We start from the raw sequence: 57671 nt of genomic DNA on the forward strand, positions 1-57671 counted from the left end.
AGTCGGTGATGCACGACCCCCGTGGCATCGCCCGCGCCGCCGCCCAGGGCGCGCAATACCGCATCGCCGGCAAGAGTGGTACGGCGCAGGTGGTGGCGATCAAGCAGGGCGAGCGTTACAACCGCGATAAGACGCTGGAAAGGCATCGTGACAACGCCCTGTTCGTCGGCTTTGCGCCGGCAGCGAATCCGAAAATTGCCGTGGCGGTAATGATCGAGAACGGCGAGGCGGGCGGTCGAGTGGCGGGCCCTGTGGTGCGGCAGATTCTCGATGCCTGGCTGCTGGACCAGGACGGTCATCTGAAACCGCAGTACGCAACGCCCAATACGCCGCCGGTCAATCCCAAGCAACAGATTGCGGCGCCGAGCAAGGCGGTGGTGCAGCCGCCGGTTTGAGGCCGGGTGTACCTTTGCGCTGAATGCTATACGACGATTCGCGAGGCGCTTTGCGGGAGCGCGCACTGCGAATGCGTCATCACCGTTCGCAGGTAGATGGCCGATACAGTCGCAATGACCCTGAACACACAGGCGGGAAGCAGACAGGAGCGGCTGGCGATTCGAGGGGATCATTTGTTGAATGCTCCTACACGCGCACCTTTTTCCAACTGGTAGGCTGGCGATTTCAGCCTTTGCGAAACATAACGCGCAAAGGCAGGTTTTCTGAGCCTGATATGGCGCTAACCTATTTTATTTAAATCTACCGCGGGCCTGAACAATCCAGTCGTGTACGGCTGAATCATGGATACAGTTCGTTCAATTAAGACGCCAGTTCGCCACTCGCATGCTAATAAACATGATGTTTAGCCAATGTTTATTGATGGTCTGCTGGATGTTTAAATTCTGTCTATTCACGAAAAAACCAGCGGGCGTCGCAAAATTGACCTGCTGTAGGACCTGGCTCGTGAATGTGTAAGAAAGCTCTCCATTTTAACTTTGCTGGTAGTTTTTATTATTTTTGCTGATTAATCTGCGTGCTCTCGCATCCAGGCATCGTTTTGCTTGAATTAATGGTTCACCGTAAATAGGTCCGGTATCGGTCGTGACCTGTCACGTCTATGCGGTGCGAGTCGATATTTGGTCGTTAGGCGGCGAGTTCATCGCTTGCGGAGGAAATATGGCTTCTAATAGTTTTCAGGATGAAGTGCCCAAGGCTCGGGTCAATATAAAGCTCGATTTGCATACGGGGGGTGCTCAGAAAAAAGTAGAACTTCCGCTCAAATTGATGGTGATGGGAGATTACAGTAACGGTCGGGAAAGCAGGGCGTTAGCGGATCGTTCGAAGATTAATATTAATAAAAACAATTTTGACAGTGTGCTTAATGAATTCTCTCCTGTCATGAAGCTGGCGGTTGACAGCACGTTGACCGACGACAATTCGCAATCTTCAGTCGAGTTGAAATTTCAATGCATGAAGGATTTTGAACCCGAGCAAGTGGCCAGGCAGATTCCTGAGCTGCGTGCCTTGCTGTCCATGCGTAACCTGCTGCGGGACCTCAAATCCAACCTTTTGGACAACGCCACCTTCCGCCAAGAGCTTGAGCGTATTCTCAAAGACGAATCGCTCAGTGACGGACTGCGGGCTGAACTGGCGACGTTATCGCCGCAAGAAAAACGTTAACGCTTATCCATTACAGGTTTACTCCTATGTCTTCGAATCCCTCTACCGAATCGTCCGGCGGCGAATCAGTACTGTCCGAATCAGCATTGCCGGATGAACGTCAGAGTGTCTACAGCGCTCTGTTTGCCAAAATCAACCTAAGCCCGGTATCGGAATTGGGGAGTGTCGAGGCATACCCGACAAATGAAGCGTTGGCCGAAGCGTCGACCGACGAGCGCGTGACCGCTGCTGTCAATGTTTTTCTTGAACTTCTCAAAAAGTCATCACGCAAAGTCGAGCGGCTCGATAAAACGCTGTTGGATGAACATATTGCGTCACTCGACGCCCAGATCAGCCGCCAACTTGACGCGGTTATGCATCATCCCGACTTTCAACGCGTTGAATCAACCTGGCGCGGCCTCAAGTCCTTGATCGATCAAACGGACTTCCGTCAGAACGTCAGGATTGAATTACTGGATATCAGCAAGGAACACCTCGTACAAGATTTCGAAGATGCACCGGAAATTTCGCAAAGCGGTTTGTACATCCATACGTACACCCAGGAATACGACACCCCTGGCGGCGAACCCATTGCGGCGGCTATTTCAAACTACGAGTTTGATCGATCCCCGCAGGATGTTGCACTGCTGCGCAACCTCTCAAAAGTGGCGGCGGCGGCTCATATGCCATTCATAGGTTCGGTGGGGCCAGCGTTTTTCGGTAAGGAATCGATGGCGGAAGTGGCGGCTATCAAAGACATCGGTAACTACTTTGATCGGGCGGAATACATCAAGTGGAAGGCTTTCCGGGATAGCGACGATGCGCGTTATATCGGGCTGACCATGCCCCGCGTGCTGGGTCGATTACCCTATGGCCCGGACACGATTCCTGTGCGCAGTTTCAACTATGTCGAGAGTGTCAAAGGCCCGGATCACAGCAAATACCTGTGGACCAATGCGTCCTTTGCCTTTGCGGCAAACATGGTTAAGAGCTTTATCGCCAATGGGTGGTGCGTACAGATTCGCGGGCCTCAGTCAGGCGGTGCCGTCACTGATCTGCCGATTCATCTTTATGACTTGGGTACGGGCAGTCAGGTAAAAATTCCGTCCGAAGTGATGATTCCTGAAACGCGGGAATTTGAATTTGCCAATCTTGGGTTCATTCCGCTCTCGTACTACAAGAACCGCGACTACGCCTGCTTCTTCTCTGCCAACTCTGCTCAGAAAGCGGCCTTGTACGACACGCCGGACGCCACGGCCAACAGCCGCATAAACGCTCGCTTGCCTTACATTTTTCTACTGTCGCGCATCGCGCATTACCTGAAGTTGATTCAGCGCGAAAACATCGGCACCACCAAGGATCGCCGTCTGTTAGAGCTTGAACTGAACAAGTGGCTGGGCGGCTTGGTCACCGAGATGACCGACCCGGGTGACGACCTTCAGGCTTCGCACCCGCTGCGCGAAGGGAAGGTGATCGTCGAAGACATCGACGACAACCCCGGTTTCTTCCGCACCCGTCTGTACGCCGTGCCGCACTTTCAGGTGGAGGGCATGGACGTCAATTTGTCCTTGGTCTCTCAAATGCCCAAAGCGAAGGCTTGACTCTTACCCCAGGTAAACACGACATGAAAATCTACCGTCCTCTCTGGGCTGCCGGAGTTGTGTTGTCACAGCAGCATTTTCAGCAACAATCTCGCTGGGAAGCCTGGACCAACGAATGCTTGGCGCACTTGTCGCTGGTGCATCCCTGGGGCATCGGCGCTGCAGGTTTCGATCTTCAAGCCCTTCAGTTGGGCATCCTCAAGGTTTCGCAGCTGCGGGTGCGTCTGTCAGATGGCACGTTGATCGACACCGATCATGTCGACCATCTGCCCGGCGCGCTCGATCTCAAAACGTTGCGGACCGAATCGGATTGCAGTCCGCTGGTATTGCTGGCGTTACCCCTGGAGCACGCCAATGGAAACAATTGCCTTTTTGAGGGGCAAAGGACGGACCGACCCGTGCGCTACCGCCAGGCGTGGCGTCAGGTGCACGATCTTTATGGCGACGAAGACCAGTCGATTGGCGCGCTGGAGCATGTGCTGAGTCTGCGGCTGGACAGCGATGACAACGCCGACTACGTCACCTGCCCGATCGCACGTCTGGTGCGGGACGGGCAGACCGTCTGGAGCATTGACTCATCCTATGTTCCGCCATTGATGAGCTTTGGCGCACATGCCGGACTGATGACGCAACTGGAAAACCTCCTGAACCAGCTATCGGCAAAACGTGAGCGCCTGATGGGCATGCGCCGCGAGAGCAACCAACGGATGGCTGACTTCGCAGTGGCCGATGTGTCGTTGTTCTGGCTGCTCAATGCGTTGAACACCTACCAGCCTGTGCTTGCTGACCTGAAGGCTCATCCTGACAGACATCCAGAGCAGGTCTATCAGGAGCTGATCAAATTGGCGGGCGCCCTGCTGACGTTCTCTTTGAAACACGATGTCGATCTCATTCCGGCTTACAAGCACGATCAATTGGCAGACGTCTTCCCGCCGATGATGGCGATGATCGCCACGTTGCTGGAAGCCAGCCTGCCCTCCAGGGTGGTGGCGTTGGAGCTTAAAGAAACCGGACCAAACCGCTGGCAGGTGACGTTGAACGACCTGCGCCTGCGTGAGCCAGAGGCAGCCGACTTTTATCTTTCTGTCAGATGCCGCCAGTCAGCGGCACAGCTGCAGACTCAATTTCCGAGACTCTGCAAAGTCGGCACGCCAGACGATGTCGATCACCTGATCAATGCCGCCGTTGACGGCGTGCCGTTGAAGCCGCTCCCTCATGTCCCTGCTGCCATTCCATTGCGCCTTGAGAATCAGTATTTCGCTCTCGACCTGAGCTCGTCACCAGGGCAAGCGGTATTGGAGCAGGGGGTCTGCGCGTTCTACGTGCCAAGCACCCTTGCAGACGTCAAGCTTGAACTCTTCGCGGTACTGCGCACATGAAACGGTTAACAAGAAAAGCGCCTCTCACCGAAGCGGTAGATGTGGATTCGCTGCTGCTGGACAGCTATCTGCTGGTGGTCGAACTGCGCCAAGGTGGATCGGCCCGCAGCAGCGATGCGCTCTGGGACCTTTGTGCCGGACAGATCGAGAGCGTGCGTCGCCAGCTTCAAGACGCAGGCATGAGTTTGCTCGACATCGATCTCATCAGCCATGCGCAATGCGCGTTGCTGGACGAAACCGTGCTCAGTTGGGCCGATTCAGACGCGCGCGCCAAATGGACCAATGAGCCGCTTCAGGCGAGATTTTTCAGCCGGCATCAGGCCGGCGTATTCCTGTATGAAGAGATGAGTGAGGTGCTGCGCCAACCAGCACCTGACCCTGCCGTGCTGACCGTTTATCACCGGATCTTGATGCTGGGTTTCCTGGGGCGTTATCGGACCCTGGATGATCCGCAGCGCCAACGTATTGTGACTGCGCTGAATGCGCACGTCTTTCCGCTCAACATCAACGAGCACATACCCACCGTCGTGGGCAAGCGTCCCCGCATGAATCGCCTCAACGGGTTGCGCTCACCGACATTACATGCGCTGGTCGCTTTGCTGGTGCTGGGCGGGACATGGTGGGGGCTGGATCACCTGCTCGCCAACCTGATTGCCTCGCTGGCTGTAGATCAGGTGTGACTGACCGATGACTGTCAAACTGATTCGCGGGCTTGCACTTTGGGCAGCTTTACTTGCTGCCGTCGTGCTGTTCCTGCTCCCTCTACCGCTCACGTTACGTCTGATCGCTATAGCCGCGGCGGCCATCGCATGCCTGGCAGTGTGGACTCAGGCAGGGCGACGCGCGGCACTGTTTCGTGAGCACGCCGCGTTCGCCAGGCATGCTTCGTTTCCTTCGCCAGGCTACCGTCAACCGGTGATGCTGGTGTGTGGCGATGGTCTGAACGCTTTATTCGGGCCCGAGCCAGCTTTGCAATCGACGTTCAGGTTAAGCGCGCAAGGTTGCTACATCCGTGTGCCCAGCGTCGAGCAGTTGCCGCAAACCGTCGCCAGCTTGTTGGTAGTACGTCCTGACTGGAAGCCGCAGCTCGGCGTGATGTTCGTCGTCAATCCGGCCGACAACGCTGATGCCGCGATCCTTGCCGAACGGATTCGTGCGCTGGGTCATCAACTCGGTGTATCGCGCCATCACGCGGCGAGGCTGCCCTTATTGGTGGTGACGTATCTACAGGGCGCGCCTGATGAAGGCGAGTGGTTCAGCTGGGAAGCCGACCAGAAAACCCCTGTCCTTCGTCACGAGGGTCGGTGTGTAAGCCTCTCGGACTGGCAGCAGCCAGTGAACGCTGACGGCGCCTGTGCGTACCGTCTGCAAACCGCAGTTCGACTCAGGAGCATTGCGGCCTGGTTGAGTGAGGTTGTGGTCCCCCATCTGGCCGCCGACCGAGGGCGACACCGTGCTGAAACGCCCGTGGCGTTCGGTGTCCGCTTCGTTTCTACAGGCTCCGCGCCGGTCGTGGATAACCTGTGGCAACAATGGCTGGTCAAAAAAACAGAACTGTCAGCTTCTCCTTTACCGTCACTTGCTGCAGTCGATGCTTTGCCTCTGCCAGACGCTTTGCTTGCATCGCTGCCACGACACACTGGCGACACGTCCACCCGAACCGCCTTGGTAATAGGCATCTGGTTCCTGGTGCTGGCTGGCATGGCTGCGTTGGTCAACTCCGGCTGGCAGAACCTGTTGCTGCTCCGGCAAGTCAGTGACGACCTTCGCCGACACGCGGCAACAGTCACAGCCGCTCACGGTGATCAACCTGAAAGCCTGTTGCGCGAGCAGACGTTCCGGCTGCTGCGTCGTGATGCTCAACGGCTCGACGACTATTACCGGCAGGGTGAACCGCTCGGTCTGGGGTTTGGCCTCTATCGAGGAGAGCGGGTCAGGCGATTGCTGTGGGATGCGATCGTTCAGTACCGGCAGCCATTGGCTGAAAAGCCCCAGCGGCTTGCCGAACCGGTACGGCTGAACAGTCTGTCGCTGTTCAACCCCGGCAGCGCCGAGCTCAAGCCTGGCTCGACCAAAGTGCTGATCAACGCACTGGTGGGTATCAAGGCTCAGTCTGGCTGGCTGATTGTCGTCACAGGCCATACCGATGCCACCGGCAACCCCGAGCACAACCTTCAGTTGTCCAGAGCCCGTGCCGCTGCGGTTCGGGACTGGATGCAACGCATGGGTGATATCCCTGACAGCTGCTTTGCGGTGCAGGGTTTTGCGGCGAGTCAACCGATCGCCAGTAACGATACCGAACAAGGTCGCGCGGCCAACCGTCGTGTCGACATTCGCCTGCTGCCGGAAGAGGGCGCCTGCGCGCTGCTTGCCACGGCATCGGATACGCAATCTCTGTCGCATCCCGCGGCAGTTCACGAGTGAGAAAAGGAGCTTCAAATGGCTATTCCCGTTTACCTGTGGCTGAAAGACGACGGCGGCGCAGACATCAAAGGTTCGGTCAACGTGCAGTCCCGCGAAGGCAGCATTGAGGTCGTCGCTCAGGACCACAGCGTTTACATCCCCACCGATAACAATACCGGCAAGCTGACCGGGGCTCGCGTGCATACCCCGTTTGAATTCACCAAGGAAATCGATGCCAGCACCCCCTACCTCTACAAGGCGGTCGGCACCGGTCAGACCCTCAAGAGCGCTGAGTTCAAGTGGTACCGCATCGATGACGCAGGCCAGGAGGTTGAGTACTTCAACACCGTTCTGGAGAACGTGAAGGTAGTACGCGTTGCGCCAAAAATGCACGACGTCAAGGACCCTTCCAGAGAAAAGCACAACCATCTGGAAATGATCGAACTGCGCTACGAGAAGATCACCTGGACGTACAAGGACGGCAACATCATTCATTCCGACTCATGGAACGAACGCCAGACTGCCTGACGCTGCAAGGCCGGCAGGCAACAAATTGCCTGCCGGTTCGGCGCCTTTGGCTGGGCGCCCGCTGGGGGACGATCAGCCAAAGGCATCGCGCGCTCAGCTCACTGACTTGTTACATCGACGCATCGCACAGAATCCAGAACAAGGACGCACCCCATGGCACAGAGTTCATCCCGCTTGCTTCGCCGCCTCAATCCCTACTGCGCGAAGGCGCTCAGTGAAGCGGCGTCGTTCTGCCAGAGCAGAGGCCATGGGCTGATCACGATTGAGCACTGGTTGCTCAAACTGCTGGGCGTGGGCCAAGGCGATCTGGGGGTTATTGCCAGACGCTACGAGTGGGACATGGAAGCACTCTGGTGCGGGTTGCTGGAGCATATCGACAGCCTTCCGCGCACGGTCAAATCGCAGGCTCGACCTCAGCTTTGCGGCAAGTTGCAGCAGTTGATCAAGGACGCTTGGCTGCGCGCATCGATTGACGAAAACAACGCACAGTTGCGCTCTCACCATGTGCTGGGCGCGCTGATGGACACTGCGCAGTTGCTGGCGTGCGAAGCGGGTTGGCCACTGTTGAGTTTGAGCGATGCACAGCTCCAGGCGTTGGTGCCCTTACTCGATGAGCACTCTGACGAGCGCAGCCCGCTGCAGGAATATGCGGGCGTCTACACAGACGAGGCTGGCGTGGATTTGCCCATCACACCCGCCGCCGAGAACGCGCACCCGGTGCTGGACCGGTTCACGCAGGACATCACGACAAAGGCCCGTAACGGCGAGATCGATCCGGTCTTTGGCCGTGATGACGAGATTCGTCAGGTCATCGATATCCTCAGTCGTCGTCGCAAAAACAACCCGATTCTGGTGGGGGAGCCGGGTGTCGGTAAAACCGCGCTGGTCGAAGGGCTGGCGTTACGCATCGTGCAAGGCAACGTCCCTGACCGTCTCAAACAGGTCAGCGTGCGTACGCTGGATCTTGGTCTTCTGCAGGCCGGTGCCGGCGTCAAGGGTGAGTTCGAGCAACGGCTGAAAAACGTGGTCGATGCCGTGCAGGAAGCGGAACACCCGGTGCTGTTGTTCATTGACGAGGCGCACACCTTGATCGGTGCTGGCAATCAGGCAGGTGGTGCCGACGCTGCGAACCTGCTCAAACCGGCGTTGGCCCGCGGTGAGCTACGCACCATCGCGGCCACGACCTGGAGCGAGTACAAGCAGTATTTTGAGCGCGATGCGGCCCTTGAGCGCCGTTTCCAGATGGTCAAGGTGCAAGAGCCCGACGACATCCAGGCGATGCTCATGCTGCGAGGGCTCAAAGCGAGCTACGCCTGTCACCATGGCGTCCATATCCAGGAGGCCGCAATTCAGGCGGCGGTCACGCTGTCCCGCCGATACGTGCCGGGCAGGCAACTGCCGGACAAAGCCGTCGATTTGCTGGACACCGCCAGCGCGCGGGTACGTATGAGCCTGGACTGTGAGCCTCAGGAGCTGGTCCGTGTCAAAAGCCTGCAGGTTGCACTTGAGGTCGAACGCAAGGCGCTTGAGCAGGATGCACAGCTGACGGGATCCAGCCCCGTCGAGCGTCTGACCATCATTGGCGAACAGCTTTCGGCCCTGGAGGAGCAGCGAACGCAACTGCTGCAGCAATACATAGAAGAGCGGCGTCTGGCTGTGCAGTTGCTCAACGCGCGTGAGGCGCAGCCACCTCACCCGGCAACCTGCGAGCAGTTGCAGCGTCAGTTTGCCGAGGTCCAGGGGCATCGACCGTTGCTGTCCCTGGATGTCGATGGCCGCTGTGTCGCTGAAGTGATCGCCGACTGGACCGGTGTTCCTTTGAACAGCCTGCTCAAAGATGAACAGACCAGCCTGTTGCAACTCGAACAGCGGCTGGCCGAACGTGTGGTGGGGCAGGACGCTGCCCTCGGCGCGCTGGCGCAACGTTTGCGTGCCGCCAAGACTGGGCTCACCGAGGAACAGGCGCCGTTGGGTGTGTTTCTGCTGGTCGGCACCAGCGGCGTGGGCAAAACCGAAACGGCGCTCGCCTTGGCGGACACACTGTTCGGCGGCGACAAGTCGCTCATCACGCTCAACCTCTCCGAATATCAGGAACCGCACACGGTCAGCCAACTCAAAGGCTCGCCGCCCGGCTATATCGGATACGGCCAAGGCGGCGTACTCACCGAAGCGGTGCGTAAACGGCCTTACAGCGTCGTGTTGCTCGACGAAGTGGAAAAGGCCCATCGCGACGTGTTGAACCTGTTCTATCAGGTCTTTGATCGCGGCTTCATGCGCGACGGCGAAGGGCGGGAAATCGACTTCCGCAACACCGTCATTGTGATGACCTCCAACCTGGGCAGCGACGCCCTGCAAACCGCTCTGCACGCACAACCCGATGCGCCTGAAAGCGCGCTGCAAGAACTGCTGCACCCCATTCTTCGCGAGCATTTCCAGCCGGCATTGCTGGCACGTTTTCAGACACTGATCTACCGACCGCTACAACCCCGGGCGTTGAGAAGCATCGTCGCGATCAAGCTCGCCAAAGTCGCCCAGCGCTTGCAGCGTCACTACGCGCTGGATTGCCAGATCGACGAGCGCCTGCACGACATGCTGGTCGAAGCCTGTTTGCTGCCCGACAGCGGCGCCCGCAACATTGACAGCCTGCTCGACCGGCAGATTTTGCCAGTGGTGTGCCAGCAACTGCTCCAGCGCCGGGCCTGGAGCTTGAGCACTCGCCGGGTGAACCTCGGTTACAGCGACGATGAAGGCATCACCTTGCAGTTTTCCGACCACCCAGCAGTGACGGAGGGCTGAGCGTGTTCAACCTTCGGCCGACCATCTTCGACCACAGCCGCCACAAACTCACCGTCAGCGACCTCAAGGCCAACCTCGATGTCTTGACGTTCGAAGGCGAAGAAATTCTGAGCCATCCGTTCACCTATTCCATCGAGTTCACATCCACCGAACACGACATCGCTGCCGATCAGATCCTCGGCCGCACGGCGGATTTCACCCTGAACGCCGCCGCCCATGGGCTGCCACCTGTCCTGCGCGGCCTGTCGACGCTCCAGGCCCAACCACTGCGCACGCTGCACGGGGTCATTACTGCATTCCCGCGCTTGTCCGGTTCCAACGACGAAGCCCGTTACGCGGTTACGCTGCGGCCACGGCTGGCGCTGCTCGAACGCGGTCAGCAATTCAGGATCTATCAACACCAGTCCGTGCCGCAGATCGTCGAAAGCATCCTGCGCAGCCGCCACGATTTCGAAGGGCAGGATCTCCTCTTCAACCTGGTGCGCGAATACCCCAAACGCGATCAGGTCATGCAGTACGGTGAAAGCGATCTGGCCTTCATTGCCCGGTTGCTGGCCGATGTCGGCATTTGGTACCGCTTCACCAGCGATGACCGCCTGAAGATCGATGTCGTGGAGTTTCACGACGACCAGCGCCACTACGTCAGGCCGCGTGTCGAGCTGGCCTACCGCTCGCAGTCAGGGTTGGGCAGCAGCGGCCAGGACGGCGTCTGGGGCTTGCAGGTCAGCCACCAGGTGGTGGAGAAAAACATTCACTTTCGCGCCTACGATCACCGCGATGCCAAGGCCTGGCTCGACGGCACGGTTGACCAGACCCGAGGCGCACCCGGGACCTACGGTGAGGCCTATCACTACGCCGAACCCTACAGCGTACTCGGCGACAAGCTCGATCAGGACGAAGACCTGCAAAGCGAAAGCGGCTTTTTCTACGCCCGCCTGCGTCACGAGCGTTACCTCAACGACCAGACCCGCCTGAGCGGTGTCACCAGCAGCGCCACGTTGAGCCTGGCGCAAGTGCTGTCCATATCCGGTGGGGCGCCGCAGGCCTTTGAACCCGGCGCCGTCATCACCCGGCTGAGCTGCCGCGCCGCCCGCGACAGCAGCTACGAAGCCTCCTTCGAAGCCATTCCGTATGCCGAGCAGGTGTGCTTTCGTCCGCCCCTACTGCCCAAGCCGACGATGGCGGGGACAGTGCCTGCGCGTGTCACCAGCAACCAGGCCAACGACCCTTACAGCCACATCGACATGCAAGGCCGCTACAAGGTCAACTTCCTGTTCGACCGCGACAGCTGGGACACTGGCACCGAAAGCGCCTGGCTGCGCCTTGCCCGACCCTATGCCGGTGAGACCCACGGCCTGCACCTGCCTTTGATCTGCGGCACCGAAGTCGCCATCGCCTTCGAACAAGGCGACCCGGACCGGCCCTACATCGCCCACGCCCTGCACGACGATCAACACCCCGACCTCGTCACCCTCGAGCGCAGCGACTACAAGCGCAACGTGCTGCGCACCCCGGCCAATAACAAACTGCGCATGGAAGACGCGCGCGGCCAGGAACACATCAAGCTCAGCACCGAACACAGCGGCAAGAGTCAGCTGAACCTGGGGCATCTGGTCGATGCGAAGAAGCAAAAGCGCGGTGAGGGGTTTGAACTGCGCACCGATGCACGCGGCTCGATCCGGGCGGGCAAGGGCCTGTTCATCAGCGCCGACACCCAGCCCAAGGGGCAGGGCGAGGTGCTCGACATGAACGACGCCCTGGCCCAACTCACCTACGCCCTTGAAATGGTCAAGGCCCTGGCGCAATGCGCGAACGTTTCCCAGGCGTTACCGGCCGACGCGCCGACGCAATCGGCGCTCAAGGAAGCCTTGAACGGCCTCAAGGAAGCCGGCCTGATCGCCTCGGCCCCGGCCGGCATCGCCCTGACCACACCGGCCAGCGTGCAACTCTCGGCAGGCCAGAACCTCACCGCCACGGCTGGCGACAGCGCCGATGTCAGCGTCTTCAAACGCTTCAGCGTGGCCGCAGGCGAAGCCATCAGCCTGTTCGCCCACCGATTCGGCATCAAGGCCATCGCGGCACGGGGCCCGGTCGACATTCAGGCGCAGGACAACGAACTGCTCCTCAGTTCCCGCAAGCAACTGAACATCGCCAGCACCGAGGACGAAGTGTTCATCGACGCCAAAACGGGCATCACCCTGGTCAGCGGCGAGGCCTACATCAAGCTCAAGGACGGTTGCATCGAAATCGGTGCCCCGATGGACGTGCGCATCAAGAACGACCACATCGAATGGGGCGGCGCGTCATCCTTGAAGGATGCGCTCAAACCGTGGGTGCTCGAAGACCCGAAACACAAATACCCCATGAGCAGCGGCTTCCGGATCGTCGACAAGGACAGCGGGGCGCCCATGCCCTACATGCCTTACCAGATCAACGTCGCAGACGGCCGGGTCGTGCGCGGCCTGACCGACACCGACGGCATGACCCAGCGGGTATACGGCGACCGGCAAGTGGAAATCACCCTGCACGAAGATGACGAGGGCGAGCCTGAGGCGCTGGAAGAGGAAGAAGAGGAAGAAGAACTGACCGAAGGCATCACCTTGCGCATCGGCCTGTTCTTCGACGGCACTGGCAACAACCAGGCCAATGCCGCCACCACTGAACTGTGCCGGGCACTGGACCTGCAGAACTACAGCCCCGAAGAGCTGGAGAGCATTGAGGCGACCTGCAAACGGTACGGGTTTGCGGATTTTGATGGCAGCGCCTTCAATTCCGCGCCCGACAACAGCTACGGCAATGCGCCGAGTAATGTGGTGCATTTGTACGATTTGTATCCGGATAACACGGCGACCCCCGTGAAAGACGGGGCCGAGATCGGCTACGTGAAAGCATATGTGGAAGGAATTGGGACTCGCAGCGGCGGTAAGGATGACATCGTTGTTGGCCAAGGTTTGGGGCGAGGCGTAACTGGCGTGGTCGGGCGGGTCAGGCAAGCGCCGGATCTGTTGGTCAGGCAATTGGAGCGTTTTCATCAGATGAATCCTGATGTCGCTATCCGCAGAGTCGAAACTGATATTTTCGGCTTCAGTCGAGGTGCAGCAGCAGCTCGCCACTGTGCCAATGAATTCCTGAAACCTGGGTGTGGCGTATTTGGCGAAGTCCTCCGCAGAGGTCGCTATGGACTGCAGAAACGTTTTGATCCCGCTGCGCACGTATGCCTCAACCTGATCGGCCTGTTCGACACAGTGGCCGGTATTTCGACCCCTTTGCGAGGTGACTTTAAGCCAGGAGATGACGACAACTACGGCGTCAATCTCTTCCTGCCATCATGCTGCGCTCGCCAGGTGATTCAGCTGCATGCCCTCGATGAGTACCGCGTTAATTTTTCCCTTAACAGTGTGAGCAGCAGTCACCTGCAAATCGGTCTTCCGGGTGTGCATTCGGACATTGGTGGCGGCTATCGACCGCTTGCCCGAGAACAGCTCTGGATGACAGCCCCTCGCCGAGCCACCGTGCGTGGTACCGAGAAGGTCGAGACACATCCATTGTGGCGACGTGCCGAAGAAGATGCTCAGGAGTTGCGCGAAACCGGAGTGGCACGCGAAGGCACTATCAGTATCAAGGCATGGCCTGCGGCAAGGATTTCCACCCGCGAGGCCGAGGTGAGGGCACAGGATTACTGGATCACGGTGGTAATGGACCGGCAGGTGCGCGGCGAGCTGTCGTTAATTGCCTTGCGTTTAATGCGCGAATTGGGCGTGCGTCATGGCGTTCCGTTTAAGAGTCTGGATGCCCGTCCTCAATGGGAACTGCCGGAGGAATTGCAGCCTATTGGCGAGCAAATCTTGCAACAGGCACTTGCAGGTAAAGAGGTCACGCTGGGAGCTGCTGAAGAGGCACTACTGAGGGCCCGCTACATCCATCAATCCGCTCACTGGACCCCAAGCGGGCCCTTGATGATCAACAGGCCTGCGGCAATGAATCGCCGATTTGTTTTTCCAGATCATCCGCAGAAGGGGTATCCGCAATGAAGCATTTGTTCCTGCTCATCAACTTGGTCGTCAGCCTGAGCGCTTGTGCAAATGGCCTCAAACCAGTACCGCCGCCAAAACTACCGTATCCCGCTTGGTACATAGGATTGGTCGCCCCCAAGCATATGGAAGTTTGGGTTGAGAGTGTTGATGTGCTCGATCAGCGAGGGCTCGGCTTCTTTCATGTGTATGGTGGAGTAGCCAGCTACACCGGGAAAGTGGAGGGCTGGCACTCGGGCGGTTCAGGGGGCAAACCGATCAACAATGTTGACCTACCAGACCGAATTTATCTTCGCTGGCAGTCGTTGGTTGAACCGCAAGCCTACAAAATCGGTATCACGATTCCGCAATGGGTCCGGAAGGAAATGGTCACGCCGGAACGAGTATTTTGCCGGGGCGCGAAGAAGTGGAAGGAGGATTACCGAGACATGATCAGTCTAGGTATGGCGCCGGGCGGGATTGTAAAAGTCTGGGTGGGCGGTGCTTGTCTCTCAGACAAAGAAGTCGGCCGCTTTCAGGCGGAGATTCAAACGCGAGGGCCTTATCAAGGAAAGAGCAAGGGCGAGTACGTGCCGCTTGAGCCCGAAAACAAGGCGTACGTTGAAAAGCACGGAATTCCCTATGGAAGCTGGTAACTCGTTCGTGCGGAACACCGTCGACAGCAGTCACCTGCAAATCGGTCTTCCGGGTGTGCATTCGGACATTGGTGGCGGTTATCGACCCAAGGTAAGAGAGCAACTCTGGATGACAGCCCCTCGCCGAGCCACCGTCCGAGGCACCGAAAAAATCGAGACGCATCCGTTGTGGCGACGCGCCGAAGAGGACGCTCAAGAGTTGCGCGAAACTGGCGTGGCACGCGAAGGCACTATCAGTATCAAGGCATGGCCTGCGGCAAGGATCGCCGCCCGCGAGGCCGAGGTGGGGGCACAGGATTACTGGATCACGGTGGTAATGGACCGACAGGTGCGCGGCGAGCTGTCGTTAATTGCCTTGCGTGTAATGCGCGAATTGGGCGTGCGTCATGGCGTGCCGTTCGACGTCATCAGCGACACAGACAAGCGGTTCCAGCTTCCTGAGGAGTTGCAGCCTATCAGCGATCAAATCTTGGAACAGGCGCTTGCAGGTAAAGAGATCAGGCTAGCCCCTGCGGACGAAGCTTTGCTCAAGGTTCGCTACATCCATCAATCCGCACATTGGACCCCGAGCGGCGTTCTGATGATCAGCAAACCTGCGGCCATGAACCGCCGTTTTGTGTACCCGGATCATCCGCAAAAGAGGTACCCGCTATGAAGCGCTTGGCTCTGCTGTTTGGTCTGATTTTTAGCTTGGGCGCCTGTGCCAATGGCCCCAAATCAGTGCCACCGCCGACGCTGCCGTATCCCGCCTGGTACATAGGATTGGCCGCTCCGAAGCATATGGAGGTCTGGGTCGAGAGCGTCGACGTGCTCGATCAGCGAGGGCTTGGTTTCTTCCATGTATTTGGCGGTGTAGCCAGTTACACAGGAAAGGTGAAGGGCTGGCACAAAGGGGGGGGAGCTTCGAAACTCATCAACAATGTCGATCTCCCAGATCGTATTTATCTTCGCTGGCAGTCGTTGGTTGAACCCCAGGCCTACAGGATCGGTATCCAGATCCCACAGTGGGTGCGAGATGAAATGGTCAGGCCGGAACGGGCGTTTTGCCTGTGGACCGAGGAGTGGAAAGAGGACTATCGAAAGATGATCACTTTGGGTATGGCCCCTGGCGGCATCGTTAAAGTCTGGGTCGGAGGACCGTGCCTGGGCTTCAAAGAAGTCGGCCGCTTTCAGGCCGAGGTTCATCCGCGAGGCCCATATCAAAACAATAAAGGCCTGTATTACCGAGCACCCACTCCTGCGGCTCAAGCATGGATTGAGAAGAACGGGATTCCCTATGGAAGCTGGTAACTCGCTCGTGCGGAACACCGTCGACAGCAGTCACCTGCAAATCGGTCTTCCGGGCGTGCATTCAGACATCGGTGGCGGTTATCGAGCCAAGGTCAGAGAGCAGCTGTGGATGACAGCCCCTCGCCGAGCCACCGTCCGAGGCACCGAAAAAATCGAGACGCATCCATTGTGGCGACGCGCCGAAGAGGACGCCCAGGAGTTGCGCGAAACCGGCGTGGCCCGCGAAGGCACCATCACTATCAAGGCATGGCCTGCGGCAAGGATTTCCACCCGTGAGGCGGAGGTGGGGGCACAGGATTACTGGATCACGGTGGTGATGGACCGACAGGTGCGCGGCGAGTTGTCGTTAATTGCCTTGCGTGTAATGCGCGAATTGGGCGTGCGTCATGGCGTGCCGTTCGACGTCATCAGCGACACAGACAAGCGGTTCCAGCTTCCTGAGGAATTGCAGCCTATCAGCGATCAAATCTTGCAACAGGCGCTTGCAGGTAAAGAGATCAGGCTGGCCCCTGCGGACGAGGCTTTGCTCAAGGTTCGCTACATCCATCAATCCGCGCATTGGACCCCGAGCGGCGTCCTGATGATCAGCAAGCCTGCGGCCATGAATCGTAGATTTGTGTACCCGGATCATCCGCAACGGGGGTATCCGCAATGAGTTGCTTGATCCTGCTGATGGGCCTCGTTGTCAGCCTCACGGCTTGTGCTAATGGCCCCAAATCAGTGCCACCGCCGAAGCTACCTTATCCGGCTTGGTACATAGGTCTGGTCGCGCCAAAGCATATGGAAGTCTGGGTCGAAAGCGTCGACGTGCTCGATCAGCGCGGGCTTGGTTTCTTTCGCGTGCATGGCGGCGTAGCCAGCTACACCGGGGAAGTGGAGGGCTGGCATTCGGGCGGTTCGGGGGGCAAACCGATCAACAATGTCGATTTGCCGGAACGAATTTACCTTCGCTGGCAGTCGTTAGTAGAGCCACAAGCCTACAAGATTGGTATCACGATCCCGCAGTGGGTACGTGACGAAATGACCGTACCGGAGCGGGTGTTTTGTGAGGCTGATCAAGAGGTCGTGACGCTTTATCGCAAAAGGATCAACTTCGGTTTGGCACCTGGGGGCATCGTGAAGGTATGGGCCGGGTCAGCTTGTCTGGGGTACAAGGACGTGGGTCGCTTTCAGGCAGAGATTCACCCGCTTGGCCCTTATCAAAACAATAAAGGCCTGTATTACCGAGCACCTACTCCTGCTGCTCAAGCATGGATTGAAAAGAACGGGATTCCCTATGGAAGCTGGTAACTCGTTCGTGCGGAACACCGCGTTATCCCGCACTCACTGCAATACGCAGGATGCAACGGTTTTCACGATCAAGGAGATTCATAAATGACTGATACGGCTCCGTGGGCCTCCAAAAGTGAGGTTGACCCCAAAGACCCTACCGTCACTTCCCTTCGCGGATCTTCGCAGTGTTACTTGCGGCCTGATACTGAAGAACTGATCTTCATTGCTGGCAGTGAAGCGGGCGCGTTTGAAACGCACTGGCGTGAATTAGTGGCAGAGATGGACACCTTTCATCAAGCGAAAGCTGACTATTCTCGTGCCCTGGAAGCCTATGGTCGTGCTGATGTGGCACCGCTCATGCTCCCCTCCAAGATGGAGCAGCACGTCTCAGCGGTTGATGCAGCAGAGGCCAGGCTGGACGCGCAGCGCGAGCGATTGAAAAAGAAAATGGGTGCCTTGGCCGGTAAAGGGGCGAGCTACGATGAAGTGGTCGAGCTGATTCCGGTTTTTCGAGGAGCGAAGACTAAAGGCGAAGGTAAAGCGCCGCGTTATGCCTATGTCAAAAAGGGCTATTTCACCCAAACCAAGGAAGGCCGGAAGTTGCATGGTGTTTCGTTGAAAGGCAACGAACAAGACGGTGGCGCCGGCAGCATTTACAGTAAAGACAAACACGGCCGGGCGCGCATCGATACAACGAAGCTGCGCGAACAGCTCACTCGTCTTCAATCGCCAAAAATGAAGCTCGACCTGAACACTGCGTTGAAGCTTATCGGATCGGATTTTGATCCGACCACGCTCAACACCGACACAGTGTTATTCGACTGGGCCGAGAACTTGAACAACAGCCTTCTGTACAGAGACCGGGTCAATGATCAGGTCGATGTATCAGCGGGTGCGCAGTTCATGCGTTTCGTTTCAAACGTAGGCGCTAGTGCGCAATTCGATCCCAGGAAGAAACAGGCCGCCATCAAAGGCGAAGCCAAAGTCAGCCTGGCACTGGCGTCGGGTGTCGCGAACATGACGATTTATGCGCCTGACCGAAGGGGCTGGGCACTGAAAGTCCAGAGAGACAACGGCAAGGCGTTTGACCTTGGGATGCTTCGCGTGTGTGTGGAAGGTGAACTGAGTGGTTTTCTGGGGGGATCCGCTCAACTGGAGGCGCAACTTCAGGTCGTAGTGGAAGGAAAAAAACAGAGTGTGGCCGGGCAGCCGGGTGGCAGGCTACCCCGTTTTAGCGAACGCAAAGCCTCAGGTCATCAGTTTTATCAGGCAATGGATGCCAACGATGAAGGGTTGCAGTTATCGGGCGAGGCATTCCTGGGCGCCCGAATCGACGGCAGCCTCAAAGGCTCGATCCAATGGCTTAAACCCACCCCGCCACCCGAGCAAACGGGAGGAGCATTACCCGCCCTTTCGAAAAGCAGTGGTCAGTTCACCAGTTTTTGCACTTTCGGCGGCGGCATCGCCGGGCTGGCGGGTGCGGGTGCTGGCGGTAAGTTGCGTTGCACGTTTATCAACGGAAAGTTCTGTTTCAAGGTGGCTGCAAGTCTGTGCTGGGGCGCCGGAGCAAAAGGTGCGTTTCTGGCTGAGGTTGACGCGGGGGCTTTTGCCGAGTTTGGGGCGTGGTTGTTGTATCAGCTGTATAGCCTGGATTATGGGTTTTTTGATGTGGTTGATCCTGAGGCGTTTGAGACATACAGCCAATTGTGCGTGCTACAAATGTCCAACGTTGGCAAAACCATTTATCAGAGTTACGGCAGTGTTCTGAACACCTCTGAAGAAATAAGCCTGGCGTTTGAAAGGTATTTGGGCAGCATGGTGGAAGGTGTTTCCAGGCAGGTCGCTGCATCCAAAGCACGAAACGATTTGGCGAGGAATATCATCGAATTCAAGCAGAGCTTGCTTCAATACACGCCTGAAGCGAAAGGGGTGTTGCTCTATCTGCTCACCCGTCATGGAAAACTTGATCACCTTGATTTCGACAACAGGACGTTGGCAGGCGATATATATGCCGAACGAAAAGAAGCGATGATCTGTGTGATTACCAGTATTCAGACCCTTAGAGAGTGGTCAAAAGTTATGTGTCGTATTTCGCAGGATGGTTCCAACTTGGCAGTTGGGAGCGATGACGTTGAAGTGGCGGCACAACAGGAAGGCCATCTCATCAGGTTTCTGCAGGAGGGATTCAATCGTGACGAAGACTTACGGAAGGCAAAGTGGACGCTGCAGGTCGTCAAATCCCGATTAAAGAGTTCGGTGGTTCACGGTTACGCACTCGCGTTCAATGATACTGCTTACTACCAGCTCGGTAGTCAGGTTGACGAACAGCGTCTGCTTTGCGAGTTTGGGCCGTGCGAAGCGCAGTCTAAAGATATTGCGTAGGTGAGTAGTATGAATATTAAATCAATGAAAATTTATTTTTTTGCTGTGTTCGCCATCTTGGTTCAGGGATGTAACGAGAAAAGGGCTGAGTTTCCTGCCTCCACGAAACCGACGGATCCTGCTTTGCAGGCATTTATCGATGGTGTCAAAAGGGATCTGGTGTACGTGGAGGGTGGTGAATTCTTGATGGGGGATTTTGGTAGTCAGTACGGATCTGAACGTTTGCCATATGACAGCGATGCAGACTCTTCACCTCTCCATAAAGTTAGGCTCAGCAGCTTTTCGGCTGACAAGTTTAAGGTGACAAACGAACGGTATCAGTTCTTTCTCGCCTATAACAATAAGACGTTAAGAGAGGATGGGGGCGCCAATAAGAAAAAGTGGAATGGCTTGAATGCAATCCCCAACGTGCCCGCCCACATCGATTGGTATGAGGCAGAGGACTACTGTCTATGGCTTGCAAAGGTTGCTCAGTTGCCGTTTGCATTGCCCACTGAGGCTCAGTGGGAATACATAGCACGCAGCCGGGGGCAATTTCTGATGGTTGCAACCGATGAGGGCGATTATAAAACGGAATCTCATGAGTCTGTCGCAGGGAGTTACTCACCTGCGGGGATCAATATCTCAAGTGGCGGTAATCGTCTTGCGTTTGCCAAGGAGAAAGGACTGAAAACGGGCAGGTATACTCCGTTGCCTGTTGATATGTTTCCACCCAATCCTCTAGGCCTTTATTCCATGTCGGACAGCGGCTATGAGTGGGTGCAGGACTGGTACGACCCGGAATATTATAATCATTCGCCCTACCAGGATCCTCGCGGACCTGACCATCCAATATTCAAAAACCCGTTGGGTCACGCAACGAAAGTTGCGCGCGGGCAAGACTATGCGAATCCTCAGTGGGGCGGGGGAGTGAACGTATTTCGAAACTCAGCTGACCCGCTTGGACGTATACATGAGGACGGAACAGTTTTTGTTGGCAACAAAACCATGCGGTGCGTGGTGAACAGTCCTGAACCTGTCAGCTTGGGGGCGACTTCAGGATGAAGAGAGTGAGTGCTGTCGTTACAGTCTCTTTTTTTAAGCTGTAAAGCCCCGGGCCGGTTAGTTTTTCGAAATATCAATGAGCGCAGTTGTCGTTCAAGGCCAGCGCTTGCCTGTTTTTTAATAGTGGAGTGTTGTAGATGAAATTGTTTTCCGTTGGGAAGTGGGTGTCTTTAGTTATGGGTGCCTTGTTTTTAGTCATGGCGATAGCGAGTTATAGCAATACCTCGTCTTTTCTGTCGGACGCTGTGCGTACCCAGGGAACGGTTGTTGGGTTTGAAAAGTCTCGAGGCGATCAAGGGACGATCTACAAGGCGGTCGTTGTGTTTTTTACGCAGACCAATGAGCCGGTCAAGTTTGTTTCCCGAAGCGGGCGAGGTAAACCTTCAGTTTTAGAAGGCGACACTATTGAAGTGTTGTATTCCCCTTTAGAGCCATCTAGCGCAAGGATAGACGGATTTTTCGAGCTTTGGGGTGCCGCTATTATCTTTGCAGGCTTGGGTGCGCCGGTTTTGATTGTTGGCATGGGTCTTTATTGTGTTGATCGTTCTAAACGCCGAAAGCGAGCGTACTTGGAAAAGAATGGCAGGTCGGTCGTGGCGACGATCCAATCGGTTGATCGCAACTGTTATTTATCAGTCAATGGTAAAAATCCATTTGTCATCGTGTGCCAATGGCTGGATCCGGACACAGGGCGGGTTCATTTATTCAAAAGTGAGAATCTCTGGTTTGACCCGTCTCCCTACCTGCAACGGGAAACAGTGGCTGTGATCATCGAACCCGGCAATCCGTTGAATTATTACATGGACATCTCATTTCTTCCGCGCACTGCGGGTTGAACAGTTTAGAGCCAATAAGGAGCGGTCATGAAAGGCGTTATTCGTTTGGGCGACAAACTTTCTTCCGGTGGCGAAGTGCTGACTGCCACCAGTTGCATCACGTTTCTGGGACTTAAGGGAGCCTGCGTGGGTGACAAAGTCATGTGCCCATTGCCTGGGCACGGACTGAACGCCATCGAGCAAGGCGACGAAGGCAGTACGCATACTGGCCGTCCCATCGCACTGGACGGGCATCGCTGTGAGTGCGGCTGCACGCTGATGACGTCGCTGCCCCAGGCCGGGAGAGCATGACATGGCGGTTGACCTGAACACACTGCCAGCAAGGCTCGCCTTGCCCCAGGCACCCAAGCCGATGCGCTGGTGCGCGATCCTGTTTTTGGGGTCGCTGCTGGCGGGCGTTCTGGTCGTTTTACTGTGGCCGGGTGAAAAATGGCAAGCGTCGCCTTGGTTCTGGTGTTGCGCGCTGGTGCTGCCACTGGCACTGGGCGGCGTGCTCTATGGCGTGCGGCATTCGGCCTACGAAAAACATCGCGAGTACATCCTCGGTTGGAACCTCAGTCACGATCAGCAGAAGCAATCACTGATAGAGGCGGGCCAGCGCCCGATTGCGCTATTGGCCACCGCGTACTGCACCGGAGCAGGCTGCAAGAATGTCGCCGCCGCGCTGATAGCGGGGAGCAAACCCCTGAAACCCGTTTGCGCCAAAGCACCTTTTATGCGTATCAACCCTCTTGACACGTTATCAGCGGCCTCGAGCCCGCAGCTGTACCAAGAGCGGTTGTTGGCTCGCCTGGGCGAGGTATTGCGAGTGCTGAAGTCCGACTTGGCGCACTGCCAGATCGAGGAGCCTCTGAACGTTCGTATTCGGCACAACCAAGTGTTAGGCGATGAAAAGGTACTGGCGCTTTGGCGTTCGTGTCGCGCCGATCAGGGTCTTGAAGATCGCGTTGCGTTCGCGAATGACGATGACGGGCTTCTTTGGCTAGACATGTGGCTGGATAGACAACAACCCCCCGGGCCTGTGTTGTCGCTTGAGTTCAACCTGTTTCTGGAGGCTGTTGCAGAACAGGCCGAGTCGGTCACTGCGGTACTGGTGGCACCCGTGGACTGGTGCAACAGGCAAGGGCTGGTTCCTCAGGCGTTCATACAACGTCCCGTGCTCATCACTGAGCTGCCAGCGGCGCTGGACACAGCGCTGTATTGGGGGCGAACGCGTGAGGCCGGTAACGATTACCGCGTTTGGCACAGCCAGTTGCCCCGCGATTTTTTGGGCGTCCTCAAAACGTGCTTACGGGCGGCAGGTCGTCTGCCGACCACGGACGATTGGTTCGGGCTGGACGAGTCGTTTGGCTTGGCCGGCTGCGCAGTGGGGAACATGGCGTTGATTCTTGCCAGTGAGCAGGCAAGCGTAGAACACCGGGCTCAGCTAGTGGTGCTGCAAGACGCCTCGCCCCAGGCCTGCGTCGTGCAACCAGCCTGATGAGTTCTAGATAGGGGTTACTTGTGAAAAAGAAACGAATCGGTGTCTGGATTTCAATGGTCTGCCTGTTTGTCGTGGCCTTGGTCCTTATCTGGGTGGAAAACCCGATCACCTCACCCAATGACCAAGCTCAGAAATGGAAGCTGTCTGCAGGTTTGCTGCTGACCGGCCTGCTTCTGGTGTTTCTGGATGGCCTTGGCGCCTGGCTGAACAAGTCGCTGGCGAAACTGGAGTTTTTCGATGGCTGGACGAAGAAACCTGCTCCTGTGCCTGCCCCGGATCAGGACACATCCCAACCAGAGGTGGTCACAGCTTGCATCACTCACCTACGCCAACAATACGGCCCCTTCTGGCGTCACCGCGTGCGGTTGTTCCTCATCGTGGGCGAGCCCAAGCCAATCGAGGCCATGGCTCCGAGCCTGGCGCAACAACTTTGGCTTGAGGGGCAGGGCACGGTCTTGTTATGGGGCGCCAGCCCGTTGACTTCGGTGCAAGAGGCGTTCTCTCGCTGGCGCGCTTTGATGCGCGGGCGAGCGCTGGATGGCGTGGTCTGGGCCTTGGACGAAGGTCAGAGCGCTGATGCAGCGACGATGGCGGTGGGTGTTCGGCACCTGCAGGCGCTAGCGCACTCGCTGCATTGGCAACTGCCTGTGCATCTGTGGCAGGTCTGCACGAGTGAGTGGTCGCAAAAGGGGCTGAAGCGTCATCCGGTGGGATGCTGGTTGCCTGCTCGCCTGACGGGCACTGCACTGGAAGCTCGACTGAGGGAGTTGCAGGAGCCTTTGCGTCTTCGCGGCCTGGCCCAGATTGAGGTCCAACAGGCGCACGACTTTCTGCCTCGTCTCTCTCAGACACTGCGGGCCGGGGGTGTCGAGCGTTGGCGCGCGGTGCTCGCCCCATTAGTCGAGTCGTCCAACCGTGGCTTGGCGTTGTGCGGGCTGTGGTTCAGCCATCCAGCCGCGCAGGTACAGACATCGACCAATGTCTGGCCAGCTGATGCCGCGTGGGACGAACTGACCGGCGAAAAATATGGCGCTCATCGACGCCTGGGCTGGCCTGTCATGCGTATTGCTCTGGTGTCGGTCGTTGGTGTTGCAGCGCTGTGGCTAGTAGGTTTGCTGGTTTCGTTCGAGAGCAACCGTGCCCAGATCGTTCACATTCGGCAGTCGCTTTCGACCACGCAGCACGCTGGAGACCTCGATCAGCCATTACTGGCGCTCAATGAAGTGGTGCGGGAACTGGGGCGTCTGGACGCGCGTCAGCGCCAAGGCGAGCCTTGGTATCAGCGTTTGGGCCTCAGTCAGAACCGGGCGTTGCTCAATGCTTTGTGGCCGCGCTATGTGGAGGCCAATAACCGTGTATTGCGCGACCCGGCAATCGACAATCTGCAACGCCAGTTGCGGGCGTGGGTGAATCTTCCAGCGGGCAGCCCGCAGCGCACGGCCCAGGCGTCCGTCGCTTATGAACGGTTGAAGGCTTACTTGATGCTGGTACGGCCCGAGAAGGCCGATCCTGCATTTCTCGCCAAGGTGCTGGTCACGGCGCAACCGACACGCAACGGCGTGTCGCCAGACGTATGGCAAAGTCTGTCACCGGGCCTGTGGCAATTCTATGCACAGCAGTTGGTTGAACACCCGGCGTGGCGCATCAACACGGATCTGAAATTGGTGGCCCAGACCCGTCAGATGCTGCTGAGTCAACTGGGCCAGCGCAATGCAGAAGCCAGCCTGTATCAGCAGGTGCTGGAATCCGCAGGCCATCATCATCCCGCGCTGAGACTGCAAGACATGGTCGGCGATACCGAGGCGCGTGAGCTGTTCACCAGCGAAGCCAGCGTACCGGGTGTGTTTACACGGCAGGCGTGGGAGGCGCAGATACGTGAGGCCATTGACGATGTCGCCGAAGCACGCCGCGAGGAAATCGACTGGGTGCTCAGCGACAATCACACCGATGTCGCGGCCGACTTGACCCCCGATGTGCTCAAGGCGCGCCTGACCGAGCGTTACTTTCAGGAGTACAGCAGCGCGTGGCTGGCGTTTCTCAACAGCGTGCGCTGGCGACACGCCAAAAACCTGGGCGAAGCCATCGATCAACTGACGTTGATGAGCGATGTGCGTCAGTCGCCATTGATCGCGCTGATCGACACATTGGCCTGGCAGGGGCAGGCCGGTCATCAGACCCAGGCATTGACGGCATCGTTAGTGAAATCTGCGCAGAAACTCATGGGCCGTGAGGATGTGCCTGTGGTCGACCAATCGCTGCGCGCACTTGCCGGCCCGCTTGATGCCACGTTCGGGCCGTTGCTCGGCCTGCTCGGCAAAGATGCGCAGGGAGCAGCCGGTGATGACCGGTTGAGCCTGCAAGCCTTCCTTACCCGGGTGACTCGCGTGCGCCTCAAATTGCAGCAGGTCAGCCATGCACCTGACCCGCAGGGCATGACGCAAGCCATGGCGCAGATGGTGTTTCAGGGCAAGAGCATCGACTTGACCGATACCCGGTCCTACGGCGGCCTGATCGCAGCCAGCCTGGGGACGGAATGGTCGGGCATTGGCCGTACGCTGTTCGTCCAGCCGTTGGAAGAGGCCTGGCAACGGATGCTTCAGCCCTCGGCGGCAGGCCTTAACCACGAGTGGCAGGAAGCGATCGTCAATCATTGGAACGAGGCTTTTGTCGGGCGCTATCCGTTTACGCCAACGGGCAGCGACGCCTCGTTACCGATGCTGGGGAAAATGATTCGTGCCGACTCAGGACAGATCGAACGGTTTTTGCAGCGCGAGTTGAACGGTGTGCTGCGCAAGGATGGGGGCCGTTGGGTGGCAGACCCGAGGCACAGCCAGGGCTTGCGCTTGAATCCTGAGTTTCTTGCGGCGATCAACCGGCTCAGTCATCTGGCCGACGTGCTGTACACCGACGGCGGCATGGGGATGAGCTTCGAACTGCAAGGCAAGGCGGTTCGCGATGTGGTGCAGACCACGTTCATGCTCAATGGTGCGCGTCACCAGTATTTCAATCAGAAAGAAAGCTGGCAGCGCTTTGGCTGGCCCGGTACAGGCGACCACCCCGGCGCGAGTCTGAGCTGGACAAGCGTTCACACCGGTGAGCGTCTGTTCGGTGATTTTCAAGGGACGTGGGGGCTGATTCGTCTGCTTGAAAAAGCGCGGATCACCCCGCTCGACGATGGTGACAGCCGTTTTCGCGTGGTGATCAAGGCCCCGGATGGTTTGAACCTGACCTGGCACCTGAAAACAGAACTGGGCGCAGGGCCGATGAGTCTGCTTGCACTGCGTGACTTCACGTTGCCGCCGCGCATATTCCTTACCGACGGGACAACACCTTCCGTTGCTCAAAACGAGGCGTTCGAATGAGTTTGCAGACCTTGGTGGCCACCTGTCTGGGTGAACGCGATGCGCTGTCCATTGCTCGTGATCAGGCCAAAGGCTGGGCTTCCTGGCTGTCGCCGATCAGCCCGGAATGTGCCGCCGGTAAGGACCCCGGCTACGAGGATGATTTTCAGCAACTTCGTGAGCAAGTGAACAAAATCTCGGGAGCTGACACCGATCTTGTGCTCCAGTGCGCAGAGAAGCTGATCAAGCACGTCAGTAAGGATGTGCGCGTGCTTACCTACTACCTATGGGCGCGCCTGCACAAGGATGGGGAAGCCGGTCTGGCTGACGGCCTGGAGCTTCTGACTGCGGTATTGGAGCGTTACTGCGCCGATGTCCTTCCGACACGGCCCGGCAGTCGAAAGGGGGCATTGGAGTGGCTGGCAGGCAGCAAGGTGCTGAACAGCCTGTCGCTACATCCGGAAGTTGTGAGGGCTGAGGCTGAGAGAACGGTCGCTGCGCTGGCATGGCTTGAACAGGTGCTCACTGGCTGGCCGCAAGAGCAGCGTCCGGATCTCGGCGCCTTGTACAGCGCCCTGTCGGCCCGGCTGACGCAATCTGGTGGAGTGGACGCTGTGGTACCACAACACAGCGCAAGCCACGAGGCGAAAGAGTCTTCGGCACCTGTATCGGCCATCAAGTCCGGTCGAGACCTGCTGGACAGCGGTCGTGTGTTGGCGGCCTATCTGCGAGAACAGCCTCAGGGTTGGCTGGCGGGCCATCGAATCATGAAGAGTCTGCGTTGGGACACGGTTCATCAATCACCGCCGCAGGATGTCAGCGGCAACACGCGTTTGGCACCCCCGCGAGGCGAATATCGCGCGTTGCTCAAACGCATGTATTTGCAACAAAGCTGGGCTGAGTTGCTCGATCAGGTCGAGCGCATTTATGCCGAGGGCGTGAATCATTTTTGGCTCGACCTGCAATGGTACTTGTATCAGGCGCTGAGCAAGCAACCCGCCCCGCAGAACGAATGGGCCGCCATCGTGAAACGGGATGTGGGCATGTTCCTTGATCGGCTACCGGGCGTTGAACTGTCGCATTGGAGCGACGGCACTCCGTTTGCGGATGAAACGACGCGCGAGTGGATCATCCAGCATGTCAGCGGCGATCGCACTCAACAGTGGCACCCGTCATCTGCCTGGGTGCCCAACGTAGATGCAGACGTTCTCTCACTGGAAAGCGAGGCATTGGCACAGGCCGATAGCGAAGGCGTTGATCACGCGTTGGCGTGGCTGAGCACGCGCCCGGATGTGCAGACCGGCAGACAACGCTGGCTGCTGCGACTGCTCATGGCGCGGGTGGCCGAGCAATACGGCAAAAGCGAATTGGCGCTGCATCTGCTTGGCGAGCTTGACGTGACCGCACAGCGTCATGCGCTGCCGGAGTGGGAGCCGGAGCTGGACTTTGAGGTCAAGGCGCGGCTGCTCAAGTTGTTGCGGCTGAAATCACAGCGCACCGAGGCGGACAAGCCGGCGCTGGCACGTCGGATGGAGCCGCTGTTGGCTGCACTGGTGGCCATTGATCCTGTCCGCGCAGCGGTGTTGTGCGGTTAACCCTTATTCACCAGGATTTTTTGAGCATGGACAATCTGACGCTGCGCTATTTCGAGGCCGAGATGCGTTATCTGCGAGAGGCGGGGCAGGAATTTGCCGAGGCGTTCCCTGATCGCGCCGCGCTGCTGAACCTTGATAAACCGGGTGCGCAGGACCCTTATGTCGAACGGCTTTTCGAAGGCTTTGCTTTTTTGATGGGACGCCTGAGGGAGAAGCTGGACGATGATCTGCCGGAGTTGACCGAAGGGCTGGTCAGCCTCCTTTGGCCGCACTATCTGCGCACCATTCCCTCTCTCTCGGTGGTTGAGCTGGCCCCCGATGTCAAAGTGATGAAGGGGTGCGAAGTGGTTCGAAAAGGCTTCGAAATCCTGTCGCGGCCCATTGGTCCGCACCGGACCCGTTGCAGCTACACCACCACTCAGGATCTGGTTTTACGTCCACTGGCACTGGACTCAGCGCAGCTTGCCTATGAGCCGGACGGACGATCCGTGATCCGCATGAGGTTTTCGCGCGGTGATTTGACAGACTGGTCGCAACTGGACTTGAGCGCCATCCCCCTGTATCTGAACGCCAATCCTTCTATAAGCAATGCCTTGCATCAGGCGCTCACGCTCAAGACGCAAGCGTTGTATGTTCGGTTGCCAGGCCAAACGTCCCGAGAGAAGCTGGACGGTTGGTTTTCGCCCAAGGGTTTTGCCGAGCAAGACCGGCTGTGGCCTAAAGGTGACAGCGCGTTCAGTGGATATCAGCTGTTGCTTGAATATTTCACGTTTCGCGAGAAGTTCATGTTTGTGACCCTCCACGGACTGGAGCACCTGAGGATCGCCCCAGATGTGCAGTGGTTCGAGATAGAAGCCGTACTGGGCGAGCCCTGGCCCCACGCTTTTACGCTGAGCACCGACCACATCCGGCTGCACGCAGTGCCCGTCATCAACCTGTTTGCACTGGAAGCCGATCCTCTGGCGCTGGACCCGCTACAGACCGAGTACCTGCTTCGGCCGATGCGATTGCAGGACGGTCACACCGAAATTTATTCAGTGGACCGCGTGACGGCGTCCAAGCATTCAGTGCGAGAGGACTACGTACCTTTCACCAGCTTCCGCCACAAGGGCGGCATGTTGCGTGACGATGCGCCAGAACGTTATTTCCATACCCGGCTCAAGCGCGGGGTCAATGGGCTGCACCATACCTGGCTGATTCTGGGCGGCGAAGGCGCCGATGAGGATCGGTTGAATCAACGCCAGAGCTTGTCGTTACGCTTGACAGGCACCAATGGGCAGCTCCCCCGCAAAGCGCTGCAGAGCACGCTGCTCGACACCCCGGTCCACTCCACGCAAGCCGGGCTGACGGTGCGCAATCTCTGTGCGCCTACATTGCCGTGTTATCCGCCAAACCGGGACCGGTTCCACTGGCGAGTGCTCAGCCACTTGGGATCGAACTTCTTGCCAATGCTCGACAGTGCCGAGGTGCTGCGCGGCACCTTGGCGTTATACGACTGGACAGGCGATGTACTGAACCGCCGCCGACTCGAGGCCATCGTCGACGTTCGTCACCACTTGGTTCAGCGCTTCGAAAAAGGTTTCTTGCTGCGTGGTGTCAATGTCGAAGTCACGCTTGATGCCAACGGCTTTGCGGGCGAGGGCGACATCAGCCTGTTCGGCGAAATGCTCAACCGTTTTTTCGCGCTCTATGCCGACGTCCACCTTTACAACGAACTCACGTTGATACTGCAACCCACCGGGAAATGCCTGCAATGGAACGAGAACCACAGCCAGCGAGTTCCCGGTTGAAGCTCGAGCAGTTGCTCGACACGCTGCAAGACCGTGCCGCCGAAGCCAATGTGTACCGCTTTTGTCAGTTGCTGGAAAAAGCGCTGCCCGATCATCCGCCGCTCGGAAGTACCGAGCACCCCGCCGATGATCCGGTTCGCTTTCGCCCCGATCCGGGAATGGGTTTTCCCGGTGCAGAATTCAAGGCGGTTGAAAGGTCATCGGGCTATCCAGACCTACCCACGGTCAGGACTCGTCTGCTGGGTCTGTACGGCGTTGATTCGCCACTGCCCACGGCGTATCTGGATGACATCGCTCAGCGCCGGGAAGGGCATGAGGCGCTGGAGGCGTTTCTCGATATCTTCAACCACCGAGTATTCACCCAGCTCTATCGCATCTGGAGGAAGTATTCGTACCCTGCGTCGTTCGAAAAAGGCGGCACGGACGCGACTTCTCAGTGTTTGTTGGGGTTGATCGGGTTGGGCATACCTGGAACCGCCGATCATATCGCAACGCCGATGTCGCGGTTCCTCGCATTGCTCAGCCTGATGCGATTGCCCACTCGCACTGCTGAAGGGATTGCCGCGTTGGTCAAGCTCCTGGCGCCGAACACCAGCGCCAATGTGACTGCGCACTGGCCCAGGAAAATCCAGTTGCCGTACCCCGCAAGCCTTTCGTCCAGTCGGCCGGTGATTCTGTCGCAAGGCACGCCACTTGGCCCCGTTGCACAGGACGTTAACAGCCAGTTGTGTCTGACGTTGTTCACCCAGGACCGTGACGAAGCACGCGGCTGGTTGCCGGGTGCACAGCTGCACAGCGACCTGCTGGTGCTGCTGCGCGTTTATCTGGGCTGGCGCTGTACCGCCTGGATGCGGCTGACGCTGCCCGTGGACAGTCTGCCATCCCCCGCGCTGGGCTGTTCCGACGTCCTGTTAGGCATGACGGCGATGTTGGGAATGGACGCAGAGGCTACGCGGGACACTACGCACACCACTATCACGATCAATCTGGGCCGTTATCAAGGTCTGCACAGTGATCCTCAGAAAATAGAGAGGCAGCATGTCGAGTACCGTTTTTAATGTGTTGAAAGTTGCAGCGCTTGGCGTGCTGCTCGCGGGGTGCGGGTTGGTTCAGAACATAGCCGACAGCACCTCATCAATGACCAAAGCGATTTTCTATAAGCAGGTCAAAATGCTTCATTTGGACTTTGACGGTCGCACCTCCGTTAACACTCATTCGCAAGATATGAACGCATTGTCCGTACCGACGTTGGTACGTGTTTATCAACTGCGTGATGGGCAAGCGGTCGGGCGGACCACGTATGACCAATTGCTGGTGGACGCTGATCATGTCCTTCGTGTCGATCTGTTGAACCAAACGTCTCTGGTCGTGAAGCCCGGCGAGGGCGTTCAACTTGACGTCCCGCTGGATGAGAACGCTCTGGCGATCGCGGTGATCGGGTTGTTTCGCGACCCTGATGTGCGGAATAACACTTGGCGTTTGACTTTGAAGCGTGAAGATCTTGAGCCTGATCGCGCGCGCGTCATTGAAGTCGCCGACAACCGTCTGATGTTACGACCTATTGTCGAGGGCTAGGATGTGGCTGAGCTCAATCCTTCTTTGTACGAAACACTGCTGCAGAATTTCACGGGTGAACTGGATCTGCACCGGGTGGATGAACAGGACCAGTACATCCTGTCGGTGCTGGATAATCTGCAACGCATTCTCAATAGCAGAGCTGGCACGCTCAGTCATTTGCCCGACTACGGCCTTCCCGACATGGCAGAGATTCTGCAGGGGCTACCCGCCACGGCGCACGGCCTGATGAGGACGATGGCCGATACCTTGCTCAAATATGAGCCGCGACTGAACGCGATCCACATTGAATTACTTGCGCAGACTTTGCCGGGGCACCTGGAGTACACCCTTGCCGCCAGCCTCGTGGGCAGCAAAAGGGTGAATTTTGGTGCCACGGTGGGGCCGCAGGGCAAAGCGCTGGTGCGTCATTTGAAGCAGCAGGATTGGCTGGTTGAACCGTGAGACAGACAGAGATGAAGACGTTGCTTGAAATACGTGTGCGCATTGGCGCAGACCCGAGCGGCATCGTCGAATATCAAACGTTGCGTGAAGAACTCGGGAAACTGACCCACCCTGCGAGCCCTGAGATGGACTGGTTCAAGGTGGAGCAATTGTGTCTGGCGCTTTTCAGCATCAATGGGGCAGACCTGCAAACCGTCGCGGCTTACACGCTTGCCCGCAGCCATTTACATGGTCTGGAGGGGATGGTCGAAGGGCTGGGGCTGATCGAGCTGATGGTAAGCGACTGGCCTGGTTTGTGGCCCCTGGCGCCAACGGTGAGGGTCGATATGCTGGCTTGGCTGTTTGCGCACTTGCAGCCCGTGTTAAGGGGCGTTGTCGAAAATGCGGTCGACCAGCCCACGCTCGTAAAGCTCGATGCCAAGCTGGAAAACCTCCACCAGTTGCTGCTGCGTCACACGCATGTCCCGGTGAAGACTTTACACGCCTTACGCCAACAGATCGGCAGTCAGATTCAACGCTCTAAGCGCGTGATCAGCGCGCCAGGAATGTTGCAGCCGACCATGGTCGCCCAGTCCGCAACCTTCGCCGCCCCCGCAACTTCACATCCTGTAATTGTGCTGATGCCCAGCATCCAGCCCAAATTACCCCCGGCCCATGTCGAGCCGGGTCGACATCGCATCTTGCTGTGGAGCCTCACGGCTGTCATCGCTTTAGCGTTGATTGGCTGGGTCGGTTGGCATGGATGGCTGGGCAATCCGGGCAATGACAAACGTTCGATCCTCGCCATTTTTCTGCCGCGTAATGACCTTGAAACCGTGCATCTTGATGGTTTGATGCTGTTTGATGAGGGCAGTGACCAACTCAGCTCGGATTCCGCCAAGGTGTTGATCGATGCATTGGTCGCAATCAAAGCTCGACCCGACTGGCTGATTGTCATCACAGGGCATAGCGACGGGACCGGCGTTGCCAACCAGAACCTGCGATTGTCACGCTCTCGCGCAGCTGCCGTGCGAGACTGGATACAAGCCATGAGCAACATCCCAGACAGTTGCCTTGTTATCAATGGCGTTGCGGCGAACCTGCCAGTGGCGAGCAACGACAGCGTCAACGGCAGAGCAGCCAATCGTCGTGTCGACATAATGTTGGTGCCGCAGGCGGGGCCATGTGGTCAGCGGGCTACTGGAGCGTCGGACGTCAAATCCGGTTAGGGACCAAAGCCCTACAGGTTGGGCCTCGCCGATCAATCACGTGATGTTAGCTGGCGCACATCTGACAAGCACTGAACTGTGACCGGTGCTACAGGTCGATTTGAAACGGCGCGCGATGTCGGCTTTGGCATCGTGCGTACCTTTTGACTCGACAAGGAACCTGCCCATGTCCAGCAGAACCATCGCCGACCATCTTGCGCAAACCCTCGCCGCCGCAGGCGTCTCGAAGATCTGGGGCGTCAGTGGCGACAGCCTGAACGGCCTGACCGACAGCCTCGAGCGCTTGGGCAAGATCAAGTGGATGCACACCCGGCACGAAGAGGTGGCGGCCTTCGCTGCCGGTGCTGAGGCGGCGTCCACCGGCACGCTGGCGGTGTGCGCGGGCAGTTGCGGTCCGGGCAACCTGCATTTGATCAACGGCCTGTACGACTGCCACCGCAGCCGCGTGCCGGTGCTGGCAATCGCCGCGCAGATTCCATCCTCCGAGATCGGCCTGAATTACTTCCAGGAAACCCACCCCACCGAACTGTTCAAGGAGTGCAGCCACTTCGTCGAGGCCGTGAACAGCGCCGAGCAATTCCCGCGGGTGCTGGAACGGGCCATGCGGGCAGCGATCAGCCAGCGTGGTGTGGCGGTGATCGTGATTCCGGGGGATGTCGCCTTGCTACCGGCCCCTGATGTCAAACCGACCTGGGTCGCGCCGACACCCGCCCGGGTCATCCCGGCAGAAAAAGACCTGCAACGCCTTGTTGAACTCCTCGATAAATCGAAAAGCGTGACCATCCTTGCTGGCGCCGGGTGTGCCGAGGCTCACGATCAGGTCGTGGCACTGGCCGAAAAGCTGTCGGCGCCTGTGGTCCACGCCCTGCGCGGCAAGCAGTACATCGAATACGCCAACCCCTTCGACGTGGGCATGACCGGCCTGATCGGCTTCAGCTCCGGCTATCACGCGATGCTGTCGTGCGACACGTTGCTGATTCTGGGCAGCAGTTTTCCGTACCGCAATTTCTATCCGGAAAAAGCCAACATCGTGCAGATCGATATCGAGGCCTCAGCCTTGGGGCGTCGCGTGCCATTGACCCTGGGGCTTGAGGGCGGCATTGCCGAAACGATCGTTGCGCTGTTGCCTCGGATCAAGGCGAACACCGATCGCAAATTCCTCGACAAGGCGCTGGATCACTACGCCAAGTCCCGCGAGGAGCTGGACGAGCTGGCCACGCCGTCTGCCCATGGCGAGCCGATCCACCCGCAGTACCTGACGCGCATGGTCGACGCCTATGCCGATCCGGATGCCATTTTCACAGTCGACGTCGGCACCCCGACGCTGTGGGCGGCGCGCTATCTGACCATGAACGGCCAGCGCCAACTGCTGGGCTCGTTCAACCACGGCTCCATGGCCAACGCCATGCCCCAGGCATTGGGCGCCAAAGCGGCCTTCCCGCAACGGCAGGTGGTGGCGCTGTGTGGCGATGGCGGGCTGTCGATGCTGCTGGGGGATCTGTTGAGCATTCGCCAGCTCAACTTGCCGATCAAACTGGTGGTGTTCAACAACAGCTCGCTGGGCTTCGTCGCCATGGAAATGCAGGCCAGCGGCTATGTGCCCCACGACACGGATTTCAACGCCACCAACTTCGCCAACATCGCCATCGGCGCGGGGATTCTGGGGATTCGCGTCGAGGACTCCGCCGATCTGCCCAACGCACTGAAAAAAGCCTTCGAGCATCCGGGGCCGGTGGTGGTGGATGTGGTCACCGCCAAACAGGAGCTGGGCCTGCCGCCAAAGATCAAGCTTGCCCAGGCCAAGGGTTTCAGTCTGTTCATGCTCAAGGCGGTGATGAGCGGCAAGGCCGACCAAGTGCTGGAGTTGGCGAAGACCAATTTCAGATAATAACCCCGCCTTATAAGTGGGATTGATTGGATCCTGCTTAACCACCGTTAGATAAGCGCTTGTGCATCTAACGGTGGTTTTTTGTGTTTGAACATTGACCGGGTAGTTTCGCCGACGACCTGCACTCAACTTCGTGTTACTGCGGCCGAACTATATTTCGGGCCGCGTCTTCCTTTTTCTCGTACAACCCCGTAAAAAGCCCGGCGCACGCCTGATCGGCCACGTATTCCCGTCGCTGTCATCCTTGGTTATGGACACAATCATATGATCAAAAGTCTGGGCTTCAGCAGAAAGATCCTGCTGGCCGCTGCACTGATAGTTGTTGTTGCTTTCTCGTGTTTCATTCTGGTGAACGACTTCCGCCAGCGTGAATCCCTGAAGAACAACGTCGATGCCGAACTGCAACAACTGGGCAGTCTGACCACTCAGAACATTCAGACCTGGCTCGACAGCCGCATTCAACTGCTGTACTCGATGGCCCAGCAAATCGCCGCTGACGGCCCATCGCCTACCAGCCTGCAGCGCATCGTCGGCTTGCCGGTATACCCGGACAACTTCCAGCTCAGCTACTTCGGCGGCAAGGACGGTCTGATGTTCTCGGTCCCGACCGGCAATCGCGCCGCCGACTACGACCCCCGCGCCCGTGGCTGGTACAAGGCGGCCGATGCCGCTCAGGGCACCATTGTCACCGAACCCTACATCGCCGCGTCCTCGGGCAAGCTGGTGGTGACCCTCGCCACGCCGGTTCGCCAGCAAGGGCAGATGATCGGTGTGGCGGGCGCCGACATCTCGCTGGACGTCATTACCAAAACCATCAACTCGCTGAATTTCGGTGGCCACGGCTACGCCTACATCGTCAGCGCCGACGGCAAGATTCTGATTCACCCGGACAGCAAGCTGATCCTCAAGAACGTCAGCGAGGCCTACCCCAACGGTGCGCCGAAGATCGCGCCGGGGGTCTCGGAAATCGAATCCGGTGGCAAGGCGCAGTTCATCTCGTTCACCAAGGTTGAAGGCCTGTCTTCGGCCAACTGGTACGTCGCTCTGGTACTGGATCGCGACGCCGCCTACTCGATGCTCAGTGAATTCCGCGCTTCAGCCATTACCGCGATGGTCATTGCCGTGGCGATCATCATGCTGTTGCTGGGCCTGCTGATTCGCGTGCTGATGCAGCCGCTGCACCAGATGGGCCGCGCCATGCAGGACATCGCCGACGGCGAGGGCGACCTGACCAAGCGTTTGTCGATCGTGTCGCAAGACGAGTTCGGTGCCCTGGCGCAGTCGTTCAACCGTTTTGTCGAACGTATCCACGGCTCGATTCGCGAAGTGGCGTCAACCGCAGGTCAACTGGGTGAAGTCGCAGCGCGGGTGGTGGGGGCTTCCAACTCGTCCATGGGCAACTCGGACCAACAGTCCAGCCGCACCAGCAGCGTCGCTGCCGCGATCAATCAGCTCGGCGCCGCGGCGCAGGAAATCGCTCAGAACGCCGCCCTGGCTTCGCAGCATTCCAGCGAAGCCACGCAACTGGCCAGCGAAGGGCAGGGGGTTGTGACCCAGACCATCAAGGCGATGAATCAGCTGTCGGACAAGATCAGCGAATCGTGCGTGAACATCGAAACGTTGAACGCCAAGACCGCCAACATCGGCCAGATTCTGGAGGTGATCACGGGGATTTCCCAACAGACCAACCTCTTGGCGCTGAACGCGGCCATTGAAGCAGCCCGTGCCGGTGAAGCGGGACGTGGTTTTGCCGTGGTGGCCGACGAAGTTCGCAATCTGGCGCACCGCACCCAGGATTCTGCCCAGCAAGTGCAGGGCATGATCGAAGAGCTGCAAGTGGGCGCCCGCGATGCGGTGGCCAACATGACCGAAAGCCAGCGCCAGAGCGAAAGCAGCGTGACCATCGCCAACCAGGCCGGCGAGCGCCTGAACAGCGTGACGCGCCGCATCGGCGAGATCGACGGCATGAACCAGTCGGTGGCCACGGCAACCGAGGAACAGACTGCGGTGGTGGAGTCGATCAACGTCGACATCACCGAGATCAACACGCTGAACCAGGAAGGCGTCGACAACCTCAAGTCGACGCTCGATGCCTGCTCGCATCTGGAACACCAGACGGCGCGTTTGCAGCATCTGGTGGGGACGTTCCGCATCTAAAGCGGCCGACAGGCGGTATTTAGCAGGTGTACGCGTAATAACTGTGGGAGCGAATTCATTCGCGAGACGATGGTACAGACGACGTAAACGTGTCGGATGAACTGGCCGATCGCGAATGAATTCGCTCCCACAGGTCGTATGGCAAACCTGATTTGCGGGCGCTCCCGCTCAAGGCTGCTCCGCCAACCCCGCCGCCCGGCGCAACCCCAGCCGCAGCGCGGTGCTGAACATCTGCCCATGGTTGCGGCCATTGAACTGCTGGTAACTGGCGTCAACGCCCGGCAGTTGCGCCAGATGCTCGGCCAGCAGACGATTGGCGTCGCTGGGCACGGCCGTCATCGCCTTCCTTCTTTCCTCTGAGCCGCCATCGAATTGCGCGATGGGCGGTTTGCCTTCGCGTTCGCCTTTGACCAACCGCACAGTCCTCGTGGTCCCTGCGGGAAAAGCCGTCAGCGCCATGCCGTTATCAAAGGTGATCGGCTGATACCACAGCGAAGCACTGGCCGCGATCCAGGTCTGGAACGCCTCGGGTTGCTGCAGCAACGCATAAACCGTGAACAGCCCGCCAAACGAATGCCCCCACAGCGTCTGCCGTTGCAGGTCGACGCTGTACTGCGCCTGCACCTGGGGTTTGATCGTCGTCAGGATCAGTTCAAGAAATGCCTTGGACGTGTCCCCGGTGTAATCCCGGGTGCGCTGTTCGCCGTCGTAGGTGCCCTCGATGTCGTAACCGATCATCACCAGCAGCGGCGGTGCGCCTGCGCTAAGTTCGCCCAGCCATTGCTCTTTCAATTGCGCCATCACATTGTTGCCATCGAGCAGGTACATCACCGGGTAGCCCGAGGTCGGCGGCGCGCTACGCGGAATGCCGATGTCCAGGCGGTAGTGGCGCTGGTGGTCGGGGGAGTCGATGTTCAGACGTTCGAAACGGTAGTGAGCAGAGCCGGTTTCAGCCAAGGGAGGAGTCTCCTGATCGTCGGCGGTTGCGAGCAGGGGCAACACGCCGAACACGATAAAAGTGAAAGATTTGATCCAGTTCATCGGATGGCGCCCGAAAGTGGAGGATTGGCAGGTTGCCCCGATTGCTGCGCAGTTGTCTATTGCCCACCCCCGCTGGCTCGCGTGTTCGCGCGAACATGTCGACAAAAGCCACGAAAAATCCGGCATCAAATGGTCAACGAACTGTTACCCGATGGTCATCGCCGGGTCATGGAACTGCCATACGGTCTGGTTAATGTCCGTCACCAGTCACTCGCAGCCAACGCCGATCAGGACGGTCGCAAGGCGGACATTCATCCTTGGCAGGACGCCGGAACCCTGATCCCCAAGATCAGCACCAGACAAGAGAAGCCCCATGACCGCAGCCATCCATGTCGACCGTTTGAACAAGACATTTGCACGCAAGACCGCTCTGGTTGACCTTGCATTGTCTATACAACCCGGAGAAATGGTGGCGCTGATCGGCGCTTCCGGATCGGGCAAATCCACGCTGTTGCGACATCTGGCCGGCCTTGCCTGCTGCGATCGCGGCAATGGCGGCAGTGTCCGCGTATTGGGCCGCGAAGTGCAGGCTGCGGGCCGCCTCAACGGCAAGGTACGCCGACTGCGCGCCGACATCGGCTACATCTTTCAGCAATTCAATCTGGTCAATCGTCTGAGCGTGCTGGACAACGTGCTGCTCGGTTGCCTGGGCCGCATGCCGCGCTGGCGTGGCAGCCTGGGCCTGTTCAACGCCGAAGAAAAGGCCCGCGCCATGGCCAATCTGGACCGCGTCGGCCTTGCCGATTTCGCTCAGCAACGGGCGTCGACCTTGTCCGGTGGTCAGCAGCAGCGGGTGGCCATCGCCCGCGCCTTGACTCAGCAGGCCGAAGTCATTCTGGCCGACGAACCCATCGCCTCGCTGGACCCCGAGTCTGCGCGCAAGGTCATGGAAATCCTCGCGGACATCAATCGCCAGGATGGCAAGACCGTGGTCGTCACCCTGCACCAAGTGGACTACGCGGTGCGCTATTGCCCGCGTGCCGTGGCGCTCAAGGGTGGACGCATTCATTTCGACGGCAATGGCGCCGACCTCGACGGCAAGTTCCTCAACGATCTTTACGGTGCCGATGCCGGTGCCAGCTTGATGTTCGCCGATCAGGGCCGCACACCCGGCAGGCCGCCGCGCTTCGCTCTGGCCCAGGCCTGACTGGCACCGCAACAGCCCCTCACAACAACACACAACACCTCAACCCATGTTCCAGGAGCTCTCCATGTTGAACCGTATCGGTCGCGTGTTCGCCTCTGCCGCTCTCGTTGCCGGCTGCCTGACAGGCACCGCGCAAGCAGACGACAACACCCTCAACTTCGGCATCATGTCCACCGAGTCCTCGCAAAACCTGAAAAGCGTCTGGCAGCCGTTTCTCGATGACATGTCGAAAAAGACCGGCCTGAAAGTCAACGCCACCTTCGCCTCCGACTACGCCGGCCTGATTCAGGGCATGCGCTTCAGCAAGGTCGACGTGGCGTGGCTGGGCAACAAGGCCGCCATGGAGGCCGTGGACCGCTCCGGCGGCGAGATCTTCGCCCAGACTGCCGCCGCCAACGGCGCGCCCGGTTACTGGAGCCTGATCATTGCGCGCAAAGACAGCCCGATCAATTCCATCGACGACATGTTCAAGCATGCCAAGGAACTGACCTTCGGCAACGGTGACCCGAACTCCACCTCTGGCTACCTGGTGCCGGGCTACTACGTGTTCGCCAAGAACCACGTCGATGCCGCCACCGCGTTCAAGCGCACGCTGAACTCCAGTCACGAAGTCAATGCGCTGAGCGTCGCCAAGGGCCAGCTGGACGTCGCCACCTTCAACACCGAAAGCTGGGATCGTCTGGCAGTCACCCAGCCGGAAAGCGCCGCCAAGCTCAAGGTGATCTGGAAGTCGCCGATCATCCCGGCCGACCCGATGGTCTGGCGCAAGGGCATGGCCGACGCCACCAAAAACAAGGTCCGGGATTTTTTCGCCACCTACGGCGACACCGACGAAGAAAAAGCGGTGCTCAAGAACATGCAGATGGGCAAGTTCCTCAAGTCCTCGGATGACCAGCTCCTGACCATCCGCCAGTTGGAGCTGTTCAAGCAGAAGACCGAAACCACCGCCAGCACCACCCTGAGCGCCGATGAGAAAACCGCAAAACTGAAAGAGATCGACGCCGGCCTGACCAAGCTGCAGGACCGCATCTCGGAACTGGACAAACAGAGCACCGCCAAGGCGGGCTGATCGGCACGGCGCGGCTGGACCGCCGCGCCTGCTTCCAACGCATCTGATACCGGGACTCTGTCATGAGCACTCATGCTGTATACGCTGACGCTGTCGGCAAGCGCACCTGGCCGCAATACCTGGGCTGGGGCCTGTTCCTCGCGATGATGGCCTGGGCCTGGCACGGCGCAGAAATGAACCCGCTGGCGCTGTACCGCGACTCCGGCAACATGGCGACCTTTGCCGCCGACTTCTTCCCCCCTGATTTCCACGAATGGCGCGCTTACCTGCAGGAAATGATCGTCACTGTGCAGATTGCCTTGTGGGGCACGCTGCTGGCGATCCTCTGCTCGGTGCCGCTGGGCGTGCTTTGCGCCGACAACATCACACCGTGGTGGATTCATCAGCCGCTGCGCCGGGTCATGGATTCGTTCCGCTCCATCAATGAAATGGTCTTCGCCATGTTGTTCGTGGTGGCAGTGGGGCTGGGCCCGTTTGCGGGAGTTCTGGCCTTGTGGATCAGCACCACCGGGGTGCTCGCCAAGCTGTTTGCCGAAGCCGTGGAAGCCATCGATCCAGGGCCTGTTGAGGGTGTACGCGCCACCGGTGCCAGCGCCTTGCAGGAAGTGATTTTCGGGGTCATCCCGCAAGTCATGCCGCTGTGGATTTCCTACGCCCTGTACCGCTTCGAATCCAACGTGCGCTCGGCGACGGTAGTGGGGATGGTCGGCGCAGGCGGCATCGGCGTGATCCTCTGGGAAAACATCCGCGCCTTCCAGTTCACCCAGACCTGTTCGGTGCTGCTGGTGATCATCGTGGTGGTCAGCGTCATCGACATTTTCTCCCAGCGCCTGCGCAAGCAGTTCATCTGACGATTACGACAGGAGAGGGTGCAAACCCTTTTTTTAGCCATGCAGTTGTCTAGACAATCCGAACGCCCGCATCGGGAACCGATGCAAAGAGAACCCAGGTACCGGGAACTGGCGGACACCCTCCGCAACGAACTGAACCACTACATCGCGGGTGAGTTTCTGCCCGCCGAAACCCAACTGGCGGCGCGCTTCGACGTCAACCGCCACACCGTGCGCCGGGCCATCGACGAACTGGTGCGCGAAGGCAGCCTCTTGCGTCGCCAGGGCAAGGGCACCCAGGTGCTGGGCCGCCCGCTGGTGTACCCGGTGGCCGCCGAGAGCGCCTACAGCCAGTCGTTGTCGGCACTGGGTCATGGCGTCGAAGCGGTGTTGCTGCAACGTCGTCAGTGCGTGGCCACTCGCGAAGAGGCCGAGCATCTGGGCCTTCAAGAGCACGCGCCACTGATCGAACTGCAAACGCTGCGCCGCCTCGACGGCCAACCGGTGAGCCTGATCCGCCATCGCTACTGCGCCAGCCGCGCCGGGCTGGTCGCCGATTACAAGAGCGGTTCGGTGCGTCAGTACCTGGCGTCCCGCGACCTGCCGTTGACCCGCACCTTCAGCCTGATCGGCGCGCGCCTGCCCAGCCGGGAGGAGGCCAGCGTGCTGCTGATGCCGCGTCACCTGCCGGCGCTGACCGTGCTCACCCTTTCCCGCGATGCCGACGGACGCCCGGTGGAGATTGCCCATTCCACCAGCCGCTCCGACCGCTTCCAGTATCAGATCGTCACCTGACGGAGATGCCCTCGATGACTGCCCCATTCTTCACGTCCACCCCTGACGCTTCATCTGAACATCACGCCGCCCGCCAGCACTGGATTGGCGTGCTGTCGCGCACCCGCCGCGCAGATTTGCTGCCCCATGAAGGCGCCCTGCGCGATGCCGAATACCAACTGATCCGTGCTCCGGAAATCGGCATGACGCTGGTGCGCGGGCGCATGGGCGGCAGCGGCGCACCGTTCAACCTCGGCGAAATGACCGTGACCCGCTGCGTCGTGCGCCTGGCGGACGGTCGCACCGGCTTCAGCTACCTGGCCGGGCGCGACAAGGCCCACGCCGAACTGGCCGCTTTGGCCGACGCCCATTTGCAAGGCCCGCAACAGGCTCACTGGATGGGTGAGCTGATCGAACCCCTGGCGCAGGCTCAAGCCGTGCGCCGCTCTGAACAACAAGCCGAAACCGCAGCGACCAAAGTGGACTTCTTCACCCTGGTCCGAGGAGAGAACTGATGGACGCAGTGACCGCAAGTGCGACCCTGTTGCAGCCCGCTTTCGCCGATCCGGTGCTGGATTCGCAACGCAGCTTCCGCGCAGCCCTCAAGGCCCTGGCCGGGCCGGGCGTGGCCCAGAGCCTGCTGTCGGCGCAGATCCCGCCGCATCTGCAAGGGCTGGCCTCGGCCAGTCACGCGCTGTGCCTGGCGCTGCTGGATGTCGACACGCCGCTGTGGCTGGCGCCCCAATTCGACACCCAGGCCATTCGCGCCAACCTGACCTTTCACTGCGGTTGCCCCATCGTCGGCGACCGGCAGAACGCGCGCTTCGCCTTGCTCGACGAGAGCCAGCTGCACGACCTGAGCGGCTTCGATCTGGGCAACGACCGCTACCCCGATCAGTCCTGCACGCTGCTGATTCAACTGCCGAGCCTGCAGGGCGGTCGTCAGCTGGCCTGGCAGGGGCCGGGCATCGAGAGCAGGAACCACGTCAGCCTGCCGCTGCAGGAAGCCTTCTGGCAGGAGCGCCATTCGCGCAATGACTTCCCCCGTGGCCTCGACGTGTTCTTCGTCGCCGGCAGCGAATTGATGGGGCTGCCGCGCAGCACTCAGGTTCTTCTTAAAGGAGCTCAGTGATGTACGTTGCCGTCAAAGGTGGCGAACAGGCCATCGACAACGCCCACAAGCTGCTGGCGAAAAAGCGCCGCGGTGACACCTCGGTTGCCGAGCTAAACGTCGAGCAGGTTCGTCAGCAATTGCCCCTGGCCGTCGCCCGGGTCATGACCGAAGGCTCGCTGTACGACGAAGAACTCGCCGCACTGGCCATCAAACAGGCCGCAGGCGATCTGGTGGAAGCGATCTTCCTGCTGCGCGCCTACCGCACCACGCTGCCGCGCTTCAACGCCAGCCTGCCCATCGACACCTCGGCGATGCAGATCAACCGGCGTCTGTCGGCGACTTTCAAGGACGTGCCCGGCGGGCAACTGCTCGGCCCGACCTTCGACTACACCCACCGCCTGCTGGATTTCACCCTGCTGGCCGAAGGCGAATACCCCGGCCCGCAGGCTCGCCCCGGCGCAGCCGTCGAGGCTTGCCCCAGGGTGTCCGGCCTGCTGGCCATCGAGGGGCTGATCAAGGAAGAGGCTGACACCGGTACGCTAGTCGCCGACATCACCCGCGAGCCGCTGGAGTACCCGGCCAGCCGCGCAGAGCGCCTGCAGGCGTTGGCCCGTGGCGATGAGGGCTTTCTGTTGGCGCTGGGCTATTCGACCCAGCGCGGCTACGGCCGCAATCACCCGTTTGCCGGGGAGATTCGTGTCGGTGAAGTCCAGGTGTGGATCGAGCCGGAAGAGCTGGGTTTTCCGATTTCCATCGGCGCCATCGAGGTCACCGAGTGCGAGATGGTCAACCAGTTCGTCGGCTCTGCGACCGAACTGCCGCAGTTCACCCGAGGCTACGGCCTTACCTTCGGCCACGCCGAACGTAAGGCCATGGGCATGGCGCTGGTGGACCGCTCGCTGCGCGCCGGGGAGTACGCCGAGGAGATCGTCTCGCCCGCGCAGCAGGAAGAGTTTGTCCTCGCCCACTGCGACAACGTCGAAGCCTCGGGCTTCGTCTCGCACCTGAAACTGCCGCACTACGTGGACTTCCAGGCCGAACTGGAACTGATCCGCAAACTGCGCAAGCCTTCCAAGGAGTCGGCTCAATGAATGCCGCCACTGAACCTCGACAGCAGCCCCGCCCACACTCTCGTCCAGAGCGCGACGAAGCGTACAACTTCGCCTACCTGGACGAACAGACCAAACGCATGATCCGTCGCGGCCTGCTCAAGGCCGTGGCGATTCCCGGTTACCAGGTGCCGTTCGGTGGCCGTGAAATGCCGCTGCCCTATGGCTGGGGCACGGGCGGCATGCAACTGACCGCTGCGATTCTCGGCGCTGAAGACGTGCTCAAGGTCATCGATCAGGGCGCCGACGACACCACCAACGCGGTGTCGATCCGCCGTTTTTTCGCCCGCACCGCCGGCGTCGAAACCACTGAGCGCACCCCGGACGCGACGATCATCCAGACCCGTCACCGCATCCCGGAGACGCCGCTGCATGCCGACCAGATCATGGTCTTTCAGGTGCCGATTCCTGAGCCGCTGCGTTTCATCGAACCCTCGGAAACCGAAACCCGGACCATGCATGCGCTGGATGACTACGGGGTGATGCACGTCAAGCTCTACGAAGACATCGCCACTTTCGGCCACATCGCCACGGCCTACGCCTACCCGGTGACGGTGGACGAACGCTACGTGATGGACCCGTCGCCCATCCCGAAATTCGACAACCCCAAACTCGACATGAGCCCAGCGCTGATGCTGTTCGGCGCCGGTCGAGAGAAGCGCTTGTACGCCGTTCCGCCATACACCCGCGTCACCAGCCTGGACTTCGAGGATCACCCCTTTGAGGTGCAGAAATGGCAGCACAACTGCGCCATCTGCGGCAGCCCTGACTCATTCCTCGACGAGTTGATTCTCGACGACCAGGGCACGCAAAGTTTTGTCTGCTCGGACACCGACTACTGCGCGCAACGGGTCGATGACGTGAGGGCAAAGCCATGATCGCTGCGACCAAGCTGCAACCAGAGGCGATCACCGATCGCAGCCAGCCGCTGCTCAAGGTCAAGGGCCTGAGCAAACTGTACGGGCCGGAGAAGGGCTGTCAGGACGTCAGTTTCGAGCTGTACCCCGGCGAAGTGCTGGGCATTGTCGGCGAGTCCGGCTCGGGCAAGTCGACCCTGCTGTCGCTGCTCAGCGGCCGTTGCCCGCCGGACGCTGGCGTCATCGATTACCGCACCACGCAAGGCGACTGGCTGGACCTCTACAGCGCCAGCGAAGCCCAACGCCGCACCTTGCTGCGCACCGAATGGGGTTTCGTCGAACAGAACCCGCGCGACGGCTTGCGCATGGCGGTCTCGGCAGGCGCCAACATCGGCGAGCGGCTGATGGCCCAGGGCGTGCGCAACTACCAGCAACTGCGCGCCGCAGGGCTGGACTGGCTCAATCAGGTGGAGATCGATCCGGCGCGCATCGACGACCTGCCACGGACTTTTTCCGGTGGCATGCAACAGCGTTTGCAGATCGCCCGCAACCTCGTGTCCGGCCCGCGTCTGGTGTTCATGGACGAACCTACCGGCGGCCTCGATGTGTCAGTGCAGGCGCGCTTGCTCGACCTGATGCGCGGCCTGGTGCGTGAGCTGGACCTGGCGGTGGTCATCGTCACCCACGACCTGGCCGTGGCGCGTCTGCTGGCTGATCGCCTGATGGTCATGCGCCGCTCGCGGGTGGTTGAAACCGGGCTCACCGATCAGATCCTCGACGACCCTCAGCACCCGTACTCGCAGCTGCTGGTTTCTTCTGTGCTGCAACCGTGATCGGACTTTTGGAGTGGCTTTGATGAACACGCTGATCGAGGTCCAGGACCTCTCGAAAACCTTCACCCTGCATCAGCAGAACGGGGTGGTGCTCAATGTGCTGCGCGGCCTGAATTTCTCGGTGCGCGGCGGCGAATGCCTGGTGTTGCACGGCCATTCCGGGGCGGGCAAAAGCACCTTGCTGCGCACGCTGTACGGCAACTACCTGCCAGCGGGCGGCAGCATTCGTGTGCTGCACCAGGCCCAGTGGCTTGAGCTGGTCGGCGCCGAGCCTCGGCAAGTGCTTGACGTGCGTCAGCGGACGCTGGGCTACGTCAGCCAGTTTTTGCGGGTGATCCCCCGCGTCGCGACGCTGGACGTCGTCATGGAACCGGCACTGGCCCGAGGCTGGGGTCGCGAAGACGCCAAGGCCCGCGCCGAGCTGCTGCTGGCACGCCTGAACATTCCCCAGCGCCTGTGGCAACTGGCGCCGGGGACTTTTTCCGGCGGCGAGCAGCAGCGCGTCAACATCGCTCGGGGCTTCATGGTGCCGTGGCTGGTGATGCTGCTGGACGAACCCACCGCATCGCTGGACGACAGCAACCGCGCGGTGGTGCTTGAGCTGATCAACGAAGCCAAACACGCCGGTGCCGCGCTGATCGGCATCTTCCACGACCGCCTGGCCCGCGAAGCGGTGGCCGACCGCGTGCTCGACATGACCCCTCAAGAATCGCCAGACAAGCACCTGACCGCCAAGGAGTTGCTGCAATGCTGAACGAACAGATCCTGACCAACGCCCGCATCGTCACTGCCGATCAGGTGTTCACTGGCACCGTGGTCCTGCGGGACGGGCTCATCAGCGACGTGCAAACCGGTGTGAGCTATCTGCCACACGCGCATAACCTCGATGGCGATTACCTGTTGCCGGGGTTGGTTGAGCTGCACACCGACAACCTGGAAAAACACCTGAGCCCGCGCCCCGGCGTGGACTGGCCGTCTGCCTCGGCGGTGATGAGCCACGATGCGCAGATCATCGCGGCGGGCATCACCACGGTGTTCGACGCGCTGTCCATCGGCGACGTCAACCCCAAGGGCAAGCGCATGCAGCAACTGCCGGGCATGGTCGAAGCCATCGCGAAAGCCAACGCCGCCGACATGACCCGCGCCGAGCATCGCCTGCACCTGCGCTGCGAAGTCTGCCACCCCGACACCCTCAGCGTGTTTCGCGACCTGGTCGAACAGCCGCTGGTGCAACTGGTCTCGACCATGGACCATTCGCCGGGTCAGCGTCAGTTCGCCCTTGAATCCAAGTACCGTGAGTACTACATGGGCAAGTACCACTTGAGCGGCGAGCAGATGGACGAGTTCATCGTCGAGCAGGTCGCCAACTCCAAGGTCTACAGTGATCGTTATCGCAAGGCCATCGTCGACATCTGTCTGGCCCGCGGCCTGTCGGTGGCCAGTCACGACGACGCCACCGTCGAGCATGTCGAGGAGTCGGCCGGCTACGGCATGACCATCGCCGAGTTCCCGACCACCCTGGAAGCGGCGCAGGCCTGTCGTCGTCTGGACATGAGCGTGCTGATGGGTGCGCCGAATATCGTTCGTGGCGGCTCGCACTCGGGCAATATCGCGGCGGCGACCCTTGCTAAAGAAGGGCTACTGGATATTCTCTCCAGCGATTATTATCCGGCCAGCCTGCTGCAGGCGGCGTTCACCCTGGGTGCGCAACTGGACGACGATCAGCCTCAAACGGGTGCAGGGCTGGCCCGGGCCGTGACCACCGTAAGCCTGGCGCCGGCGCGGTCGGCAGGGCTGCACGATCGCGGCGAGATCCGTGTCGGTCTGCGCGGCGATCTGATTCATGCCCGAGCCGTGGGCAACCTGCCAGTGATCCAGCAGGTCTGGCGACAAGCGAAGAGGGTTTTCTGATGGCAGGCAGGTTGATCTATCTCATCGGACCGTCCGGTTCGGGCAAGGACAGCCTGCTGGATGCCGCACGCGAACCGTTGGCCGCTCGTGGCTGCCGGATCGTGCGGCGGGTTATCACTCGTTCGGCGGAAGCCAAGGGCGAGGCGGCGCAGGCAGTGAGCGTCGAACAGTTCGCGCAGATGCAGGAGCAGGGCGCGTTTGCCCTGAGCTGGTCCGCCAACGGGCTGCATTACGGCATTCCGAGCGAGATCGACCTGTGGCTGGCCGAAGGGCACGATGTGCTGATCAACGGCTCGCGGGGGCATCTGCCACAGGCCCGGGAGCGTTACCCCGATCTGCTGGTGGTGCTGCTGAGTGTCGATCAGGTGGTGCTGCGCGAGCGCTTGCTGGCGCGGGGCCGGGAGTCGGCACAGGAGATCGAGGCACGGCTGTCGCGCAACGCGCAGTTTGCCGATGATCTGCTGGCCGCAGCCGGCACCGCCAACCCTTCGCCCATCCTGCTGCTGGACAACTCCGGGGCGCTGGAGCAGACCGTCGCTCGTTTGCTGCAACGCCTCGACCGGGAGCACGCATGCGCCTGACCTTGCTCGGCACCGGCGATGCGCGACAGGTGCCGGTGTACGGCTGTCAGTGCCCGGCCTGCGAAGCGGCGCATGCTGATCCGCGCTTGCGCAGGCGACCGTGCTCGGCGCTGGTCGAGCTGGGGAATCAACGCTGGTTGATCGACAGCGGCCTGCCGGACGTCACCGAGCGTTTCCCGCCCCGCAGTTTGAGCGGCATCCTCCAGACCCACTACCACGCCGACCACGCTCAAGGCCTGTTGCATCTGCGCTGGGGGCAGGGGCTGGTGATTCCAGTGCACGGCCCCGCCGACCCGGACGGGCTGTCGGACCTGTACAAGCATCCGGGAATTCTCGACTTCAGCCAGCCCTTCACAGCGTTTGAGACGCGTGTGTTTGGCGAGCTTCAGGTGACAGCGCTGCCGTTGCTGCATTCCAAACCGACGCTGGGTTACCTGCTCGAAGGCGGCGGCCGGCGGGTGGCCTACCTCACCGACACCGTGGGCTTGCCCGCAGACACCCTGACCTTGCTGCATCAGCACGCGCTGGACGTGCTGATCCTCGACTGCTCGATGCCCCCTCAGCCGCAGACCCCGCGCAATCACAATGACCTGAACCTGGCGCTGCAGATCATCAACGCGCTGAAACCGCGCACCGGCGTGCTGACCCATGTGGGGCACATCCTGGATGCGTGGTTGATCGAGCATGGCGATCAGCTGCCCGATCAAGTGATGGTGGCCAGAGACGGGATGCAGGTCTGAGCCCCACGGACAGGCCATGGCGACGGGTCACATGACCATCTGTCGTTCACTCAGGTAATACGCGGGCTGGCGTTCAACTTTTCCCCGGCACAGCCGTTGCAGAAGGATGCAAACCTGCATTTTTTCGGAGTTTAACCATGCCCTTGATTCCCACCCGTATTGCTGGACGAATGACCCTGGGAATCCTGACATTACTGGTCCTCACCGCCGTGGCGATTTTCGCGGTCATGACCCTCGGCGGCAAACCCCAACTGGTGGCCGCCGGTACCGAGTCGGCCGAGCAGTCAGCCAGCGCCATTACCCGCCAGTTGGCCTTGCCCCTGAGCCGTATTGAAGGCACCGCCGCGGCGATGGCGCTGCTGGCCGAAACGCTGCCTCACGATGAAGCCCTGTTCATGAGCAACTTTCCCGGCCTGATCGACAGCCAGGGTGACGCCGCCATCGCCGGTGGCGGCCTGTGGCCGGAGCCCAACGCCTTTGCGCCGGGCACCGAGCGTCGCAGCTTCTTTTGGGCACGTAACGCCAGCAATACGTTGGACTTTTCGGACGAATACAACCAGGCCGCGACGCCGCCGTACCGCGCGGAGTCCTGGTACACCGGGGCCAAGGCCGCGCCGGCCGGTCGTTGCGTCTGGTCGGACGCCTATCAGGACCCGGTCAGCGGCGTGGCCATGACCACCTGCAGCGTGCCGTATCGGGCCCAGGGTGCGTTCGCCGGTGTCGCGACCATCGACCTGAAACTCGACGGTCTGGCAGCCTTCCTCAAAGACAAAGGCGGTGTCACCGACGGCTATGCGTTTGCGGTCGACCCTTCCGGCAACCTGCTGTATTTCCCCGACGCCAAAGGCTCCAAAGGGCTGTTAACTATCACCGGCTTGAGTCAGGAGCAGCCTTGGCTGAAACCTGTGGCGGATCAGCTCGCCAGCAACACCTCGACGCTCTCGACGCTCAGGCTCGAACACGATGGCCGACTCAACGGCCCGGCCTATGTCACGCTGGCGACCATGACCGGCACCGGCTGGCGCATCGGGCTGGTGACGCCTGAAGCACGGGTGGTCGGCCTGGCCAACCGCTTGACCGGGCAAATCCTGCTGTTCCTGCTGCCGCTGTTGGGCGTGTTGCTGGGCTTGGCATGGCTGGCGGGCAAGCGCCTGCTGACGCAACTGGAGGAAACCACCGCACAGATTGCCAGCCTGGGGCAGGGCGGGCATACCGATACGCAGCTGACCATTGTGCGCGCCGACGAAATCGGCGCGTTGCGTGAATCGGTCAACCGCTATGCCGGTTCGCTGCGGGACATGTTGCACCGCATTGCCGAAGAGTCGGTGTCGCTGGAGCGCCAGGCCAACGATCTGGCCCAGCTGTCCCACGGCTTGGCCGAGCGCGCCGAAGCCCAGCGCCAGGACAACACCCTGCTGGCCACGGCCATCACCGAGATGTCGGCCAGCGCCAACGAAGTCGCCCACAACACCACGGACTGCTCCGACACCGCCCGACGTTCGTTGGGCGAGGCGCAGAAGAGTCAGGATCAGGTCAACAGCAACAGCCAGTTCATCGAAGCGCTGGCCAGCGATATTTCTGGCGCTGCGGGGGCGATCACCCAGCTGGGCGACGACATCGAGCGCGTGGGCAGCGTGCTGGAGGTGATCAAGTCGATTTCCCAGCAGACCAACTTGCTGGCCCTCAACGCCGCCATCGAAGCGGCGCGGGCGGGCGAGCAAGGTCGCGGCTTTGCGGTGGTGGCCGACGAGGTACGCACGCTGGCGGGACGAACCCAGTCGTCGGCCAATGAGATTCAGGAGATGATTTCGCAATTGCGTCAGGCATCCAGCTCTGCGGTCTCGACCATGCAGACCGGCGCCGAACGCACCCGCGAGTCCGTGCAGCAGGCCGTCGCGGTGGCAGCGACGCTGGGCACCACGGTGTACAGCTTCGACGACATCGTCCAGCGCGCCCACCAGATTGCCGTGGCGGCGCAGGAGCAGAGCCACGTCACCCACGAGATCAACGAACTGGCGGTGCGCATCCACGCCTCCAGCGAACAGGGCGCGCGGGACGCCAGCACCTTGCGCGAGCTGGGCAAGGGCATGCAGTCCATTTCCACACGTCTGGGGGCGTTGAGTCGGGCAGAGCGCCGGGGGTGATGGCCCTGGCTGCAAACCAGCACATTTCTACAATGCACAAGCGCAAACCCGGTCTACGCTGAATCTTCCCAGCTCATTTCCCGAGGATTGCGTCACATGTCTATCTTGACCCTGAAAGACGGCACCGAGTTTTTCTACAAGGACTGGGGCACCGGGCAGCCCATCGTGTTCTCCCACGGCTGGCCGCTGGATGGCGATGCCTGGGATGCGCAGATGCTGTTCCTCGGCCAGAAGGGCTACCGCGTGATCGCCCATGACCGCCGTGGTCACGGGCGCTCCGGCCAGACCTGGGAAGGTAACGACATGGACACCTACGCCGACGACCTGGCGCAGCTGTTCGAAGCGCTGGATCTGAAAGACGCGATCATGATCGGCCACTCCACCGGCGGCGGCGAAGTGGCGCGTTATATCGGTCGTCACGGTTCGTCCCGCGTGGCCAAGGCCGTGCTGATCGGGGCTGTGCCACCGCTCATGCTCAAGACGCCAGCCAACCCCGAAGGCTTGCCAATCGACGTGTTTGACGGCATCCGTGCTGGCTTCACGGCTGACCGCTCGCAGTTCTTCAAGGACCTGGCTGTGCCGTTCTTCGGCTTCAATCGCGAGGGTGCGAAGACTTCCCAGGGCGCGATCGATTCGTTCTGGTCCATCGGCATGCTCGGCAGCGTCAAGGGCGAGTACGACTGCATCAAGGCGTTCTCGGAAACTGATTTCACCGAGGACCTGAAAAAGATCGACGTACCGACGCTGATTCTGCACGGCGACGACGACCAGATCGTGCCGCTGGTGGCCTCTGGCGAGAAGAGCCACACGCTGGTGAAAGGCTCGACACTGCACTTGGTCAAGGGCGGTTCCCACGGCATGTGCACCGTGCAGGCCGATGAAATCAACGAAATTCTGCTGGGCTTTATCAAGGGCTGATCCCACATCTGTGGGAAACTCGGATCTGTGGGAAGCTGTGCGACAGTGGCGAAAGCGGCCTGCCTGACACACCGCTTTCGCGGCCGTCGTAACCTCCGGCTCCTACAGGTATTATGCAGTGCTTGAGATTTGCTGCCTGGCAACCGGGCCTGTCGCGCTTTGCGGCCACCCCCCACCCAATGCCCGGAACGTCGACACCGCAGCCCGTGCGTCATTGGCGTGCAACTGCGCCAGCTGATCCCGTGAGACCAGCAACTGTTGATCCCTCACCAGCACATCCACCAGGCTGATTGCCCCGCCTTTGTACGCGTCCGCGCCAACGGTGCAGCCCGCCATGGCAATCAACAGTGCGCTCAGGGCGAAGACGCCGCTGCGTTTGAAACGAGACGCCAGGGTGGTCATGGGGCTGTCCTCGAAACGGGGTGCTGAAGGGGAAAATAGCGATCATGGGGTCAATGGGCCTCGGCGGAAGGGGCAGCCGGCGGTGCGACCTTGCGCATCAGCGGCACCATGGCCACGGCGATGATGAAACAGACCATGATTGCCAGGAACGCATCCGAATAAGTCTGCGTCTGGGCCTCGCGATAAGTCAGCAGCCACAACTGATGCAACGCCGAATGACTGGCCTCTGCTGCGTTCTGGCCGAGGCTTGCGAAGTTGCCGGTGACGGTTGCGAGCCAATTGTTCATGGCCTCGTTGCTGTCATTCAGGTGCTCGGCCAGGTGCGTGAAATGCAGGTTAGTGCGGTCGTTGAGGATCGTGGCACAGGCCGCGATGCCGATGGCGCCGCCCAGGTTACGCATCAGGTTGAACAGCCCGGACGCCTGTTTCAGCCGCGAAGGGTGTAGGCCGCCGAGGGTCAGGGTCACCGTTGGCGGCACGGCCATTTGTTGCGCGAAACCGCGAATCGCCTGAGGCAGCAGCAGTTCATGGCCGCCCCAGTCGTGGGTGATCGGCGAGAAATCCCACATCGACAGGGCGAACAGCGACAGGCCGAACATCATGATCCAGCGCAGGTCGACGCGGTTGGCGAGAAAGCCGTACACCGGGATCGCCAGCAGCTGAAACACGCCGGTGGAAAAAACCGCCTCGCCAATCTCCAGCGCGCTGTAGCCCCGTACGCGGCCCAGAAACAATGGGGTCAGGTAAATCGTGGCGAACAGGCCAATACCGGTGACGAAGGAGAAGAAACAGCCCAGGGCGAAGTTGCGGTCCTTGAGGGCGCGCAGGTCGACCACCGGGTTTTTCGACACCAGCGTGCGGCCAATGAAGGCCAAGGCAGACAGACCGGAAATCCAGGCGGTGGTGAGGATGGTCTGGTCGCTGAACCAGTTCCAGCGTGGGCCTTCTTCCAGGGTGTATTCCAGGCAACCGAGGAACAGTGCGAGAAAGACCATGCTGATGTAGTCGGCGCCCTTGAGCAGCTTGAGGTCCATCGAGTCGATGTTGACCAGAATCGGCACGGCGATGGCGACGAAAATCCCGGGCACCAGGTTGATGTAGAACAGCCAGTGCCAGGACGACACGTCGGTGATCCAGCCGCCGATCACCGGGCCCAATGTCGGCGCCAGCGAGGCGATGGCGCCGATGGTGGAGGCTGCGATCACCCGCTGTTTGCCACCGAAAAACATGAACGCCGAAGTGAACACCATCGGGATCATCGAGCCGCCGAGAAACCCTTGCAGGGCACGGAAAGCAATCATGCTCTGGATGTTCCAGGCCAGACCACACAAGAGACTGGCGAGGGTGAAGCCCACGGCCGAAGCACAGAACAGCCAGCGGGTGGAGAACACCCGCGCCAGCCAGCCGGAGAGAGGAATCACCACGATTTCGGCGATCAGGTAGCTGGTCTGCACCCAAGCGGTTTCGTCGGAGCCGGCCGACAGCCCACCGCCGATGTCACGCAACGAGGCGGAGACGATCTGGATGTCGAGCAGGGCGATGAACATTCCCAGGCACATGCTGGCGAAGGCGAAAACCTTGGCCGAGGTGGCCATCGAAGCCGCGTCAACCGGCCCTTTTGGCTTGGCAGCAAGGGCGTCGGCAGCGGCGGTGGTGGCGCTCATTGGGCTTTCTGCCCGTCAGCGGCGCTGGCAACTTCTGTTTGAGAAACGCTGGCCCTGGTGTCGACTTCAGCGACCACCGACAAGCCCGGACGCAGCTTGCCAAGGTTGCCGTCTTCGCCATCCAGGTACACCCGCACCGGCACCCGCTGGACGATCTTGGTGAAGTTGCCGGTGGCGTTCTCCGGTGGCAGCACGCTGAACTGCGAGCCCGTGGCCGGGGCCAGGCTGTCGAGATGGCCGTGGAACACCTGACCCGGCAGCACATCGGCCTCGATGGTCACCGCCTGGCCCGGCTGCATGTGGGTGAGCTGGTCTTCCTTGAAGTTGGCGTCGACCCACAATCCTTTGGCCGGCACCACCGAGATCAGCTGCGTGCCGGCAGCGGCATAGGCGCCGACCCGGGCGCGGCGGTTGCCGATCACGCCATCCACCGGGGCGCGCAGTTCGGTGTAGCCGACGTTCAGTTGCGCGAGGTCGCGTTCGGCCTTGGCCTGTTCCAGTGCGGCGCGGGCTTGTTGTTTCTGAGTCGAGATCACGTCCAATTGACGTTGCGAAGCAAGCATCAAGGCCTGGGCCTTGGCGCCGTTGGCCTGGGCGGTCTTGTAGGTGGCATCGGCGCGCTGGAAGCTCTCGACCGAGACCGCCGAGCGCCCCGCCAGCACCTGATAACGCACCTGGTCATCGCGGGAACGGACCGTCTCGGCGTTGGCCGCATCGATGCCCGCCCTGGACTGACTGACCACCGCGTGTTGCAGCTGCTCGGTAGCGTCCAGATTGGCCAGCAGCGCTTCCTCAGCGGCGACTGCGCCTTGGGCTTTTTTCAGCGCCGCCAGGTAATCGCGGTCATCGATCTTCACCAACAGGTCGCCGGCGTGAACGAACTGGTTGTCGACCACTTTAAGTTCGGTGATGTAACCAGGGACTTTCGGCCCGATCACGGTCACGTCGCCGCCCACATAGGCGTCGTCGGTGGATTCGAGAAAGCGCCCGGTGGTCCACCAGTGCGCGCCAAACAACACGGCGCCGATCAGCGCAGCACTGCCCAGCGACAGCACCATCAGGCGTTTGCCCCGGGCAGGTTTCGGCGGTGCGACAGCAACGGCGGGCTCGGTGACGGATTGTGGTGAGTTCATCGCGGATTACCTGTGGGGCTGCAGTGGCTGGGAAGGGGTGGCGGGAAGCGTGTTGCGATAGGCGTCGCGACGTGGGCGGCCGGTCTCCAGACGCCAGGCAGACAGGCTTTCGGCCGGCCCTCTGTACGAAGGCTGTGCTCGCGCATGTTGATGCGTTTGCCGGTGTTGCCATCGGTCAACACCACGTCGACGGCCTGGCCGGTGGTCTCGTCGAACAGTTCGATGTTCGAGCGCTGGCCGGAAAAGTGCGTGTTGCCGAACTTCATCAGGGTCAGCACCACCTGGCGGAAGTCACGGCCACGCTCGGTGAGCAGGTAGTCGTAGCGGGTGGGTTTGTCGGTGTAGGCGCGGCGCTCGATCAGCCCGGACTCGATCAGGTCATTCAGGCGGCGGGTCAGGGTGCTGGAAGCAATGCCCAGGCTTTTCTGGAATTCGTCAAAACGGCTCAGACCGTAGGACAGGTCGCGCAGGATCAGGATATTCCACCAGTCGCCTACGTGTTCGAGACTCAGCGCGATCGGGCAAGGCATGTCAGCGAAGCTTTTCTTCCTCATGGCCGGGATCCTCAGAACGACGTCTGCGTTAATATTATGTATATAATCTAATGATGTGGCTTTCATCGTGCAAGTCACTATTGATATGAAAGTGACAGGCGGTGTGGTGGGCCTCACTGGGCGCCGCCGCTACACTGCCGGGATCGCGAAGGAGGAGATCGAGATGAATGAAATGCCCTATGAGCCTGAAACCCTGAGCCGCGCTGACCTCGACGCTTTGGCGGGCGCGACGGTTGTCGAATTCGGCACCGATTGGTGCGGCCACTGTAAGGCGGCGCAACCGCTGATCGGCGAGGTGATCGCCGAATACCCACAGGTGCGCCGATTGAAGATCGAAGACGGTAGCGGCCGTCGCCTGGGGCGTTCATTCAGGGTCAAGTTGTGGCCGACCCTAGTGTTTCTGCGCGACGGGCATGAAGTCGCGCGGCTGGTGCGGCCCACCGGGGTGGGTGCCATCGATGAGGCGTTCGAGACGTTGGCGCAGCAGGGCTGAGGGCAGACGAAACTTGATGTCATCGACACTGCGCACTCGGGTGGAAACTCGACCTGTGGGAGCGAATTCATTCGCGATGGGCCAGTACAGCCGACCGCAATTTGTCGTCTGACATCCCGTCTCGTCGGGATGCCGCCCAGAATGAATTCGCTCCCACATGGGGATTTTGGTGGCCGGGCAATCTGTGGCAGGCAGTGTCTTACCGACGCAGATACGCCGCAAAATCAATATCCCCGGCGCTGAGGATTGCCTGCACCCGGTTGTGCACGTTGAGCTTGCGCAGGATCGCCGAGACGTGGGCTTTCACCGTGGTCTCGGCGATGGCGAGGCTGAAGGCGATCTGTTTATTGGAGTCGCCCTTGGTCATGCGTTCGAGAACCAGCAGCTGCTTGCGGGTCAGGGCCTGGAGCAGTTCCGGCGGCAGGTGCGGCGCGTCGCCGTGGTTGCGTCGTGAGGCGGGTTTCTGGCTGCGGATGATGTCCGAAGGCAAGTAGACGTTGCCGTTGAGGATCTGCTCGATGGCCTCGGTCATCTGCTTGCGCGGCGACGATTTGGTGATAAACCCCACCGCGCCATAGGTGATCGCCTGCAGCACGACCTGCTTGTCCTGCTCGGCAGAGACGATCACCACGGGAATGGTCGGCGCTTCGTTGCGCAGATTGATCAACCCATTCAGACCATGCATGCCGGGCATGTTCAGGTCCAGCAGGATCAGGTCCAGATCGTCATGCTCGCGGGTCAAGGCCAGGGTGCTGTCCAGGTCTTCGGTTTCCATGACCTCCACGCCCGGAAAACCATCGCTGATGACGTTATGAATGGCTTCGCGAAACAGCGGGTGATCATCGGCGATCAGGATCTTGTACATGGTTTTGCACCTTTCTTATTGTTCAGCCTTCGACGCAGTTCAAGGTCGGCAGAGGTGGTGCCCAGGCAATCGGCCGATGGTCTGGGTGGCATTACATGTCAGTAGCGCCACTTTGTGAATGCAACCATAGAGACGAAAACCCGTACTAAAGTCGTAATGGCGCGATACGGCACTACCAGCCGAGCGCTTCGGGAGCCTGGGCGAATAACTGCGCCAGT

At 60.0% G+C, this 57671-nt stretch carries 49 protein-coding genes and 4 pseudogenes (2 of these 53 cut by a window edge); 46 read left to right on the forward strand and 7 right to left on the reverse strand.

Annotated elements, in window-relative coordinates:
* The 29 genes and pseudogenes from mrdA to AC07V9_RS02895 form a co-directional block, all read left to right on the forward strand.
* Positions 1 to 395: the 3' end of a penicillin-binding protein 2 gene (gene mrdA / locus AC07V9_RS02755; protein ID WP_495014170.1), read on the forward strand. It extends 1540 nt beyond the left edge of the window; only the last 395 of its 1935 coding nucleotides appear in the window; its start codon lies off the left edge, out of view; it ends in the stop codon at positions 393 to 395.
* A 718-nt stretch (positions 396 to 1113) separates the two neighbouring features.
* Positions 1114 to 1617, forward strand: a complete 504-nt coding sequence (tssB, locus tag AC07V9_RS02760; RefSeq protein WP_495014564.1) for a type VI secretion system contractile sheath small subunit — start codon at positions 1114 to 1116, stop codon at positions 1615 to 1617.
* A 26-nt stretch (positions 1618 to 1643) separates the two neighbouring features.
* Complete coding sequence (gene tssC, locus AC07V9_RS02765) at positions 1644 to 3197, forward strand: type VI secretion system contractile sheath large subunit (protein ID WP_495014171.1); 1554 nt, start codon at positions 1644 to 1646, stop codon at positions 3195 to 3197.
* A 23-nt stretch (positions 3198 to 3220) separates the two neighbouring features.
* On the forward strand, positions 3221 to 4576 hold the full coding sequence (gene tssK, locus AC07V9_RS02770; protein ID WP_495014172.1) for a type VI secretion system baseplate subunit TssK: 1356 nt from the start codon (positions 3221 to 3223) through the stop codon (positions 4574 to 4576).
* Positions 4573 to 5256 carry a type VI secretion system protein TssL, short form gene (tssL, locus tag AC07V9_RS02775; RefSeq protein ID WP_495014173.1) on the forward strand — a complete coding sequence of 228 codons (684 nt, stop codon included), beginning with the start codon at positions 4573 to 4575 and terminating at the stop codon, positions 5254 to 5256. Before tssK ends, tssL begins: the two co-directional genes overlap by 4 nt.
* Before the next feature lie 7 nt (positions 5257 to 5263).
* Positions 5264 to 7000 (forward strand): OmpA family protein, encoded by a 1737-nt coding sequence (locus tag AC07V9_RS02780; protein WP_495014174.1) that lies wholly within the window; start codon positions 5264 to 5266, stop codon positions 6998 to 7000.
* 15 nt (positions 7001 to 7015) lie between these two features.
* A complete protein-coding gene (locus AC07V9_RS02785; protein WP_495014175.1) occupies positions 7016 to 7507 on the forward strand; it encodes an Hcp family type VI secretion system effector in 492 nt (163 codons plus the stop codon).
* Between the two features lie 153 nt (positions 7508 to 7660).
* Positions 7661 to 10303, forward strand: coding sequence for a type VI secretion system ATPase TssH (tssH, locus tag AC07V9_RS02790; protein ID WP_495014176.1), 2643 nt, complete (start codon positions 7661 to 7663; stop codon positions 10301 to 10303).
* 2 nt (positions 10304 to 10305) lie between these two features.
* A pseudogene (locus tag AC07V9_RS02795) lies at positions 10306 to 12618 on the forward strand (type VI secretion system Vgr family protein); the annotation flags it as partial.
* A gap of 1712 nt (positions 12619 to 14330) precedes the next feature.
* Positions 14331 to 14969 carry a DUF2931 family protein gene (locus AC07V9_RS02800; RefSeq protein WP_495014177.1) on the forward strand — a complete coding sequence of 213 codons (639 nt, stop codon included), beginning with the start codon at positions 14331 to 14333 and terminating at the stop codon, positions 14967 to 14969.
* Positions 14956 to 15624 (forward strand): hypothetical protein, encoded by a 669-nt coding sequence (locus tag AC07V9_RS02805; protein ID WP_495014178.1) that lies wholly within the window; start codon positions 14956 to 14958, stop codon positions 15622 to 15624. The genes AC07V9_RS02800 and AC07V9_RS02805 overlap by 14 nt, the downstream gene beginning before the upstream one ends.
* Positions 15621 to 16259: a DUF2931 family protein gene (locus tag AC07V9_RS02810; protein WP_495014179.1), complete on the forward strand. Its 639-nt coding sequence runs from the start codon at positions 15621 to 15623 to the stop codon at positions 16257 to 16259. The genes AC07V9_RS02805 and AC07V9_RS02810 overlap by 4 nt, the downstream gene beginning before the upstream one ends.
* Positions 16246 to 16914, forward strand: coding sequence for a hypothetical protein (locus AC07V9_RS02815; protein WP_495014180.1), 669 nt, complete (start codon positions 16246 to 16248; stop codon positions 16912 to 16914). The genes AC07V9_RS02810 and AC07V9_RS02815 overlap by 14 nt, the downstream gene beginning before the upstream one ends.
* Positions 16911 to 17549, forward strand: coding sequence for a DUF2931 family protein (locus tag AC07V9_RS02820; RefSeq protein ID WP_495014181.1), 639 nt, complete (start codon positions 16911 to 16913; stop codon positions 17547 to 17549). Before AC07V9_RS02815 ends, AC07V9_RS02820 begins: the two co-directional genes overlap by 4 nt.
* 84 nt (positions 17550 to 17633) lie before the next feature.
* A complete protein-coding gene (locus AC07V9_RS02825; protein ID WP_495014182.1) occupies positions 17634 to 19913 on the forward strand; it encodes a hypothetical protein in 2280 nt (759 codons plus the stop codon).
* A gap of 9 nt (positions 19914 to 19922) precedes the next feature.
* Positions 19923 to 20957: a formylglycine-generating enzyme family protein gene (locus AC07V9_RS02830; RefSeq protein ID WP_495014183.1), complete on the forward strand. Its 1035-nt coding sequence runs from the start codon at positions 19923 to 19925 to the stop codon at positions 20955 to 20957.
* Positions 20958 to 21094: 137 nt separating this feature from the next.
* On the forward strand, positions 21095 to 21793 hold the full coding sequence (locus AC07V9_RS02835) for a DUF3592 domain-containing protein (protein WP_495014184.1): 699 nt from the start codon (positions 21095 to 21097) through the stop codon (positions 21791 to 21793).
* A 27-nt stretch (positions 21794 to 21820) separates the two neighbouring features.
* Positions 21821 to 22084, forward strand: a complete 264-nt coding sequence (locus AC07V9_RS02840) for a PAAR domain-containing protein (protein ID WP_495014185.1) — start codon at positions 21821 to 21823, stop codon at positions 22082 to 22084.
* Between the two features lies 1 nt (position 22085).
* The gene (locus AC07V9_RS02845) at positions 22086 to 23273 is read left to right on the forward strand and encodes a KPHS_23130 family T6SS system protein (protein ID WP_495014186.1); all 1188 of its coding nucleotides are present in this window, start codon (positions 22086 to 22088) and stop codon (positions 23271 to 23273) included.
* A 23-nt stretch (positions 23274 to 23296) separates the two neighbouring features.
* A complete protein-coding gene (locus AC07V9_RS02850; protein WP_495014187.1) occupies positions 23297 to 26638 on the forward strand; it encodes an ImcF-related family protein in 3342 nt (1113 codons plus the stop codon).
* A complete protein-coding gene (gene tssA / locus AC07V9_RS02855) occupies positions 26635 to 28212 on the forward strand; it encodes a type VI secretion system protein TssA (RefSeq protein ID WP_495014188.1) in 1578 nt (525 codons plus the stop codon). Before AC07V9_RS02850 ends, tssA begins: the two co-directional genes overlap by 4 nt.
* Before the next feature lie 20 nt (positions 28213 to 28232).
* Positions 28233 to 30002: a type VI secretion system baseplate subunit TssF gene (gene tssF / locus AC07V9_RS02860; protein ID WP_495014189.1), complete on the forward strand. Its 1770-nt coding sequence runs from the start codon at positions 28233 to 28235 to the stop codon at positions 30000 to 30002.
* Positions 29966 to 31060, forward strand: a complete 1095-nt coding sequence (gene tssG, locus AC07V9_RS02865) for a type VI secretion system baseplate subunit TssG (protein ID WP_495014190.1) — start codon at positions 29966 to 29968, stop codon at positions 31058 to 31060. The genes tssF and tssG overlap by 37 nt, the downstream gene beginning before the upstream one ends.
* Positions 31041 to 31577 carry a type VI secretion system lipoprotein TssJ gene (gene tssJ, locus AC07V9_RS02870; RefSeq protein WP_495014191.1) on the forward strand — a complete coding sequence of 179 codons (537 nt, stop codon included), beginning with the start codon at positions 31041 to 31043 and terminating at the stop codon, positions 31575 to 31577. Before tssG ends, tssJ begins: the two co-directional genes overlap by 20 nt.
* A gap of 3 nt (positions 31578 to 31580) precedes the next feature.
* Entirely contained in the window at positions 31581 to 32021 is a 441-nt protein-coding gene (gene tssE / locus AC07V9_RS02875; RefSeq protein ID WP_495014192.1) for a type VI secretion system baseplate subunit TssE, read from the forward strand.
* An 11-nt stretch (positions 32022 to 32032) separates the two neighbouring features.
* On the forward strand, positions 32033 to 33229 hold the full coding sequence (locus tag AC07V9_RS02880; RefSeq protein ID WP_495014193.1) for an OmpA family protein: 1197 nt from the start codon (positions 32033 to 32035) through the stop codon (positions 33227 to 33229).
* A gap of 166 nt (positions 33230 to 33395) precedes the next feature.
* Complete coding sequence (gene poxB / locus AC07V9_RS02885; RefSeq protein WP_495014194.1) at positions 33396 to 35117, forward strand: ubiquinone-dependent pyruvate dehydrogenase; 1722 nt, start codon at positions 33396 to 33398, stop codon at positions 35115 to 35117.
* A 264-nt stretch (positions 35118 to 35381) separates the two neighbouring features.
* Positions 35382 to 36416 (forward strand): annotated as a pseudogene (locus AC07V9_RS02890) (HAMP domain-containing protein); the annotation flags it as partial.
* 93 nt (positions 36417 to 36509) lie between these two features.
* Entirely contained in the window at positions 36510 to 37274 is a 765-nt protein-coding gene (locus tag AC07V9_RS02895) for a methyl-accepting chemotaxis protein (protein WP_495014565.1), read from the forward strand.
* Positions 37275 to 37442: 168 nt separating this feature from the next.
* Here AC07V9_RS02895 and AC07V9_RS02900 read toward each other — a convergent pair whose 3' ends face one another.
* Positions 37443 to 38315 carry an alpha/beta hydrolase gene (locus tag AC07V9_RS02900; RefSeq protein WP_495014195.1) on the reverse strand — a complete coding sequence of 291 codons (873 nt, stop codon included), beginning with the start codon at positions 38313 to 38315 and terminating at the stop codon, positions 37443 to 37445.
* A 313-nt stretch (positions 38316 to 38628) separates the two neighbouring features.
* On the opposite strand from AC07V9_RS02900, the gene phnC reads away from it, so the two are divergent.
* The 16 genes and pseudogenes from phnC to AC07V9_RS02980 all read left to right on the forward strand — a co-directional run bounded on the left by phnC (position 38629) and on the right by AC07V9_RS02980 (position 52342).
* Positions 38629 to 39462, forward strand: a complete 834-nt coding sequence (gene phnC / locus AC07V9_RS02905) for a phosphonate ABC transporter ATP-binding protein (protein ID WP_495014196.1) — start codon at positions 38629 to 38631, stop codon at positions 39460 to 39462.
* Positions 39463 to 39526: 64 nt separating this feature from the next.
* Positions 39527 to 40531 (forward strand): phosphonate ABC transporter substrate-binding protein, encoded by a 1005-nt coding sequence (phnD, locus tag AC07V9_RS02910; RefSeq protein WP_495014197.1) that lies wholly within the window; start codon positions 39527 to 39529, stop codon positions 40529 to 40531.
* A 62-nt stretch (positions 40532 to 40593) separates the two neighbouring features.
* On the forward strand, positions 40594 to 41382 hold the full coding sequence (gene phnE / locus AC07V9_RS02915) for a phosphonate ABC transporter, permease protein PhnE (RefSeq protein WP_495014198.1): 789 nt from the start codon (positions 40594 to 40596) through the stop codon (positions 41380 to 41382).
* A gap of 39 nt (positions 41383 to 41421) precedes the next feature.
* On the forward strand, positions 41422 to 42156 hold the full coding sequence (phnF, locus tag AC07V9_RS02920) for a phosphonate metabolism transcriptional regulator PhnF (protein WP_495014566.1): 735 nt from the start codon (positions 41422 to 41424) through the stop codon (positions 42154 to 42156).
* A 14-nt stretch (positions 42157 to 42170) separates the two neighbouring features.
* Entirely contained in the window at positions 42171 to 42650 is a 480-nt protein-coding gene (phnG, locus tag AC07V9_RS02925) for a phosphonate C-P lyase system protein PhnG (protein WP_495014199.1), read from the forward strand.
* Positions 42650 to 43267: a phosphonate C-P lyase system protein PhnH gene (gene phnH, locus AC07V9_RS02930; RefSeq protein ID WP_495014200.1), complete on the forward strand. Its 618-nt coding sequence runs from the start codon at positions 42650 to 42652 to the stop codon at positions 43265 to 43267. Before phnG ends, phnH begins: the two co-directional genes overlap by 1 nt.
* The gene (locus AC07V9_RS02935) at positions 43267 to 44340 is read left to right on the forward strand and encodes a carbon-phosphorus lyase complex subunit (RefSeq protein ID WP_495014201.1); all 1074 of its coding nucleotides are present in this window, start codon (positions 43267 to 43269) and stop codon (positions 44338 to 44340) included. The genes phnH and AC07V9_RS02935 overlap by 1 nt, the downstream gene beginning before the upstream one ends.
* A complete protein-coding gene (locus AC07V9_RS02940; RefSeq protein ID WP_495014202.1) occupies positions 44337 to 45236 on the forward strand; it encodes an alpha-D-ribose 1-methylphosphonate 5-phosphate C-P-lyase PhnJ in 900 nt (299 codons plus the stop codon). The genes AC07V9_RS02935 and AC07V9_RS02940 overlap by 4 nt, the downstream gene beginning before the upstream one ends.
* A complete protein-coding gene (gene phnK / locus AC07V9_RS02945) occupies positions 45233 to 46048 on the forward strand; it encodes a phosphonate C-P lyase system protein PhnK (protein ID WP_495014203.1) in 816 nt (271 codons plus the stop codon). The genes AC07V9_RS02940 and phnK overlap by 4 nt, the downstream gene beginning before the upstream one ends.
* Before the next feature lie 22 nt (positions 46049 to 46070).
* The gene (gene phnL / locus AC07V9_RS02950; RefSeq protein WP_495014204.1) at positions 46071 to 46802 is read left to right on the forward strand and encodes a phosphonate C-P lyase system protein PhnL; all 732 of its coding nucleotides are present in this window, start codon (positions 46071 to 46073) and stop codon (positions 46800 to 46802) included.
* Positions 46796 to 47959 carry an alpha-D-ribose 1-methylphosphonate 5-triphosphate diphosphatase gene (locus AC07V9_RS02955; RefSeq protein WP_495014205.1) on the forward strand — a complete coding sequence of 388 codons (1164 nt, stop codon included), beginning with the start codon at positions 46796 to 46798 and terminating at the stop codon, positions 47957 to 47959. Before phnL ends, AC07V9_RS02955 begins: the two co-directional genes overlap by 7 nt.
* Positions 47959 to 48540 carry a phosphonate metabolism protein/1,5-bisphosphokinase (PRPP-forming) PhnN gene (gene phnN, locus AC07V9_RS02960; RefSeq protein ID WP_495014206.1) on the forward strand — a complete coding sequence of 194 codons (582 nt, stop codon included), beginning with the start codon at positions 47959 to 47961 and terminating at the stop codon, positions 48538 to 48540. Before AC07V9_RS02955 ends, phnN begins: the two co-directional genes overlap by 1 nt.
* Positions 48531 to 49280, forward strand: a complete 750-nt coding sequence (gene phnP, locus AC07V9_RS02965) for a phosphonate metabolism protein PhnP (protein WP_495014207.1) — start codon at positions 48531 to 48533, stop codon at positions 49278 to 49280. The genes phnN and phnP overlap by 10 nt, the downstream gene beginning before the upstream one ends.
* Positions 49281 to 49675: 395 nt before the next feature.
* Positions 49676 to 50566 (forward strand): annotated as a pseudogene (locus AC07V9_RS02970) (PDC sensor domain-containing protein); the annotation flags it as partial.
* Positions 50567 to 50821: 255 nt separating this feature from the next.
* Positions 50822 to 51424, forward strand: a pseudogene (locus AC07V9_RS02975) (methyl-accepting chemotaxis protein); the annotation flags it as partial.
* Positions 51425 to 51520: 96 nt separating this feature from the next.
* Positions 51521 to 52342, forward strand: coding sequence for an alpha/beta fold hydrolase (locus AC07V9_RS02980; RefSeq protein WP_495014208.1), 822 nt, complete (start codon positions 51521 to 51523; stop codon positions 52340 to 52342).
* Between the two features lie 111 nt (positions 52343 to 52453).
* On the opposite strand, the gene AC07V9_RS02985 is transcribed toward AC07V9_RS02980, so the two are convergent.
* The 4 genes from AC07V9_RS02985 to AC07V9_RS03000 are packed head-to-tail and all read right to left on the reverse strand — an operon-like array spanning position 52454 to position 56095.
* The gene (locus AC07V9_RS02985; protein WP_495014209.1) at positions 52454 to 52744 is read right to left on the reverse strand and encodes a hypothetical protein; all 291 of its coding nucleotides are present in this window, start codon (positions 52742 to 52744) and stop codon (positions 52454 to 52456) included.
* 50 nt (positions 52745 to 52794) lie between these two features.
* Entirely contained in the window at positions 52795 to 54408 is a 1614-nt protein-coding gene (locus tag AC07V9_RS02990; RefSeq protein WP_495014210.1) for a DHA2 family efflux MFS transporter permease subunit, read from the reverse strand.
* Positions 54405 to 55541 carry an HlyD family secretion protein gene (locus tag AC07V9_RS02995; RefSeq protein WP_495014211.1) on the reverse strand — a complete coding sequence of 379 codons (1137 nt, stop codon included), beginning with the start codon at positions 55539 to 55541 and terminating at the stop codon, positions 54405 to 54407. The genes AC07V9_RS02990 and AC07V9_RS02995 overlap by 4 nt, the downstream gene beginning before the upstream one ends.
* The gene (locus tag AC07V9_RS03000; protein ID WP_495014212.1) at positions 55538 to 56095 is read right to left on the reverse strand and encodes a winged helix-turn-helix transcriptional regulator; all 558 of its coding nucleotides are present in this window, start codon (positions 56093 to 56095) and stop codon (positions 55538 to 55540) included. Before AC07V9_RS03000 ends, AC07V9_RS02995 begins: the two co-directional genes overlap by 4 nt.
* Before the next feature lie 163 nt (positions 56096 to 56258).
* Here AC07V9_RS03000 and AC07V9_RS03005 point away from each other — a divergent pair, with 163 nt between their 5' ends.
* The gene (locus AC07V9_RS03005; protein ID WP_495014213.1) at positions 56259 to 56588 is read left to right on the forward strand and encodes a thioredoxin family protein; all 330 of its coding nucleotides are present in this window, start codon (positions 56259 to 56261) and stop codon (positions 56586 to 56588) included.
* A 199-nt stretch (positions 56589 to 56787) separates the two neighbouring features.
* On the opposite strand, the gene AC07V9_RS03010 is transcribed toward AC07V9_RS03005, so the two are convergent.
* Both AC07V9_RS03010 and AC07V9_RS03015 read right to left on the reverse strand, forming a co-directional pair.
* Positions 56788 to 57453: a response regulator gene (locus tag AC07V9_RS03010; protein ID WP_495014214.1), complete on the reverse strand. Its 666-nt coding sequence runs from the start codon at positions 57451 to 57453 to the stop codon at positions 56788 to 56790.
* Positions 57454 to 57625: 172 nt separating this feature from the next.
* Positions 57626 to 57671, reverse strand: partial view of an HNH endonuclease family protein gene (locus tag AC07V9_RS03015; protein WP_495014215.1) — the 3' end only. Its footprint extends 761 nt past the window's final position; 46 of the gene's 807 nt are visible here — the last part of the coding sequence; the start codon falls outside the window, past its right edge — the gene reads right to left on this strand; its stop codon occupies positions 57626 to 57628.

It is taken from the genome of Pseudomonas sp. GW821-FHT02A11 (assembly GCF_059421985.1).

What these genes read in the sequence shown, in the direction of transcription:
- tssB (WP_495014564.1), top strand. Translation starts at nt 1,114, where the DNA reads ATGGCTTCTAATAGTTTTCAGGATGAAGTGCCCAAGGCTCGGGTCAAT.
- tssC (WP_495014171.1), top strand. Translation starts at nt 1,644, where the DNA reads ATGTCTTCGAATCCCTCTACCGAATCGTCCGGCGGCGAATCAGTACTG.
- tssK (WP_495014172.1), top strand. Translation starts at nt 3,221, where the DNA reads ATGAAAATCTACCGTCCTCTCTGGGCTGCCGGAGTTGTGTTGTCACAG.
- tssL (WP_495014173.1), top strand. Translation starts at nt 4,573, where the DNA reads ATGAAACGGTTAACAAGAAAAGCGCCTCTCACCGAAGCGGTAGATGTG.
- AC07V9_RS02780 (WP_495014174.1), top strand. Translation starts at nt 5,264, where the DNA reads ATGACTGTCAAACTGATTCGCGGGCTTGCACTTTGGGCAGCTTTACTT.
- AC07V9_RS02785 (WP_495014175.1), top strand. Translation starts at nt 7,016, where the DNA reads ATGGCTATTCCCGTTTACCTGTGGCTGAAAGACGACGGCGGCGCAGAC.
- tssH (WP_495014176.1), top strand. Translation starts at nt 7,661, where the DNA reads ATGGCACAGAGTTCATCCCGCTTGCTTCGCCGCCTCAATCCCTACTGC.
- AC07V9_RS02800 (WP_495014177.1), top strand. Translation starts at nt 14,331, where the DNA reads ATGAAGCATTTGTTCCTGCTCATCAACTTGGTCGTCAGCCTGAGCGCT.
- AC07V9_RS02805 (WP_495014178.1), top strand. Translation starts at nt 14,956, where the DNA reads ATGGAAGCTGGTAACTCGTTCGTGCGGAACACCGTCGACAGCAGTCAC.
- AC07V9_RS02810 (WP_495014179.1), top strand. Translation starts at nt 15,621, where the DNA reads ATGAAGCGCTTGGCTCTGCTGTTTGGTCTGATTTTTAGCTTGGGCGCC.
- AC07V9_RS02815 (WP_495014180.1), top strand. Translation starts at nt 16,246, where the DNA reads ATGGAAGCTGGTAACTCGCTCGTGCGGAACACCGTCGACAGCAGTCAC.
- AC07V9_RS02820 (WP_495014181.1), top strand. Translation starts at nt 16,911, where the DNA reads ATGAGTTGCTTGATCCTGCTGATGGGCCTCGTTGTCAGCCTCACGGCT.
- AC07V9_RS02825 (WP_495014182.1), top strand. Translation starts at nt 17,634, where the DNA reads ATGACTGATACGGCTCCGTGGGCCTCCAAAAGTGAGGTTGACCCCAAA.
- AC07V9_RS02830 (WP_495014183.1), top strand. Translation starts at nt 19,923, where the DNA reads ATGAATATTAAATCAATGAAAATTTATTTTTTTGCTGTGTTCGCCATC.
- AC07V9_RS02835 (WP_495014184.1), top strand. Translation starts at nt 21,095, where the DNA reads ATGAAATTGTTTTCCGTTGGGAAGTGGGTGTCTTTAGTTATGGGTGCC.
- AC07V9_RS02840 (WP_495014185.1), top strand. Translation starts at nt 21,821, where the DNA reads ATGAAAGGCGTTATTCGTTTGGGCGACAAACTTTCTTCCGGTGGCGAA.
- AC07V9_RS02845 (WP_495014186.1), top strand. Translation starts at nt 22,086, where the DNA reads ATGGCGGTTGACCTGAACACACTGCCAGCAAGGCTCGCCTTGCCCCAG.
- tssA (WP_495014188.1), top strand. Translation starts at nt 26,635, where the DNA reads ATGAGTTTGCAGACCTTGGTGGCCACCTGTCTGGGTGAACGCGATGCG.
- tssG (WP_495014190.1), top strand. Translation starts at nt 29,966, where the DNA reads ATGGAACGAGAACCACAGCCAGCGAGTTCCCGGTTGAAGCTCGAGCAG.
- tssJ (WP_495014191.1), top strand. Translation starts at nt 31,041, where the DNA reads ATGTCGAGTACCGTTTTTAATGTGTTGAAAGTTGCAGCGCTTGGCGTG.
- AC07V9_RS02880 (WP_495014193.1), top strand. Translation starts at nt 32,033, where the DNA reads ATGAAGACGTTGCTTGAAATACGTGTGCGCATTGGCGCAGACCCGAGC.
- poxB (WP_495014194.1), top strand. Translation starts at nt 33,396, where the DNA reads ATGTCCAGCAGAACCATCGCCGACCATCTTGCGCAAACCCTCGCCGCC.
- AC07V9_RS02895 (WP_495014565.1), top strand. Translation starts at nt 36,510, where the DNA reads ATGGGCAACTCGGACCAACAGTCCAGCCGCACCAGCAGCGTCGCTGCC.
- AC07V9_RS02900 (WP_495014195.1), bottom strand. Translation starts at nt 38,315, where the DNA reads ATGAACTGGATCAAATCTTTCACTTTTATCGTGTTCGGCGTGTTGCCC.
- phnC (WP_495014196.1), top strand. Translation starts at nt 38,629, where the DNA reads ATGACCGCAGCCATCCATGTCGACCGTTTGAACAAGACATTTGCACGC.
- phnD (WP_495014197.1), top strand. Translation starts at nt 39,527, where the DNA reads ATGTTGAACCGTATCGGTCGCGTGTTCGCCTCTGCCGCTCTCGTTGCC.
- phnE (WP_495014198.1), top strand. Translation starts at nt 40,594, where the DNA reads ATGAGCACTCATGCTGTATACGCTGACGCTGTCGGCAAGCGCACCTGG.
- phnF (WP_495014566.1), top strand. Translation starts at nt 41,422, where the DNA reads ATGCAGTTGTCTAGACAATCCGAACGCCCGCATCGGGAACCGATGCAA.
- phnG (WP_495014199.1), top strand. Translation starts at nt 42,171, where the DNA reads ATGACTGCCCCATTCTTCACGTCCACCCCTGACGCTTCATCTGAACAT.
- phnH (WP_495014200.1), top strand. Translation starts at nt 42,650, where the DNA reads ATGGACGCAGTGACCGCAAGTGCGACCCTGTTGCAGCCCGCTTTCGCC.
- AC07V9_RS02935 (WP_495014201.1), top strand. Translation starts at nt 43,267, where the DNA reads ATGTACGTTGCCGTCAAAGGTGGCGAACAGGCCATCGACAACGCCCAC.
- AC07V9_RS02940 (WP_495014202.1), top strand. Translation starts at nt 44,337, where the DNA reads ATGAATGCCGCCACTGAACCTCGACAGCAGCCCCGCCCACACTCTCGT.
- phnK (WP_495014203.1), top strand. Translation starts at nt 45,233, where the DNA reads ATGATCGCTGCGACCAAGCTGCAACCAGAGGCGATCACCGATCGCAGC.
- phnL (WP_495014204.1), top strand. Translation starts at nt 46,071, where the DNA reads ATGAACACGCTGATCGAGGTCCAGGACCTCTCGAAAACCTTCACCCTG.
- AC07V9_RS02955 (WP_495014205.1), top strand. Translation starts at nt 46,796, where the DNA reads ATGCTGAACGAACAGATCCTGACCAACGCCCGCATCGTCACTGCCGAT.
- phnN (WP_495014206.1), top strand. Translation starts at nt 47,959, where the DNA reads ATGGCAGGCAGGTTGATCTATCTCATCGGACCGTCCGGTTCGGGCAAG.
- phnP (WP_495014207.1), top strand. Translation starts at nt 48,531, where the DNA reads ATGCGCCTGACCTTGCTCGGCACCGGCGATGCGCGACAGGTGCCGGTG.
- AC07V9_RS02980 (WP_495014208.1), top strand. Translation starts at nt 51,521, where the DNA reads ATGTCTATCTTGACCCTGAAAGACGGCACCGAGTTTTTCTACAAGGAC.
- AC07V9_RS02985 (WP_495014209.1), bottom strand. Translation starts at nt 52,744, where the DNA reads ATGACCACCCTGGCGTCTCGTTTCAAACGCAGCGGCGTCTTCGCCCTG.
- AC07V9_RS02990 (WP_495014210.1), bottom strand. Translation starts at nt 54,408, where the DNA reads ATGAGCGCCACCACCGCCGCTGCCGACGCCCTTGCTGCCAAGCCAAAA.
- AC07V9_RS02995 (WP_495014211.1), bottom strand. Translation starts at nt 55,541, where the DNA reads ATGAACTCACCACAATCCGTCACCGAGCCCGCCGTTGCTGTCGCACCG.
- AC07V9_RS03000 (WP_495014212.1), bottom strand. Translation starts at nt 56,095, where the DNA reads ATGAGGAAGAAAAGCTTCGCTGACATGCCTTGCCCGATCGCGCTGAGT.
- AC07V9_RS03005 (WP_495014213.1), top strand. Translation starts at nt 56,259, where the DNA reads ATGAATGAAATGCCCTATGAGCCTGAAACCCTGAGCCGCGCTGACCTC.
- AC07V9_RS03010 (WP_495014214.1), bottom strand. Translation starts at nt 57,453, where the DNA reads ATGTACAAGATCCTGATCGCCGATGATCACCCGCTGTTTCGCGAAGCC.